The sequence below is a fragment of the Sphingomonas sp. Ag1 genome, from assembly GCF_000980895.1.
Taxonomy (GTDB): Bacteria; Pseudomonadota; Alphaproteobacteria; order Sphingomonadales; family Sphingomonadaceae; genus Sphingomonas; species Sphingomonas panaciterrae.
This window is the reverse complement of sequence record NZ_LAZX01000094.1, coordinates 452,633-506,432: the sequence shown is the minus strand read 5'-3', so window position 1 is coordinate 506,432 and position 53,800 is coordinate 452,633. Positions and strand designations below refer to the sequence as shown.

Below are 53,800 nucleotides of genomic sequence, written 5' to 3'. Positions count from 1 at the left end.
AAGCATCTGTGGATGCGAACGATCGGATCGACGGTGGCGGGGCAGGGGGTCGACAGCCTGATCTTCTACCCCATGGCCTTCTGGGGCGCGGAGGGGTGGACGACGCAGCTCGTCCTGACGGTGCTCGTCACCCAATGGGTGCTGAAAGTGTCGTGGGAGGCGCTGCTGACGCCAGTGACCTATGTGGTGGTCGGCTGGTTGAAGCGCGCGGAGGGCGTGGACGTCTATGATGACGGGACCGACTTCACGCCCTTTGGCGCGCGGGTCTGATTCCGTGCTGGAGGGGCGGCGGCATGGCGCACCGCCCCGTCCGGCTTCAGCCGATCTTTTCGAGCAGGCCTTCGAACAGGCGGCGGCCGTCGAGCCCGCCATGCGCGCTTTCCACGCGACGCTCGGGGTGCGGCATCATGCCCAGCACGTTGCCGGCATCGTTGAGGATCCCGGCGATCCGCCGCGCGGAGCCGTTCACATCCTCGGCATAGCGGAACGCGACGCGGCCTTCGCCTTCGAGCCGGTCGAGCGTCTCCTGGTCGGCGACATAATTGCCGTCATGATGCGCCACGGGGACGGTGATCGTCTCCCCGGCGGCATAGCGGCTGGTGAAGGCGCTCTGGCTGTTGTCGACAGTGAGCGCGACATCGCGGCAAACGAAGTTCAGCCCGGCGTTGCGCATCAGCGCGCCCGGCAGCAGGCCCGCCTCGGTCAGCACCTGGAAGCCATTGCACACGCCAAAGACGGGAAGCCCGCCGGCGGCCTTGTCCGCCACGGCGCGCATGATCGGGGATCGCGCCGCCATCGCGCCGGAGCGCAGATAGTCGCCGTAGGAGAAGCCGCCCGGCACGGCCAGGAGGGACAGGCCCTCCGGCAGCTCCGTTTCGCGGTGCCAGACCATGATCGGCGACGTGCCGGTGACGCTTTCGAGCGCCACGGCGATGTCGCGATCGCAGTTCGACCCCGGAAAGACGACGACCGCCGTCTTCATGCGCGCTCCACCCGGTAATTCTCGATCACCGTATTGGCGAGCAGCTGGCGGCACATCGCGTCGACCTGCGCGTCATCGACCGTGTCGGCGACGTCGAGCTCGATCAGCTTGCCCACGCGGGCGCCCTCGACACCGGCGAAGCCGAGGCCCGACAGTGCGTGTTCGATGGCCTTGCCCTGCGGGTCGAGCACGCCGGGCTTGAGCGTTACGTAGATGCGAAGCTTCATGCCGTGGCCCGCTATTCGATGCGGTCGCGGATCGCAACCGTTGCTGGTGTCCAGCCGAGGCTTACTTGCCCCGGCGCTCGCGATGCTCGGCCATGTCGAGGATCGCCGTTTCGCCACCTTCGGGCAGCAGGCCAAGCCGGCGGGCGACCTCCTGATAGGCCTCGACCTCACCGCCGAGGTCGCGGCGGAACCGGTCCTTGTCCAGCTTCTCGTTGGTGGTCATGTCCCACAGGCGGCAGCCGTCGGGGCTGATCTCGTCCGCAAGGATGATGCGGCTGTAGTCATTGTCCCACACGCGGCCGAACTCGAGCTTGAAGTCGACCAGGCGGATGCCGACGGCGCCGAACAGGCCCGAGAGGAAATCGTTCACGCGGATCGCCAGGTCGGCGATGTCGTGCATCTCTTCCTGGCTGGCCCAGCCGAACGCCGCGATATGTTCGTCGGAGATCATCGGATCGCCGAGCGCATCGTCCTTGTAGCAATATTCGAGGATCGTGCGGGGCAGCTGGGTGCCTTCCTCGATCCCGAGCCGCTTGCTGAGCGAGCCGGCGGCGACGTTGCGCACGATCACCTCGATCGGCACGATCTCCACCTGGCGGATCAACTGCTCGCGCATGTTGAGGCGGCGGATGAAGTGGGTCGGCACGCCGATGTTGCCGAGCAGGGTGAAGATGTGCTCCGAAATCCGGTTGTTCAGCACACCCTTGCCGTTGATCGTGCCCTTCTTCTGGGCATTGAAGGCCGTGGCATCGTCCTTGAAATACTGAATCAAGGTGCCGGGTTCGGGACCCTCGTACAGGATCTTCGCCTTGCCTTCGTAAATCTGCCGGCGCCGCGCCATCGCATCACCCCTGAAATGGACAGCCCCGGCGACGCGACGGAAGCGGCGCGGCCGGGGCGGGAATGGCGAGGCCTATACGGGAAGGGGCGTGCGCACGCAATCGGATGCGGATTACCGCGTAGCGCGCCCTCAGTCGCGCATTCCCAGAGCGGTGCGGATCGCCGTGCGGGTTGCCGCCCAGGCTGCGGTATCAGGCGTGACCAGCTCGACATGTCCCGTTTCAGGCACGGTGACGAGCGCGACTCGATCGCCGGCAGCGGTGGCGCGCGCGACATAGTCGGTCGCCATCCGGTACGGGATGATGCGATCCTCGCGCCCGTTGATCAGCGTCTGCGCAACGCCGAGCGGGAAGAGGCGGGGGACGGAGGTGTCGGCATATGGATCCGCCCGATCGCTGCCGACCAGCCGCTCCACCACCTTCGTGCCGCAGCCATTGTCGGGGCTGGCGGCGGTCGCCTCCAGGTCGGGGAGCCCGCCGAGGCTGATGACATGGCGGATCGGCAGCGGTTTGGCGGTGTGCAGCGGGCTCGTCGCCGGCAGCCGAGCGCGGCCAGCGAGCCACAGGGCCAGGTGGCCGCCGGCGGAATGGCCCACGGCGACGACGCGCGAGGGGTCGAGCCGGAAGCGTGCCGCCTCCGTCAACAGACGGTCGGCCGCCGCCGCCGCGTCGGCGAAGGTGCCGGGATAGCCACCGCCGGAGCGGTCAACGCCGCGATAATCGATGTTCCACACCGCAATGCCCGAGTCGCGCAGGTCGCCGGCGGCCCAATCCATCAGCGTGCGATCGGCGATCGAGGTCTGCCAGCATCCGCCATGGACCATCAGGACGACGGGATGCGGGCCGGGCCCGGCGGGCACCCACACGTCCACCTTCTGCATGTGGTCCGCACCATAAGCGACCGTGGCGTCCGCCGCCGGGCGGGGGCGACTGGTCAGGTCGTCCCAGGTGAGCGGCTTGAAGGACGCGGCTTCTTGCGCGGCGGTTTTCTGATCGGTCTGGGGCGGCATGGCGTGCGCGGACCATGGCGCAGCCAGCAGGGCGCAGGCAAGCGGCAGGGCGACCCGGAATGTGCGGCGGTTGGCACGGCGTGGCGCGATTGGGGAGGCGGGCATGGCCGCTATCTGTGGCACGGCACGCAGGAGCCGCATAGATCGGTGTGCGGAACGGTTGTGGAACATGGCCGACGCCTGCTAGCACGCCCGCCATGCCGAATGATGCGACCGTGCTGCCCCCCGACAATCCGCCCGTGGGCGTGTTCGACGCGCCGTTCGATTCCGCGCTGTCCGAACGCTATCTCGTCTATGCGCTGTCGACGATCACCGCGCGATCGCTGCCGGATGTTCGCGACGGGCTGAAGCCGGTTCATCGGCGCCTGTTGTGGGCGATGCGGCTGCTGCGGCTCGACCCGACGCAAGGGTATAAGAAATGCGCGCGCGTCGTCGGTGACGTGATCGGTAAATACCATCCGCATGGTGACCAGTCGGTCTATGACGCGATGGTGCGGCTCGCGCAGGATTTCGCGCTGCGATATCCGCTGGTCGACGGGCAGGGCAATTTCGGCAACATCGATGGCGATAATGCCGCGGCCTATCGTTATACCGAGGCGCGGCTGACCCAGGTCGCGATCGACCTGATGGACGGGCTGGACGAGGACGCCGTTTCCTTCCGCCCGACCTATAATGGCGAGGAGCAGGAGCCCGAGCTGTTCCCCGGGCTGTTCCCCAATCTGCTGGCGAACGGGGCGAGTGGCATTGCGGTCGGCATGGCGACGTCGATCCCGCCGCACAATGCTGCCGAGCTGCTCGACGCCGCCATCGCGCTCATCGACGATCCCGCGGCCGATCCGCTGGCGTTCGTCCACGGGCCGGATTTCCCCACCGGCGGCTTGCTGGTCGATCCGCCGGCGATCATCCGCGAGGCCTATGCCACGGGCCGCGGCGCATTCCGCGTGCGGTGTCGCTGGAGCGTGGAAAAGGAAAAGGGCGGCGGCTGGCAGATCGTGGTCAGCGAGATCCCCTATGGCGTTCAAAAGGGCAAGCTGATCGAGCAGATCGCCGGCCTGGTGAACGACAAGAAGCTGCCGATCCTGGCCGATGTGCGCGACGAATCCGACGCGGAGATCCGGCTGGTGCTGGAACCGCGCAGCCGCACGGTCGATCCGCAGGTGCTGATGGACGGGCTCTACCGCCTGTCCGATCTCGAAACGCGCGTGCCGCTGAACCTCAACGTGCTCGACGCGCGGCGCACCCCGCGGGTGATGAGCCTGGCCGAGGCGCTCGCCGCCTGGGTGGAGCATCAGTTCATTGTGCTGCGTCGCCGTACTGAGCACCGGCTGGGCAAGATCGCCGACCGGCTGGAGCTCGTGAAGGGCTATATTACCGCCTTCCTCAACCTCGACCGGGTGATCGAGATCATCCGCACCGAGGATGAGCCCAAGGCCGTGATGATCGCCGAGTTCGACCTCACTGACCGGCAGGCCGAGGCGATCCTCAACATGCGGCTGCGCAGCTTGCGCAAGCTGGAGGAGATGGAGCTGAAGCGCGAGCAGGCCGCGCTGGAGAAGGAACAGGCGAGCCTGCAGTTGCTGCTCGGCTCCGACCAGCGGCAGCGCACGCGGATGAAGAAGGATCTGGCGACGATCCGTGACCGCTATGGTCCGGAGACGGCGCTGGGCAAGCGGCGCACCACGCTGGAGGAAGCCGCCCCGGCGCGCGAGATCCCGCTGGAGGCGATGATCGAGCGCGAGCCGATCACCGTGATCCTGTCGCAGCGCGGCTGGATCCGCGCGATGAAGGGGCATGTCGAGCTGGCCTCGGCCGAGACGCTGAAGTTCAAGGAGGGCGACGGCCCCGCCTTCGCCTTCCACGCGCAGACGACGGACAAGCTGCTGCTGGCGGCGGAGAACGGGCGCTTCTACACGCTGGCGGCGGACAGGCTTCCCGGCGGGCGTGGCTTTGGCGAGCCGGTGCGCGCGACGATCGACCTCGATGGCGGGATCGGCATCGTGCGGCTTCTGAAGGCGGAGCGCGACGGCAAGCTGCTGGTCGCGGCGAGCGACGGGCGGGGCTTCGTGGTGCCGGTCAACGACGTGATCGCCGAAACGCGCAAGGGCAAGACGGTGGTGACGCCGCGCCCGGGCGCACGGCTGTCGGTGGTGCGCCCGGTCGGCAAGGACGACGATTATGTCGCGGCGATCGGCGACAATCGCAAGCTGGTGGTGTTCCCGTTGAGCGAGTTGCCGGAAATGACGCGGGGGCAGGGCGCGCAGTTGCAACGCTATCGCGATGGCGGGCTGAGCGACGCGATCACCTTCCGCTATGCCGATGGGATCAGCTGGGCGATGGGTGGCGAGACCGGGCGTACACGCACGGAGAGCGACGTGTCGCCATGGCGTGCCGCACGTGGTGCGGCGGGGCGGATGCCGCCCACCGGCTTCCCGCGCGACAACCGCTTCACCTGAAATCTTCTCCGATTTAGCGAAACTTAACGCGCGCAGGGGTAGCGAGAGGACAATGCCCTTCCCTGCCGTCCTTACTACGCCTCGCGAGCCTCAACAGAGCGCGCCAGGGCGAACCGCGGCCGAGGGGGCGCTGGAGCTGCTGCCGATCGCGGCGGTGGTGGTGCGGCTGGAGGGCCGCCGGCTCACCTTCCAGCTGCCCAATGCGATGTTTCGCCGCCTGGAACTGGGCACGGCGGAATCGCGCAAGTTCGCCGAGCCGCTGACCGAATTGAGCGGGCGGATCATCGATTTCCTGTCGGGCGCCGAGGTGCGCGAGCGCCTGTCGCTGACATTGGGCAGTTGCGTGGAACAGCGCCGTTTCGATGTCACGCTGGCGCGGATCGGCGGGGAAGGGGCGCCGCACTGCCTGCTGACCTTGCTCGACCAGACGGCCGAGATGCGCACCGAGACGAGCCTGCGGCGCGAAATGACCACCGACAGCCTGACGGGGTTGCCGAACCGCGAAGGCTTTGGCGATCGGCTGGAGGAACGGCTGACGGCAGGTGCGACGGATTGTGCGGTTCTGGTCATCGACCTCGATCGCTTCGGCCGGATCAACAGTTGTCTTGGCAGCATGGCCGGCGACGAATTGCTGATGACGGCGGCGCGGCGGATCAAGGGCGCATTGCGCGCGACGGACGTGCTCGGCCGGATCGGCGGCGATGAATTTGGCGTCCTGCTGACCCTGGACGAGGGGCGCGATGAAGCCGAACATGCGGTTCGTCGGATCCGCGACGTGCTCGCCACGCCGTTTAGGCTCAGCGATTTCGAGATCCGCATCACCTGCGCGATCGGCATGGCATTCGCCGACAACCCCGCGCAGGATGCCGAGGATGTGATCCGCCATGCCCAGTTTGCCGTGCGCAAGTCGAAGGAGACGGGCAAGGCCGAGGCATACGAGACCCGGGCGCTCGACCGGGCCCGCGCACAATTCGCGATGGAAACCGCGCTCCGGCGGGCGATCGATGCCGAGCAGCTGGCGCTTCACTATCAACCGGTCTGTGACCTTGCGACCGGCAAGATCGTCGCGTTCGAGGCGCTGGCACGCTGGACGACCGAGGATGGCAAAATCATCTCACCGGCCGATTTCATCTCGGTCGCGGAGGAAACCGGGCTGATCGTGCCGATCGGCCGCTGGGCGATCGATGGCGCGCTGCGCACCCTGGCCGAATGGGACGCGCTGGCGGGTGGATCGTGCGACGTGCAGATGGCGGTCAATATCTCGCCGATCCAGTTGCAGCGCGATCACCTGCCGCCGGTGGTGGAGGCGGCGCTGGCGCGTCACGGCCTCGCCGGTGGACGCCTGAAGCTGGAACTGACCGAAAGCGCGCTGATCGCGGATCCCGATCGCAACGCCGCCATGCTGCGCGCGCTGAAGGATACCGGTGCCTCGATCGCGATGGACGATTTCGGTACCGGCTATTCGAACCTCGCCTATCTTCAGCGCCTGCCGATCGACATACTGAAGATCGATCGCAGCTTCGTCACCGACATGATGGCGGATCGCGACAAGATCGCGATCGTGCGCGCGATCCTGAGCCTCGCTGCGACGCTCAACATGGACACGATCGCCGAGGGGATCGAAAGCCGCGACGTCAGCCAGACGCTCGCCGCGCTGGGCTGCACCTTTGGGCAGGGCTATGCCTTTTCGCCGCCGCTGCCGGCGGACGACGCCTATCAGCTGCTGCTTCGCTGCAACAGCTGATCGAGCACTTCCTGCGCAATCGCCTCGGCGCGGTCTGCGTCGGGAAACCCTTCTGCGATCCACTGTTCCTCGATCTGGCGAAGCGCGCGCGCGACGTCCGGGCCTTTGGCGATCCCGCGCGCGACCAGTGACCCGCCGGAGACGGGAAGGCGCGGGGGCGTCCACCCGGTGAGCGCGTCGACCGGCGCGCCCGCGAGCAGCAGGCGATCGATCGCGCCGGTGCAGCCGATGCGATAGGCCAGCGGGCGGGGCCCTTCGTCGCCGATGGGACCAACAGCAATCTCCAGCCGCTTCCGGTCCGCGTTGGACAGCCGCAGCCGTGCGCCCACCCCCTCAGCCGCGGCGGGCGCGATCAGCGCGGCGAGGCGCCGGATCGGATCAGGGGGGATGCCCGCCGCCGCCTCCCGCTCGGCCAATGCGGCGAGCGCGGCGGTATCCTCGATCTCCGGCAGCACCGGGCGGAAGATGCCCCGCTCGACCATCAGGGCGACGACCGGCACGGCGCGCGGCGCGACGAGCAGCTTCAGCAGCTCCGCCGCGATCCGCTCACGCGACAAGGCCATGAGGTCGTTGGCGCGCGCAGTGCAGGCGTCGAGCCCGTCCTCGTCGATGACCCGCCCGAACCGCGCGTGGAAGCGGAAGAAGCGCAGGATGCGCAGATGGTCCTCGGCGATCCGGCGATAGGGATCACCGATGAAGCGGATCCGCCCCTCGCGCAGATCCTCCAGCCCGCCGAACCAGTCGAACACAATGCCGTCGACCGGATCGGCGAACAGCGCGTTCATGGTGAAATCGCGCCGTGCGGCATCCTCCTGCCAGTCGCCGGTGAAGGCGACGGTGGCATGGCGGCCGTCGGTGGTGAGGTCGCGGCGCAGCGTCGTCACCTCGACCACGGTGCCCGATGACACGGCAGTGATCGTGCCATGGGCGAGGCCGGTCGGCACCGCCTTGATCCCGGCGCGCTCCAGCCGGGTGATCACGTCCTGCGGTGCGAAGCGCGTCGCGACGTCAATGTCGGACACCGGCAGGCCGAGCAGCGTGTCGCGCACCGCGCCGCCCACGAACCGCGCGTTGCCGCCTGCTGCATCCAGCGCCGTCACCAGTTCGTGCAGTCCCGCCCGATCACGCCAGCCACCGGCGGGCAGCGTCACAGGCTCCATTGCAGCCGACGCCCCAGGTTCACGATCATGGCCGCGGTTGCGCCCCATATGCGATGATTGTTCCACATGATCTCGTAATAGCGTCGCTCCTGCCCCTGCCAGTGCGATCGCGCCTCCACGTGATTGGCCGTGTCGAGCAGGAAGTCGAGCGGCACTTCGAACACCCGCGCCACTTCCGCCTCCGACGGATGGAGGTCAATGTCGGGCGGAACGACCCCAACGACCGGCGTGACGGTATAGCCGGTGACGGTGCGATAGCGATCGGCCTCGCCGACGATCCTGACCGCTGACGGGGCGAGGGCGATTTCCTCCTCCGCTTCGCGCAGCGCGGCCGCAACCGCATCCTCGCCGGGGTCGAGCCGGCCGCCGGGAAAGGCAACCTGCCCGGCGTGCTGCCGCAGCGTGTCGGTGCGCTGCGTCAGGATCACACCCGGACGCGCGCGATCGGTTACCGGCACCAGCACAGCTGCGGGCTTCATGCTGCCCTCCGCGATCCGGGCGAGGTCGCCATGGTCGCCGGCGAGCGTGATGGTCTGCTGCGCCATCCCTTCGGTCAGCGCCCGGCTGAGGCGCTCCGCCAGCGACGTCACGGCGCGATCGGGAAAAAGCTTCCCCCACTCCACAGGCCGGGGGGATCATGGTCGCCGGCGAGCGCGCGCTCGGCCAGTTCATAATAGACCGGCCGGGCGATCAGCGCCTCCAGCCCGCCGCGGACATGAACATAGGGGTGGGGGCCGTCGGCATGTTCCTCGAAGCGGAGCGGATGCTCCGCCGAGGCAGTCACGATTTCACCCGTGTTCAGGCGGAAGGCGAGCTGGCTGTCTTTCCCCGTCCCTTCCGCCTTCAGCTCGACCGCGACGAAGGGCGCATCTTCCACGTCGATATCGAGCTTCTCGACCGGGGTGACGAGGACGTAGCTGCCGTCGGGCTCGCGGCGAAGGATGCGGCTGAACGCGCGTACCATGGCCGGGCGGCCGATCGGCGATCCCTGATGATACCAGGTGCCGTCGCGGGCGATGCGCATGTCGCTCGGCCCGCAGTGATCGGGATGCCAGCGCTCTACCGGCGGCAGGCGATCCTCGTCGGCAAGGCGGGCGATATCGGCAATGGTGAGCGTGTCGAACGCAGGAGGCGGTGCCATGGGCATGGCCAACAGGTAGGTGAGGGGGGCAGCGGGGTAAAGATCGCGCCCAAGCTTCCCGACAAGCGTCAGCCCACGGGCGGGTCACCGGGGCCGATCTCTCCCGCGCCATCGGGAACCCCCTCGCCGCGCGCCAGCAGGCGGTGGCGCTCGACCGGACCCGGCAGGCGCCAGCCGCCGGTACGGTCGGCGGTGAAGCCGAAGAAGCGGCCGTAATATTCGGGATCGCCGATCAGCATCAGCGCCGCGTCGGGGACGCGCTCCAGCGCTTCCTCGACCAGCCGGCGGCCGATCCCCGACCCCTGCCGCTCGGGCACGACCGCGACGGGGCCGACGAGGACCAGCGGCACGCGCCGTCCATCCTCGCCGTGGAACATGGCCGGCCACAATTGGATCGTCCCGATCAATTCGCCATCCTCGATCGCGGCCAGGCTGGGGCCGGCGAGGGCGGCGACGCCCTCGCGCAGGCGATAGGCGGTGCGCGTGTGCCGGTCCGTGCCAAACGCGCGGTCGAGCAACTGCTCGACCAACTGCCCATCAATCTGCTCCAGCCCGATCACCTCGATCACCGGCTTCTCCTGCCCGTACGTCAAGGGACGGGCGCTCTATCGATAGTCGGCCTGAACGCAAGCGGGCATGGCGTCGGCGCGTGCGTGGCGCTAAGCGCGCGGCGTGGAAGACATGCTCGAACTTGAGGTGCACGATCTGGAGGTGCCGGTGCTGACCGGCGTCTATTCAGAGGAAACGCACCTGCCCCAGCCGCTGCGGATCTCGATGACGGTGCTGCTCGACGCGCCCGCCCGATTCGCGCCCGATACGCCGCTGACCGCCTCGAAGAATTATCTCGATCTGAAACATGCCGCGACGACCGCGCTGCCGCCCGGGGTCCACTTCACCCTGATCGAAGGGGTCGCGGATCATATCGCCGAGACGCTGTTCCTGCAGGATGCGCGCGTCCGCCGGGTGAAGATCAAGATCGTCAAGCTCGCCATCGCCGAGGATGGCGAATCGATCGGGATCACCCTCGTCCGCCACCGCCGCTGACGCGCTGATCAATAGGCGTTGGTCGGCGCCCGCCGGCACGGGCCCAGTTGCTGCAGCACGAAGCGATAGTCCTGCTGCGCGATCGCCGCGTCGGCCGGCTCCAGCGCCTGGGTGCTGCGTGCGGGCAACGCGCGGGGCAGGGCGCAGGCCAGGCGATACCATAACAGGGTATCGCGCTGCGGCGGGCCGGCCGAGTCGTCGACGATCTCCGACAGCGCCACGGCCCAGCGCGGCTCTTCGCCGGGGCGGCGCAAAATGTTGAGCGACACCGGGCGGTTGTCCTGCGTGGTCAGGAACACCTGCGTCTCGCCTTCGCCCGGGAGCGACCCGGCGACGTGGAAGGCATTGCCGACCCCGGTCACGACCGGCGGTGCGTCGGGCGACACCAGTTCGCGACTGATTCGCCGGGTGAGGGAATCGAGCTCGGGGTCAAAGGCGCGCTGGGAATCGGGGCCGGTCAGCTGAATCTGCGTGGGATCGCCGGGCACCGGGCGCGCGAACAGGAGGACGCGTGCCTTGCGATATTTCGGCGCACGGCCCCCCGGGCCGACCGGCGCATCCAGAACATACCCGACCCTCGGTGGGATCGCGCCCGGCCCGCGGATCAGCGCCCCGACATCAGCCTCGATATAAAAGCGCATAAAACCCGGCGGAACATTCGCCGCCTCCGCGCCTTTGATGCGCACGGCAGAAGCGATCGTCGCGTCGAGAACGATCGGGCTGGCGATCACCAGGTCGGCTGTCTCCGCATAGGAGAGCGCCGGCGCGGCGTAAGCTCCGGCTCCTGGCTGCTGGGCGGCGGCGGTGAAGGGGGTGACGGCAATGAGCGCGAAACCAAGCGCGGAGGCACTAATCGTTCGGGTGACCATGCGCATCGGTTAATCCATCCCCTCTCTATGATACAGAAATAAATCTGTCGCTGGGCGATTGTACGTTTGTTGCGTCCGACAAAGCGTTTGCGTGTCGTTAAGGCGCAAGTTAGGAGTCGCTCGGTGCAAGGGTACCGTTTAGCCCTTGCCGACGGACCGGCACGCCCATTTTCCGCCTAGCGGAAGCCGCGGCAGGCCGCCCGGCCCCCTCGGGCCATAGGGATTAGGGAGTGCTTTTGCTGAATGGCCTACTCTGACCAGAAGATGAGCGGGAGCAAGGTCGTCGCGATCGTCATCGTGGCGCTCATCCATGCTGCTCTCGGCTACGCCTTCGTCACCGGCCTCGCGTTCCAGTACGTGAAAAAGGTGTCGGAGAAGCTGAATACGTTTGACGTTGAGGAACCACCGCCCCCGCCGCCGGACGAACCGCCACCGCCGCCGCCTGACGTTCCGATGACGCCGCCGCCCGTTGTGGCGCCGCCGCCCATCGTGACGACTCCGGCACCGCCGGTGACGATCGCTACCGTGCCGACTCCGCCGCCGGTCTATGTACCGACGCCGGTCGCGCCGCCTGCACCCCCGCCGCCTGCGCCTCCCGCGCCGCCGGTGGTCAGCAAGGCTGCCGGTGCAAAGGGTAACCCTGCGGACTGGATCACCACGGACGATTATCCGCCCAGCTCGATTCGTGCCGAAGAAGAAGGCACGACCGTGATTAAGTGGACGATCAACGCCCAGGGTCGCGTGGAGAATTGCGTCACCACCGAGTCGAGCGGCTCGAATGCGCTAGACCAGGCGGCATGCCGCGCGCTGACCCGTCGGGCCCGGTACACGCCGGCCACGGACGCAGCGGGCAACCCGATCGCGACGACGCAGACGCGCCGCGTGGTCTGGAAGCTGCCACGGGATTGATCCAGCCTTAATAGAATCGCGCTTTTCAGAGGGAAACTAATCGAATGATCACCACCATCTTCGCTGCTGCCGCAGGTGCGGCAGACCACGGCGGCGAGAACCCGTACGGCCTCGCCGCCGCGCTTGAGCAGGGCGGTATCATCGCCCAGAGCACCTTCGGCATCCTCGTGCTGATGTCGGTCGTCTCGTTCTACATCATGTTCACCAAGCTCTTCGAGCAGCAGAAGATCATCAACCAGGCGAAGCGCGTCCGCGGCTCGTTCTGGCAGACGACCTCGCTGCGCGAAGGTTCGGCGAAGCTGGAGAAGAACTCGGCCTACAAGCAGATCGTCGATGACGGCCTGCAGGCTCAGGAGCAGCACTCGAAGCTGACCGACCCGGTCGAAGCACATGACTGGCTGCACGGCTCGCTCGCTCGCTCGGAAGCGATGATCAACTCGCGTCTGGGCACCGGCCTGGCGTTCCTGGCGACCGTGGGTGCGACCGCACCGTTCATCGGTCTGTTCGGTACGGTTATCGGCATCTACCGCGCGCTCATCAAGATCGGTGCGGCTGGCCAGGCGTCGATCGACGCGGTCGCCGGTCCGGTTGGTGAAGCGCTCATCATGACCGCCCTCGGTCTCGCCGTCGCCGTTCCGGCGGTGCTCGGCTACAACTGGCTGCAGCGTCGCAACAAGTCGATCGCGGAAGACCTGTCGGCCTTCTCGAACGACGTGCTCGGCTACCTCGCCTCGAACGGCGCGGTGCGCCCGGCGGTTGCTGGTGCGGCCAAGCCGGTCGCAACGAAGCCGGCTGCCACCACCACGGCCGGCCAGGCCGGTGGCGTGCAGACCCGCTCGTAATGGGAAAGCGGGGTTGCCAGCCGGCGACCCCGCCACCTTTCCCGACCGGATAACCGGTGGGAACGAAGACATAGGATAGCCTGACTTATGGCGATGAGCGTTGGTGGAGACTCCGCCGCAGAAACCCCGATGTCGGACATCAACACGACGCCTCTCGTGGACGTCATGCTGGTGCTCCTCATCATCTTCCTGATCGCGGTGCCGGTCGTGATCCAATCGGTTCCGGTGAAGCTGCCGAGCGTACGCTTCGACCCGACCACCACCAAGCCCGAGAACGTTTCCCTCTCGATCACGACCAAGCCTGATGGTGCCTGTGCCGTTTACTGGGGCATGACCCCGGTGACTCACGAGGAGCTGCTGGATCGCGCCGTGGCCAAGCTGAAGGCCGAGATCGAACGGCAGGGCGGCGTGAACGCCCCCGGCCTGGAACTGCCCGAAGCGCATGTGCGCGGTGACGTGAACGTGCCGTGGAAGTGCGTGGCAGGCGCGATCTACAACATGCAGATGGCGGGCTTCGCTCGCGTCGGCTTCATTTCCGAGCCGCCGCCGGGCACCGGCACCGAGCGTCTGTAAGCAAGCCACCAGGAGTAATCGATATGGCAATGAGTGGCGGCAAGGACGATGGCGAGCCGATGATGGAGATGAACACGACGCCGTTGATCGACGTCATGCTCGTTCTCCTCATCATGTTCATCATCACCATCCCGATCCAGACCCACGCGGTGAAGGTCGATCTGCCGGTGAATGATCCGAATGCGACTCGGCCGCCGGTCGATCCGCAGAAGAACAAGATCACCATCGCGACCGATGGCACCGTCAGCTGGAACGGCTCGCCGGTCGATCCGGTCCGCCTGCGTCAGTACCTCGACGTGGCGGCAGCGATGAACCCGGAGCCCGAGCTGCACTTCCAGCCGGATCCAACGGTTCGTTACGACACGGTCGATCAGACGCTGGCAGTGATCAAGCGGTCGAACGTGACGAAGCTCGGCTTCATCGGCAACGAGCAATATTACCGCGAATTCTGATCACTCTGGTCATCAGAAGCGCAACGGGGCGGCCTCCTGGAGGTCGCCCTTTTTTTGTGCCTCGTTCGCAGGGCGCGCTTCGGCGCCTTGGTCTGGCGGCGCCCGAGCTGGACGCCGACGAGGCCCCGCGCTGCGCCTCTATCTGCCGCTTCCCCGCACTTGCGCCGTTGTCAGAAAAGTGACACCATCCTGTCATAAAAGCGTAACGAAGCATGTGGCTTCGCGCTGAACGGGAGAAGGTGTGATGCGCGTCGTGTACCTCCTTGCTCTGGCCGGCTGCTTGGCCAGCCCCGCGCTCGCGCGCGATCGCACGGGCTTTAAGGCGATCGAGGCACGGGATTATGCGGCAGCGGAGAAAGTGTTGCTCAACGAGCGGCGCATCTTTCCCAGCCGGCCCGAGCTGATGATCAACCTCGGCACCGTCTATGCCCGCACCGGCCGCCTCGCGGAGGCGGAGGGCTTGTATCGCGCGGCGCTCGATGCCGAGGCGGTGGAGATGGCGTTGCCGGACGGCGCGCTCGCCACCTCGCATGACGTCGCCCGGCGCGGCTTGCGCAGCCTAGCGCCGACGACCCTCGCGGTCAGATAAGCGCGCGAACGCGCGGCCGCCTAGGCATCCGTGGCAGCGCTGCGGACGCCGTGCTTTTGAAAAGGTGCGGGGGCGAGTGGACGCAGTCTGGCTCGCCTCCGGTTATCAAAGCCGAGGCAGGGTAACCCCGCGCTGTCCCATATATTTGCCCGCGCGATCGGCGTAGCTGACCTCACACGGCTCGTTCCCCTGCAGGAACAGGAACTGGCAGGCGCCTTCGTTGGCGTAGATCTTGGCCGGCAGCGGGGTGGTGTTGGAAAACTCCAGCGTCACATGCCCCTCCCAGCCGGGTTCCAGCGGCGTGACGTTCACGATGATCCCGCACCGGGCGTAGGTCGATTTTCCCAGACAGATGACGAGCACGTCGCGCGGCACGCGGAAATATTCCACCGTCCGCGCCAGCGCGAAGCTGTTGGGCGGGATGATACAGACGTCGGTCTTGCGATCGACGAAGCTGTTTGCGGCAAAATCCTTCGGATCGACCGTGGCCGAATCGACATTGGTGAAGATCTTGAAATCGTCAGCAACTCTAGCATCATAGCCGTAGGAGCTCAGACCATAGCTGATGCAGCCATCGCGCCGCTGCGCCTCGACGAACGGTTCGATCATGCCGTGTTCGCGTGCCTGTTCGCGAATCCAACGGTCGGACAGAATGGACATGCGGCTGCTCCCTCCGCGTGCTCTTCGCCTCCCGCGCTGGCGGTGACAAGTCCCGGCGTGTCAATCGCCGGGTTGGTGGGTGGGATCAGCGGGGGAGGGTGATCGTCGCGACCAATCCGCCGTCGGGACGATTGGCGAGCGTCACCTCGCCGCCGGCGTCCTGCACGATCGCGCGGGTCAGCGCGAGGCCGAGGCCGATCCCGCCGGTGTCGCGGTTGCGCGATCCTTCCAGCCGGGTGAAAGGATTGAAGACGGCAGCCAGTTGATCGTCGGGGATGCCGGGTCCGCGGTCGGCGACCGACACCGCCACTGACCGCTCGCCTGCGGTGATCGCGACTTCCGCCGCGCCGGCATATTTCACGGCATTTTCGATGAGGTTGCGGACGGCGCGGCGGAACAGCGTCGGGCGCAGCCGCATGCGCAACCGCTCGACGTCTTCAAAGGCCACGTCGGCGCCCAGATCACGGAAATCCTCCACCACGGCATCGACCAGCGCGGCGAGGTCGACCTCGGTCACCGCCTCGCTCGGCCGCCCCAGCCGCGCCAGCGACAGGATGTCGTCGAGCGTGCGGCTCATTTCCTCGATCGTCGCCGCCATGCGCGCGCGATCCTGTTCGTCCTCGACCGATTCGATCCGCACGCGCAACGCCGCCAGTGGCGTACGCAGATCATGGCCGATCGCGCCGAGCATTCGGTCCTTCTCGTCCAGCATGTCGGTGACACGCCGGGTCAGGCCGTTGAAGGCGACGATGAGATCGCGCACGTCGCTCGGCCCCTCGACCGGAACAGCCGAAATCTCCCCGCGCGGGGTGAAAGCGCCGGCTGCCACCGCAAGCGCGCGCATCGGCCGGGAAATGCGGCGCGCGATCCACAGCACGGGCAGCAGGATCAGGATGTAGATGATCAGCGTCTGGCCCAGCAGCGCCCAGAAGATGCGGTTGTTGTGGCGCGGCCAGGGCGCGTTGGTGGTCACCCAGCTGCCGTCGGCTTGCTGGACGGCGAACATCAACGTGTCGGTGGGCCGCCCGCCATGGCGCGCCGCCGCACGCGGGCCTCGATGGTCGCCTGGCCGGATGCCGGTATCGATCCGTCCGGGCGTGACGCCGAGCTCGACGAGCTGCTGGCGGAGTTCTTCGCCAACCTTGGGAAGACGCTCAAACGCCGCGGGAATAGGATTGCTGGCGCGTTGCCGCACCCGGCCACGGTCGGTCACCAGGGGCCGGTCGACCGCATGGTCGAGCGCGTCTGCCAGCCGCACCGCCGCCGGCCTGGTCGCTTGGGCGATCTTGAACGCCGCGCGCTCGCGCAGGATCAGCGCGAGATTGATCGCCTGCGCCGCAAACAGCGCGATCGCCAGCAGCAGCGCAAGCTGCCCCGACAGGTTGCGGGGAAAGCGCAGGATCACGGGCGGGTCATAGCCGGGTCACTTCCGCGGCGAGCGTATAGCCGCCGCCCCACACCGTCTTGATGAGCTGCGGATTGCGCGGATCGGCCTCGATCTTCTTGCGCAAACGGCTGACCTGATTGTCGATCGCGCGATCGAACGCCGCCGCCTCGCGACCCTGCGTCAGGTCGAGCAGCTGGTCACGGGTCAGCACCTGGCGTGGCCGGGTGACGAGCGCGTGAAGCAGGTTGTATTCTCCGGTCGACAGCGGCACGGCCACGCCCTCGCGGTCGACAAGCGTTCGCTCGCCGGTCTTCAAGACCCAGTCGGCAAAGGCATAGGCCCCCGCCTCGGGCGCATGCTGGCGCGCGCCGCCCGCCTGCACACGCCGCAGGACCACCTTGATCCGGGCGGCAAGCTCACGCGGAGAGAAGGGCTTCACCATATAATCGTCGGCACCCATCTCCAGCCCGACGATCCGGTCGGTTTCCTCGCTCTTGGCGGTGAGCAGGATCACGGGAATGTCGCTAGTCGCGCGAATATGGCGACACAGGCTCAGCCCGTCCTCGCCCGGCATCATTATGTCGAGGATGACGAGATCGATCGCATAGGCGCCCAGCCGCATCCGCGCGGCCTCGGCATCCCCGACCTGCGTGACGCGAAACCCCTGTTTGACCAGATATTGCGCCAGCGGCTCGCGGATTGACCGCTCGTCGTCGACGAGCAGCAGATGGGGCGTATCGACCATGATGTCGGCATCTAGCATGTCATGCTCCGCCGGAAAGGGCCGGGCGACATGATCGTCGCCCGGCTCCGGTCATCGGTTTCGCGCACGGCGCGCGCTCAGCGCGCCGGGCGAGCCTCGCCGTTCGGGGCACCGCGCATCTTCATCGCGCCGCGGGCGGCTTGCCGCTCGGCCGCGTCGATGCGGCCATCGCGGTTGGTGTCGACGCGGTCGAACATGGCGCCGGCCGCTGCAACGGCTTCGGCCTTGGTCAGCACGCCGTCGCGGTTGGCATCGGCACCCATCATCATGCCCATGCCGCCGCCGTGACGACCGCCGCGCTTGCCCTTCCACTTGTCGCGCATCGCCTGGCGCTCGGCCGCGTCGATGCGGCCATCCTTGTTCGCGTCCATGCGATCAAAGCGCTGGCCGGCACGTTCACGAAACTGCTCGCGGGTTACCTCCGCCTCAGCGCCGCCACGGCGACCGCGATGCTCGCCAGCGGTCAGCTTGCCGTTCTTGTCCGCGTCGAGCCGGTCGAAGCGGGCATCAGCCGCGGCCAGCGCCTCGGCACGGGTCACCACGCCGTCGCGGTTGGTGTCGGCAGCGCCCGGGCCACGCTGCGCGGCAGCGGTGGGGGCGGCAGTCTGGGCGATGGCCGCACCGGAGATCGCGGTGCCAGCGAGGGCGGCTGCAAAGATAAAGCGTTTCATTGACTTACGGGTCCTTCTAAAGGAGAAGCTCTTGCTTCCCGTCATGGGACCCATATGCACACCGATTGTCGCGCGTGTTTGTCAGCGCGCCGCAAAAGTGTCGCAAATTGTCACGGTGCTGCCGCTGCTCCGGCTCAATCGATCAGTCGTTGGCGCAGCGCCTCGCGGCGTGCTGCATCCACGCCCAGCACCGCCTCGGCATATTGCTCGACCGATCCGTGGCGCTCCTCGATTGAGCGCGTCGCGGCGTGCAGGTAATCCGCATCGACGCCCATCAACGTCACGATCGCGTCGTCGGTGATCTGGCTGCCATAGCGCTCGCGGATCGAATCGCCCGCGGCCGCGATCCGGCGCGCCTGATTGCCCGCGACGTTGGTGAGGAGGTAATCCGCCATCACGTCATCCTCGTGGACGCCGAGCAGGCGGTGGAGCAGCGCCGCCGCAAGCCCGGTGCGGTCCTTGCCCGCCAGGCAGTGCAGCAGGCTCGGTCCCTCGCGGGTGGCCAGCGCGTCGAAGTACAGGCTCAGCGAGCGGACCAGCACTTCGCGATAGGGCATGTTGACGTAGAGCCGCGTCATCGCCTCCTTCGCCTCCGCCGCCGTCGCGATGCCGCGCCCGGCCTCTTCGTGCGGCGCCAGTTCGGAGCCGACGGTCTCGCCCGCCGCGAACAGCACGACGGCGTCGAACGGCTCGGGCCGCAGGCACGGCATCGACTGCCGCTCGCTGTCGCCGCGCAGGTCGATCACCGTCGACAGGCCGATCTGCGCCACGCCGGCGAGGTCATCGGGGGTGGCGCCGCCATGCTGTCCGGACCGCCAGAGGATCCCGCTCTTCAGCCGGCCATCGCGCGCCGCATAGCCGCCATAGTCACGGAAATTGTGGATGCCTTCGAAGGTGCGGACGCGTTCGTTCATGCCCGCCGCGCTACCCCATTTCGATGACAATGTCGCGTCGTTTAATGAAGATGGCTTAGCTGAACGAGCGGCAGTGCTCCCCGCCGATCGTCACGCGGGGTCGCCATCCTTGTACTTCATCTCGAGGAAGCGGCCGCGCGTTTCGAGCGAATCGAGATCACCGCGGGCAAGCTCCTCGCTCATCTGGCCGATCTCGCGCTCGATAAGTTCCAGCCCCTCGATCAGCTGGCGGTCGGGCGTCTTGCCGTTGCGCTCGGTAGCGCGCAGCTCGGGCGGCACGCGTTGATAGTCGCGGACGAAATCGGGCAGCTGCTCACCGACCAGCCGGCGGATGTCGGCACCGGCGGGCGTTTCGTCGCCGACCGTCTGCAACTGCTTGCCCAGCGTGTCGAGCCGGAGGCCGATTCGGTCGGCGATCTGGACGGCAGGCGCGGGCAGGGCCGGTCGCTGCGCATCGAGCCAGCGCGTCGTCTGCATCGGCAGCGCCTTCAGGTCGCTGCGCGCCAGCTTTTCATGAGTCACCGGGCGGGGGCCGGGTGCAAAGGCGATCGCGAGCGTCACTGCCGCCATCATCATCAGCACCGCCAACGCGCCGAACAGCCCGATCGGCATTATCGCGATGCCGATGATCGCCGCGGCAAACAGGATCGCGGCATTGGCCACGCCGATCGCCGCGACGCGCTTCGCCACGCTGCGCCGTTGCCGCGGCCGCCGGCTGACCGCGCGCGTGCCCGGCAGCGTGTCGAACGATTGCAGCCGCACGCGATCGAGCGTGTTGCGCGCGCTCGACAGCGCCTGATCGGTCTCGTGCGAGGTCACAGCGACTCCAGCTTGAAGGTCTCGGGCGAATTGCCCAGCCGGTTCTGCGCTGCGCCTTCCGCCCGGGCGATATAGCCGCGCGATTTCTCGACCTCGCCCGACAGCGTGTCGACGGTGGTCTTCATCGAATCCAGCGCCTTCAGCTTGAACGTGTCGATCGCGTCCATCGTCTCGTAGATGTTCTGGAACGCGCGCTGCAGCGTCTCAAGCGGGATGGCGGAGCTCGCCGCCTGCTCATGGATGCGCGCGGTGTTGGACCGCAGCAGCTTGCCGGTCGAATCGATGATGTTGGCGGTCGTGGTGTTGAGCTGCGTGATCTGTTCCAGCACCAGTTTCTGGTTGGTCATCGCCTGCGCCACCGTCACCGCGGTGCGCAGCGCCGCGACCGTGGTGGTCGATGCGCGATCGACGCCCTTGATCAGCTCCACATTGTTCTTCTTGACCAGGTCTAGCGCCAGATAGCCCTGCACCGTGACCGCCATCTGGGTCAGCAGGTCCTGCGTGCGCTGCCGGGCGTAGAACAGCGCGGTCTCGCGGATCGCCTTCGCCTTGGCGGGGTCGGTCGCGTCCAGCTCGTTGGCCTTGTCCTCCAGCTTCTGGTCCAGCATCTTCGACAGCTGGATCATCTGTTCCAGCTTCCCCATCGCGCTCCACAGATTGGCGCGCTCGGTGTCGATCGACGCATTGTCCATCAACAGCTCGTCCTTGCCCGATGCCAGGCTTTTCAGGATCGAGGCGATGTGCGTCTGGCTGGATTTGTAGCTGTCGAAATAATTGCGCATCTTGTTGCCGAACGGGATGATCCCGAACAGCTTTTGGGGCGCGGTCAGATTGCCCTTCTTGCCGGGATCGAGATCCTCGACCACGCGGCGCAGCTGGGCGAGATCCTTGCCGACGCCGGTTTCCTGATCCATCGCCCGCACCGGTCGATCGAGGAAGCGGTTGGACTGGCCCGCCGCATCGCGGATTTCCTTGGCGCCCATGTTGGTGATCGCATCGACCACCTTGCCGAATTCCGGGCTGTTCGCGTCGCGCTCCATCAGCTGCTGAACGGCGTAATCGGCGCGTTCCTCCAGCTTCGATTTCACGCCTTCCTCGACCGGTACAAGTCCCGCGGCCTTCTCCGCCGTCACGGTGGGCACCGGGTCGGGCGGCGTCAGCTTCAGCGCCGTGTCCGTCGCGGTGATCGTTTCAGGGGTGGTCGCCATCTACATCCTCCAGCGTCAGCCTCCACGATGGCGGCTGACGGTGCTTCGTTCAAGTGTACCAGTGATATAATACGCTGGTCGGACTCGCGCAAACGTGCCTGATTTCACGCGCTGTCTTTCGATTGGCACGGAAAAGTAACGAAGCTGCCACGACAGGGGCCTAGCGGCCGCTCACCACAGCCAGAACATTCGGGGGAATATCATGAACCGCGCCTTCTCGGGCGGCGTCGTCGCAACGCTGCTCGCCTGTTCTTCGACGGCCGCACTCGCCCAGGCTCAGGTGCCGGGAGATGATGGCGACATCGTCGTCACCGCGCAGAAGGTGGAGCAAAGGATCGAGGACGTGCCGCTCGCGGTCACCGCCGTCACGCAGGAACGGATGCGCGAGATCGGCGTCAATTCGCTTGCCGAGGTGGCGTTGTTCGTCCCGGGCCTGCGCGTGCAGGAGCAGAGCGCGAACAACCCCGGCTTCGTGATCCGCGGCATCACCTCGGATTCGGGATCGTCGCAGCAGGGCGCGCGCGTCACCCTCTACTATAACGGCGTTGATATCAGCCGCTCGCGCGGGGCGTATCAGGACCTCTTCGATCTCGAGCGGCTCGAGGTGGTGAAGGGCCCGCAGGCGACGCTGTTCGGCACCGCCGCCGCGATCGGCGCGGTCAGCATCGTCTCGGCGAAGCCGCAGCCGGGCTTTTCGGGTGAATTGCTGGCGAGCTATGGCAATTACGATCGCGCGCAGGTCTCCGGCTTCCTTAATGCCGGGAACGATACGCTCGCCGCGCGCCTCGCCTTCGCGTACAAATATCGCGACGGCTATGTCCGCAACATCGCTGGCGATCCGGGTGTGCCGAACCAGAACCAGGGTCGCGTCGATCAGGACGATCTGAACGGCCAGGATCAGCGCGGCATCCGCGGCTCGCTGCGCTGGACGCCGTCGGACGCCGTCACCGCCGATCTCGTCCTCACCTATGACGGGCAGCGCAATCCCGGCACCGCCTTCAAGAGCCGTGTGTTCGCGCCCACCGGCGGGCAGACCGGCGACTTCGGCTATGCGGAGCTCTCCGGCTCGCCGTTCAGCCAGGAGGTGCTCGGCAAGCGCAAGCTTGGCCTCGACCGCGACGTCTATGACGCGAACCTGACGATCAACGTCGATGTCGCCCCCGGCGTCACCTTCACCACCGTCAACGGCTATCGCCGCTTCAACGCGCTGGAGACGTTCGACGCCGACGGTGGCCCCGCCTGGTATCTGGAATTCGCCGAAGATGCGAAGGGTGACCAGTGGAGCCACGAAGGTCGCTTCAACTTCACTGGGGAGCGCTACCGCGCCTCGTTCGGCTGGAACGCCTTTTTCGAAAACGGCTATCAGCGCGTACCCTTTTCGACCGAGGAGGGCACGTACATCGCCTGTTCCATCGCCGCGCCTTATGCGCAGGTGCGCGCCGCGCTGAACGCCGCTGGCCTGCCGACCGGCACCAACTGCATCGCGCCCAACGGCGCCATCCTCGCCGCGCGGGCCACGCAGATCCTGTCGCGCGGCGCTGCGACCGTCGTGCCTTATGCGTCGGAGTTCACCAACTATGGCAACAACGACACCTATTCGGTGTTCGCCGACGCTACCTGGATCCCGACCGACGCCCTTGAGGTGACCGCCGGCGCGCGCGTGCTGATCGAGGATCGCCAGTCGGGCTACAGCGCGATCCAGCCCAATTCGGTGCTGCTCGCCCCGCTCGGCGTGCGCACCAGCCTGCTCGGCACGGTCGGCACCGGCGGCGCGAAGTTCGTGGCGGAGCGCAGCTTCGCCGCGGTGCTCCCGCGCGTGAACGCGCTCTACCGTGTGACCAACGACCTCAACGTCTTCGCCACCGTCAGCAAGGGACGTCGCTCGCCCGTGGTGCAGCTCGGCTCCGCCGCCGGCCCGGCCGGTGCGATCCCCGCGCTGCAGATCGTGCCGGAGGAAACCGTCTGGAACTACGAAGCCGGCATCAAGGCGGGCAGCCGCACGTTGTCTGGTACGCTGTCGGTCTTCTACCAGACCTATGACGACTTCCAGGTCAGCGTCACCGATCCCGACGGCCGCGTGACCACGCAAAGCGCCGGCACCGCCAACAACCTTGGCGTCGAGCTGGAGGGCACCTGGCGCCCGACCCGCTTCCTCAGCGTCTTCGGCAGCTTCGGCTATATCGACGGCGGGATCAGCGACAAGCCGCTGCCCGGCGGTGGCACCAACGCCTTCGCCGGCAACCGCTTCCGCCTCCAGCCGGAGGTGATCGCGGCGGGCGGCGCATCGCTTCGCCTGCCGCTGGCGGACGGCGTCACCTTCTACGCCACGCCCTCGGCGAGCTATCAGAGCAAGGTGTTCTTCGAACTGCCCAACCGGGAGGAGATCAGCCAGGACGGCTATACGCTGGTCAACGTGCGTGCCGGGGTGGAGTTTGCTGACGGCCGCTACCGGATCGGCGGTTTTGCCCGCAACCTCACCAACGAACGCTATCTGATCGACGCGGGCAACACCGGTGGCACGTTCGGCACGCCGACCTATATCGCCGGCGAACCGCGCTTCTACGGCATAGAGCTGTACGGCCGTTTCTGATGAGATGATCGGCCGGGCAGGGAACTACATCTCTGCCCGGCTGTTCTGCCGGCTCTAGCCGCAGCGCAGCAAATAGGCTAACGGCGCCTCAACGCCGCGAGGGCCGCGGCCATTCAGGAATTCCGATGCAGTTGCGCAACATCGCCATCATCGCGCACGTCGATCATGGCAAAACTACTCTTGTCGACCAGCTCTTTCGCCAGTCGGGCACCTTTCGAGACAATCAGCGCATCGAAGAGCGCGCCATGGACTCCAATGATCTCGAGAAAGAGCGCGGGATCACCATTCTGGCCAAGCCGACCTCGATTGAGTGGGAAGGCACCCGTATCAACATCGTCGATACCCCGGGCCACGCCGACTTCGGCGGCGAGGTGGAGCGTATTCTCTCGATGGTCGACGGCGTGATCCTGCTGGTCGATTCGTCGGAAGGCGCGATGCCGCAGACGAAGTTCGTGACCGGCAAGGCGCTGGCGCTGGGCCTGCGCCCGATCGTCGTCGTCAACAAGGTCGACCGTCCCGACCAGCGGATCCAGGAAGTGCTGGACGAGGTGTTCGACCTCTTCGTCAGCCTCGATGCGACCGACGAGCAGCTCGATTTCCCGGTTCTCTACGCCTCGGGCCGCAACGGCTACGCCAGCGAGGATCCCGATCGCCGCGAGGGCACGCTGACCCCGCTGTTCCAGAAGATCGTCGATCACGTGCCGCCGCCGGCGCTCGACGTCGACGCACCGTTCACCTTCCTGGTGACGCTGCTCGATCGTGACAACTTCCTTGGCCGCGTGCTCACCGGCCGCGTCAATTCGGGCACGGTGAAGATCAACCAGCCGATCCACGCGCTCGACATGGACGGCAAGGTGATCGAGACGGGCCGCGCGTCCAAGATCATGACCTTCCAGGGCCTTGAGCGCGTGCCGACCGACGAGGCGCGCGCCGGCGACATCATCAGCCTCGCCGGCCTTGCCGTTGCGACCGTGTCGAACACCATCGCCGACATCACCGTGACCGAGGCGATCCAGGCGCAGCCGATCGATCCGCCGACGCTGTCGATGCGGTTCGCCGTGAACGATTCGCCGATGGCGGGCCGCGAGGGCAGCAAGGTGACGAGCCGCATGATCCGCGACCGCCTGTTCCGCGAGGCGGAATCGAACGTCGCGATCAAGGTGACCGAATCGGCCGACCGCGACAGCTTCGAAGTCGCCGGCCGTGGCGAACTTCAGCTCGGCGTTCTGATCGAGACGATGCGCCGCGAGGGCTTCGAGCTCGGCATCAGCCGCCCGCGCGTGCTGTTCCGCGAGGACGAGAACGGCAAGAAGCTCGAGCCGTATGAAACCGTCATCATCGACGTGGACGAGGAGCATTCGGGCACCGTCGTCGAGAAGATGAACCTGCGTAAGGCCGAGATGACCGACATGCGTCCGTCGGGCGGTGGCAAGACGCGCATCACCTTCTCCGCGCCGTCGCGCGGCATGATCGGCTATCATGGTGAATTCCTGTCCGACACGCGCGGCACGGGCATTATGAACCGGCTGTTCGAGAAATATGGCCCGCACAAGGGCCCGATCGAGGGCCGCAAGAACGGCGTGCTGATCTCCAACGGCGCCGGCGAGGCACAGTCCTACGCGCTCGGCCCGCTCGAGGCGCGCGGCATCCTGTTCGTCGGCCATGGTGAGGCGCTCTACGAGGGCATGATCATCGGCGAGAACGCCAAGACGGAAGACCTTGAGGTCAACCCGATGAAGGCGAAGCAGCTGACGAACTTCCGCGCCTCGGGCGGCAAGGACGATGCGATCCGCCTGACCCCGCCGAAGAAGATGACGCTGGAACAGGCGATTGCGTACATCGACGACGACGAGATGGTCGAAGTGACGCCCAAGACGATCCGCCTGCGCAAGCGCTACCTCGATTCGAACGAGCGCAAGCGCCACAAGCGGTCGGCCGAAGCCGCCTGATCCTTGTTGCCGGACGGGTCGTGATCGGCCCGGACAATTCGACGCCGCTTCGCCGCGGGACGCCAGCGCTGCTGGCACCCCGGCTGAGGCGGCGTTCGTGTGTCTGGCTTTCTCCTGCGCCCATCCCATCAGGTCGCGACTTGCACTCCCGCGCGTGACAGCGGAGAGAAAAGGTCATGGATGATTGCCGCGTTGCGCTGATCGGCTTCGGCTATGCCGGCCGGGTGTTTCACGCGCCGCTGATTGGCGCCACCCAGGGGCTGCGGATCGCTGCGGTCGCTTCCTCGCGTCCCGATACGGTGCGCGCCGCGCTCGGCGATGTCGCGGTCGAGGCGACGCCCGAGGCGGCGATCGCGCGCGACGACATCGATCTGGTGGTGGTCGCCACGCCCAATGATCGTCACGCCCCGCTCGCGCTGGCGGCGCTGGACGCCGGCAAGCATGTCGTGGTCGACAAGCCCTTCGCGCTGACGCTCGCCGATGCCGCCGCGGTGGTCGACGCCGCTCGCCGGGCAAAGCGGCTCGTCAGCGTCTTTCACAACCGCCGCTGGGACAGTGACTTCCTCACCGTCGCGGCAGCGATCGCGCGCGGCGACCTGGGGCAGGTTGTCCATTTCGAAAGCCATTTCGACCGTTTTCGCCCGCAGGTGCGCGATCGCTGGCGCGAGCGGCGCGTGCCGGGCGGGGGCATCTGGTATGATCTGGGGCCGCATCTGATCGATCAGGCGGTGCATCTGTTCGGCATGCCCGAGCGGATCGAGGCCGATCTGGCGGTGCTTCGCCTGGGCGGGCAGGCTGATGACTGGGCGCACGCCGTGCTCGCCTATCCCGACAAGCGGATAATCGTGCACGCTTCCATGCTGTCGGCCGGCGGCAGCCCGCGCTTCGTGGTGCATGGAACGGGCGGTACTTTGGTCAAGGCGATGCCCGATCAGCAGGAGGCGCAATTGCTGGCTGGCATGATCCCGGGCGTGCCGGGCTGGGGGGAAGATCCCGATCCCGCGATCCTCCACGACGGCGCCGGCAGCCGGGCGGTTGCCACGGTCAGCGGCGATCAGCGCCGTTTCTACCGGGGCGTCGTGGCCGCGATCCGCGGGGAGGGGCCCAATCCCGTTCCGCCAGAAGAGGCACTTGCCACCATGTCCTTGATCGAGGCTGGCCTGCGCGCCTCGGCGGAGCGACGCGCGGTCACGCCCGCGCTCCCGGCAAACGTTACAATGTCGTCGGAAACGCCCTGGCGACTGGAAGGCAGGCCGCCGCGCCCATAGGCGTCACCGTTCGTGAAAACGGGAGACTTCATGCGCCTGTCCTGTGCCCTGGTGCCGCTCGCCTTCCTGGCCGGCGCCGCTCATGCCAGCACCTATCCCTCGATCCCCGAGCCGATGATCTTCGACATGGTCCGCCCGCTCGGCGCGGAGCGCGGCGAGCTGGAGGTCAATGTCCTTGCCCAGACCGGCTCGCCCTTCGGCGCGAACGAGACCGAATGGGCGCCAGAGATCGAATATGCCTTTGCCCGGGGGCATGCGATCGAGTTCGAGCTGCCGTTCGACGGCCGCCGGCTGGCCGCCTACAAGCTTGGCCTGCAATCCTCGCTCGGCGCGTCGGCGGACGGGCGCAGCGCGCATGGCGTGCAGTATCTCGGCATCTATCACCGCGACAGCGGCCGCTACACCAACACCTTGCTGTACCTCGCCGGCCACCGCTTCAACGCGCGCTGGAGCACGATGAACATGATCGGGCTCGACGAGATCAGCCTGGGTCGGCGGACGGGACGCAATGGCCTGCTGCTCAACCATGCGCTGTTCTACGATGCGCGACCCGGCACGATCCTGGGCGCCGAGCTGAACGTCGCCGGCGGCGCCGAACGCAGCGTCAAGCTCAGCCCGCAGATCCACCGGCGCGTCTCCCACGCCGCCAACGTCCAGCTGTCGCTTGGCGTGGAGAAGCTGCGCGCCCACCGCGCGCGGCCCACCGCGGGCCTGCGCGTCGTGCGCGAGTTCTGACGCTGTTCCCCGCCGCCGGCTGCACGCGTCAGCCGACTGCGCCGCCCAATTCCATCAACACGTCCCACTCCTCGTCGCGAACCGGCGTCACCGACAACCGGCTCTGCCGCAGCACCTCCAGCCTGGCGAGCCGCGGGTCGCTCTTCATCGTCGCCAGCGGTACCGGGTTGGCCAGCCGTTCTACCGGGCGGACCCGCACCTTGGCCCATTGTTCCTTGTCGCCATCGGGTTGCCATGCGCGGATGATCTCCATCACGCCGACCGCGGCCTTTTCCTTGTTGCTATGGTAGAAGATCGCCTGGTCGCCGGGCTCCATCTCCTTGAGGAAATTGCGTGCCGTATAGTTGCGCACGCCGTCCCACTCGGTCTCGCCCTCGCGGACCAGATCATCCCAACCGTAAACGTCCGGCTCCGACCGGAGCAGCCAATAGGCCATGTCTTTTCCCTAAACCCCTTGTGAACGCGACATTCCGAGCCGGTTCAGCCCGAATCGCGCAAGTAGCATGAACGCGCTTGCCGCATCATGCGTTTGCACCGGGAGAGCGGACCGAGCGTAGCTGTATGAGGAGGTTCGAGATGAACGGTTTTCTGATGAAGGCGGGGCTGGGGACCGCGATGGCCGCCACCGCCCTTGCCGCCGCCGCGCCGGCTGAGGCGCAGCGCTGGCGCCGTGGCTATGATCGCGGCGGCGATGTTGCTGCCGGCGCGCTGATCGGCGGCGTCATCGGGCTTGGCCTTGGCGCGGCGATCGCGTCGTCCAACGATCGTGGTCGCTGGGGCGGCTATGGTTATGACGGCTATTACGATCGCTACGACCGTCGTGGCTGGGCGCCGCGCCGGTATTACAACAACTACCGCTACAATTATCGCCCGCGCTGCTTCCAGCAGTGGCGCTACGATCCTTATTACGGCGGCCGGGTGCCGGTGCGCATCTGCCGCTAGGCCGGGGTCCCACCAGCACGCAGGGACCGGCGCGGGGAGCAACGCTTCCCGCGCCGCTTTTTTTGTTGGGCACCGCGATCGGATCGGCTACGCGCGCGGCCATGACCGATACGCCCCCCGACCATCTTTCGATCGATCCTTCGAGCCCGTATTTCGACCAGCCGACGCTGGAACGCGGCATCGGCATCCGGTTCAAGGGTGTCGAGCGCAAGGATGTCGAGGAATATTCGATCTCGGAGGGGTGGATCCGCGTCGCGCTGGGCAAGAAGGTCGATCGCCACGGCCGCCCGCTGACGATCAAGCTGAGCGGCCCGGTCGAGGCCTATTTCCAGACCGGCGGCGACACTGTCGCTGACGAAGGCGACGACGCCCAGGCCTAAATCCGGCTGGTGACAAACGCGGGAGGGATCGCCTTCCCGCGTCAATCATCACGTACCATCAGGCGCGGCGCCGGCGACATTCCGGCGCAGCGCCCGATACTCAGGCAGCCGACAGCTGCAGCCGCGCGCGCGCGGCATTATATTCGCGCTCCATGCGGTCGATCCGCTCGGCGACGGTTTCCACCTTCTGCACCGCGCCGATGCCCTGGCCCGATCCCCAGATGTCGCGCCACGCCTTTGCCTTCGCCGGCTCGCCGTTCGAATTCTGGCCGAAGTTCATCGTCTTGTAATCGCCCTGGGGCAGATTGTCGGGGTCCAGCCCGGCCCGCTCGATCGAGCCGCGCAGGTAATTGCCGTGCACGCCGGTGAAGAGGTTGGAATAGACGATATCGGCCGCCTTCCCCTCGACGATGCCGTTCTTGTAGCCCTCGTCAGCATTGGCCTCGACCGTCGCGATGAAGGGCGATCCGATATAGGCGAAATCAGCGCCCATTGCCTGCGCGGCGAGCACCGCATCTCCCGTCGCGATCGCGCCCGACAGCGCGACCGGGCCGTCGAACCACTGCCGGATCTCGCTGACCAGCGCGAAGGGCGACAGGCGACCGGCATGGCCGCCCGCACCGCTCGCCACCGGGATCAGCCCGTCGGCACCCTTTTCGATCGCCTTGCGCGCAAACCGGTCGTCGATCACGTCGTGGAAGGTGATACCGCCCCAATTGTGCACCGCCTGGTTCAATTCCTCGCGTGCGCCGAGCGAGGTGATGGTGATCGGCACCTGCCACTTCTCGCAGGTGGCCAGATCCGCCTCGAGCCGGTCGTTGGACTTGTGCACGATCTGGTTCACCGCGAAGGGCGCGGCGGGGCGATCCGGATTGTCCCGGTTGTGCGCCGCCAACTCCTCGGTGATGCGGTGCAGCCACTCGTCGAGCAGCCCCTGCGGCCGCGCGTTGAGCGCCGGGAAGGATCCGACGATCCCCGCCTTGCACTGCGCGATCACGAGATCGGGCCCGGAAATGATGAAAAGCGGGGAGCCGATGACCGGCAACCGCAGGCGAGAAAGGATCGCTGGGACAGACATAATTTTGGTTATGTCCTCCCCGAAACTATCTGTCCAGCATGTACCATCGGCTCCCTGAACAATCGTAAAGGACGCTTAGTCCACCCGGCGCAGGTTGTCGCCGGCGTCGCGTGCATTCTGCACATAATGCGCCGCCGAGACCTTCAGCGATGCGATCGCCGCCTCGTCCAGCTGCTTCACCGCGCGCGCCGGGCTGCCCACGATCAGGCTGCCTGGCGGGAAGGTCTTGCCTTCGGTCACCAGCGCGTTGGCGCCGACGATACAGTCATCGGGGATGACCGCGCGGTTAAGGACGGTCGCGCCCATGCCGATCAGCACGCGGTCCCCGATCGTGCAGCCATGAAGGATGGCATGGTGGCCGATCGTGCAATCCTCGCCGATGGTCAGCGGCGCGCCCGGATCGGAATGGAGCATCGCGCCTTCCTGGATGTTGCTGCGCGCGCCGATCGGGATGGTCGTATTGTCGCCCCGGATCACTGCGCGAAACCACACGCTGCTATCCTCCGCGAGCCGCACGTCCCCCACCAGATCGGCGCTGGGCGCAACCCAGGCGGTTTCGTGACAGACGGGTCGCCGGCCGCGGAATTCGTAAAGGGGCATTTCTCTCTCCTGTATCATCCTTGGACAGTTGCGCACCGCGGTCACGAATGGCGGGTGCGAAAAGGTAAATGCGGCGTTAACCATTGCCTATGGATCGTCAGCCTCCTCCGTCATCCTTTCGCCACCCGATCCGCCAGACGATGGCGCCGCCTACCAAGGGGCGCGATCGGCGCGACGACGATCAGGATCTGAAGCTGTTCGTGCTGAGCTTCACCGCCTTCTTCATCTGCTTCTACACCTTGATGATGTGATCGCCCGTCGCCCAAGCTGACGGTCGCGCCCGCGGGTCAGTCGCAGGCGCGATGCAGCCGCTGCGCGATCCATGCCGAGACGAGGCACATGCCAGCGACCACCAGCAGCAACTGGCTGGCTGTCGCCCCCAGCGCCGTGATCCCCGCCACCGCCGCCGAGCCGATCGTCATAGCGCCGGCGTTGACGACATTGTTCGCCGCCACGGTGCGCGCGGTCTGATCCTTGGGCACGGTGGTGGTGAGAAAGGCGTAGAGCGGCACCACGAACATGCCGCCGAATGTCGCCACGAACAGCAACGTCAGCAGCACGAGCGGCGCGCCGGGATGCGTCACGAACGCGGGAATGTCGTACAGCGTCCCCGCGGGCGCTGCATCCCAGCGGGTCGCGACGAACCAGAAGGCAAGCACCGCCGCGCCCATCGCGATGACCGACGCGGGCGAATAACGCGCCGAGATCTGCCCGCGCAGCATCAGGTTGATCACCACCGATCCGATCGCCACGCCGACCGAGAAGATGGCGAGCACCAGGCTGGCGACGCTGGCGTCCGCGGTCAGCACGTTCTTCACCAGCGGCGGGAAGATCACCACCAGCACCGATCCGATCGTCCAGAAGAAGCTGATCGCGCAGATCGCGAGGAACAGGCGCGGGATGTGCATCGTGCCTGCCACCAGCCGCCACGACGCGCGCAGCGGATGGAAATCGAGCTTCAGTGGCGGGCCGAGGCGCGGGGCAGGGGGCACCAGCCGCGCGGAAATATAGCCCAGCAGCGCAACGAGGAAGGTGGTCGTCGCGATGAGGGTGATCGATTCGTAGATGAACCCGGCCACGATCGTGCCGAGCAGGATCGACAGGTACGTGCCCGCCTCGACCAGGCCCGTGCCGCCCAGCACGTCCTCATCCTCCAGATGCTGCGGCAGGATGGCGTATTTGATCGGGCTGAAGAAGGTCGAATGGATGCCGAGCCCGACGATCGCCAGCAGCATCAGCGCGACCGGCAGCGTCACTTGCCCTGTCCGCGCGAGCAGCAACCCGGCGCAACCGATCGCCATGATCACGAACTCGGCGATTTTCACCAGCCGGATGATGCGCGCCTTGTCGGTCGTATCCGCCAGCTGCCCGGCCAGCGCCGACAGGATGAAATAAGGGAGGATGAAGAGCGCGGCGGCCAGCGCGTTGAAGAAGCTTTCCTGCGTTTCGCTCGCGAAAATTTCGTACGTCGCGAACAGGACCATCGAGGTCTTGAACAGATTGTCGTTAAACGCGCCGAGGAACTGGGTGATGAAAAGCGGCAGGAAGCGTCGCCGTTTAAGAAGCCCGAGGGCATTGATCATGGCGCAAAATGGCCCGGTTGTGGCAGAATGGAGGCGGGCATAGCCGTTGGTCGACGGTCATGCCAACCCTGCGCATAGTACGATCGATGCCGCCCCATGGACCCGATCGGCACGGTGAGCAGGCTTGCACCGGGGCGCTGCCGGTTTAAGTCTGCTGTCGTGTTATCGCTTCCCAACCTTCTCACCCTGTCGCGAATCGTCGCCGTGCCGGCGCTGGTGGCGCTGCTCTGGTGGCCCAGCTGGCACACCGGCTTCGGCCTTGCGTTCGCGCTCTACTGCCTGATGGGCCTGACCGACTATTTCGACGGCTATCTGGCGCGCGCGCAGGGTACCGTCTCGAAACTGGGCGTCTTCCTTGATCCGATCGCTGACAAGATCATGGTCGCGGCGGTCATCCTGATGCTGGTGGGCACGCGGCACAATGACATCGCCGTCATTACCGGCGTTCACATCATCGCCGCGCTGATCATCCTGTTGCGGGAAATCGCAGTCTCGGGCCTGCGCGAATTCCTCGCGGGGCTTCAGGTGTCGCTCCCCGTCTCGCGCCTCGCCAAGTGGAAGACCGCGTTGCAGCTGGTCTCGTTCGGCGCGCTGATCCTCGCCGGCGCCTTGCCCGCGCTCGGCTGGATCAAGCTGGTCGGGCTGGTCTCGCTCTGGGGCGCTGCCGCGCTGACACTGGTCACCGGGTGGGATTATCTGCGCGCCGGCCTGCGGCATATGGACTGACCGGCCATGCGGATGGTGTATTTCGCGTGGGTGCGTGAGCAGGTCGGCGTGCCCGAGGAGGATGTCGCCCCACCGGCCACCGTGGTCACGATCGCCGATCTGGTGGGCTGGCTCGCCGGTCGGTCCGAGGCGCACGCCACCGCCTTTGCTCGGCGCGACCGGCTGCGGGCGGCACGTGACCAGAACTTCGTGCCCCTCGATACGCCGATCGACGGCGCGGCGGAGATCGCGATCTTCCCCCCGGTGACGGGCGGATGATCCGCGTCGTGGTCAGCGACGCGCCGATCGATATCGCCGCGGAAATGACGCTGGCCGAGGGTGCGGGCGACACGCAGGGCGGCGCCGTCGCGACCTTCACTGGTCTGGTGCGCGGTGACGATGGCGTCACCGAACTGACGCTGGAACATTATCCCGGCGCCACCGAGAGGGCGCTCGAGGCGCTTGCCGCGGAAGCGTCCGCGCGCTGGCCGCTCGCGGGCGTGACGATCGTGCACCGGGTTGGGCCGATGGACCCCGGCGACCGGATCGTGTTTGTTGCCGCCTGTTCGGCGCACCGCGCCGCCGCGCTCGACGCCTGCGCCTTTCTCATCGACCGGTTGAAGACCGATGCGCCGTTCTGGAAGCGGGAGCGGCTGGGCGCGGAAACGCGCTGGGTCGACGCGCGCAGCACCGATGATGCGGCCGCCGCGCGCTGGCGCGGCTGAGGGGGGCTAGGCCCTCGCCGTCAGCCCATGCGGGGAACGAGCACGCCGTTCACCACATGAACGATCCCGTTGACCTGCTGGACGTCGGGCGTCTCGACATAGCTCTTGCTGCCATTGGCATCGATCAGCGCGATCGCCTGTCCGTCGCTGGTCGCGGTCAGCGGCACGCCCGCGACCGTGGGCAGCTGCACCGATCCCCCCGCGGCGGCGATCCGCCCGCGCAGGTCGGCGAGGGTGATCGTGCCGGGCACCATGTGATAGCTCATGACCCGGTCCAGCGCAGGCCGGTTGGCGGGGGCAAGAAGCTGGTTCACCGCACCGCGGTTCAGGCGGCCGAAGGCGCTGTCGGTGGGCGCGAAGACGGTGACCGGGCTGGCCGCGGACAAGGTCTGGCGCGCGGTGCTCAGGCTGATCGCCCGGGTCAGCATCCGCAGATTGGGGGCGCTGGCGCAATTCTCCGCGATGGTCCGGTTGCCCAGCATCGCGGCGCCGCCGACATAGGGGTTGATCGCAGTGGCGGCGGCCGCGGCGCGCATCCCCGCGGGGGTCAGCGGCGGTGCAACCGGCGGCGGCTGGTGCGCGACCGCGGTCGGCGCGGGCGGCAGCTGCGCCACCTGCTTTGCCGGCTGGCTGCACCCGGCCAGCACCGCCAGGATGCCGGCCGCTGCCGGCAGGGCGAAGGCTCTCGAACGATGTGCCATCATCGCGGTTAAACGCGGCAGGCATGGCGTTCGTTGCACGCGGGGCGGGGGCAGGTGTTGGCCACGGGCTTCCGTATGCGTGTCCGTGCGGCTAGGCGAGTGAAATGATCGAAGATCCCCTGGGCCCGCTCGACCCCGAATTTGCTGCCGCGTTCAAGCGCGACGATCGTCGCCCGCCGTGCCAGCTGTATCTGATCTCCCCGCTCGACGTTGCCGGCGCTTTCCCGGACCGTCTCGCCCGCGCGCTCGATGCTGGCCCCGTGGCCGCGTTTCAATATCGCGTGAAGGACATCAACCAGCATGATGCCGCGCGTTTCGCCGAGCCGCTGCAGCGCATCTGCGCCGACCGCGACGTGGCGTTCATCGTCAACGACAGCATCTCGCTCGCCAAGCGGCTCGGCGCCGACGGTGTCCATCTCGGCCAGGAGGATGGCGACCCGCGCGAGGCGCGGCAGATCCTCGGCCCCGGCGTCCAGATCGGCGTTACCTGCCACGACAGCCGTCACCTTGCGATGGAGGCGGGGGACGCAGGTGCGGACTATGTCGCCTTCGGCAGCTTCTATCCCACCACCACCAAGGAGGTGAAGCATCGCCCCGAACCCGTGATCCTGTCCTGGTGGTCGACCCTGTTCGAACTTCCCTGCGTGGCGATTGGCGGAATCACCCCAGAAAACGCGCCGCCGCTCGTTGCTGCGGGCGCGGATTTCATCGCCGTGTCGGGCGCGGTCTGGAGCGGTGACGAGGCAGCGGCCGTCCGCGCGTTCAACGCCGCGCTCGGCTGAACACGACGCTCAGCCCTCGCCCGGCGGGAAACAACCGCCGCCTGATCGGTTTGCCGATGATGAAGGTAGAGGCTCCGGCCCCTGCCTTCGCTTGGTTGGAACCGGCAGGGGAGCCAGGATGCAATGACGCGGCTGGGCGGAACGATCTTGTCCCTCATCCTGCTGGCGGTGATCGGTTTCGCCTCCATGCTGTCCTTCGGGCCAGTCGCTCCTCAGAAGCGGCCAAACTTCTCCGCAGACAGGCCGATACCCCCCGCTGAATTCCCGGTCGCGGCCACGATCGGCATGCCCGTGGCAGGGGTTTCGGCGGATCAGATCGCCGACAGCTGGGGCGACAGCCGCGGCGACGGCACTCGCGCGCACCAGGCAATCGACATCCCCGCCCCGGGCGGAACCCCGGTCCTCGCGGCCGCCCCGGGGCAGGTGGAAAAGCTCTTCGAAAGCGCCGCCGGCGGCACCACGCTCTACGTCCGCTCGCCGGGCCGGGAATGGATCTATTATTATGCGCATCTCGCCGGCTACGCCCCGGGAATCCGCGAAGGATCACCGGTTCAGCGCGGCACGCTGCTGGGATTTGTCGGCGACACGGGCAACGCAGGGGCGGGCAACACGCACCTGCATTTCGCGGTCAACCGGATGGCGCCGGGTGAGCGCTGGCATCAGGGAACGCCGGTCAATCCATACCCGCTGCTTGCCGGATCGGCACTTCGCCGCTAGACGCGCCCATCGCTCTTTCCAGCAGGTATAGACCATGAAGATCAGCGGCGTCGATATCCGTCCGGGTAACATTATCGAGTATGAAGGCGGCATCTGGCGCGCCGTGAAGATCCAGCATACGCAGCCCGGCAAGGGCGGCGCCTATATGCAGGTCGAACTCAAGAACCTGCGCGATGGTCGCAAGAATAACGTGCGTTTCCGCTCGGCGGAAACGGTGGAGCGCGTTCGCCTTGATACCAAGGATTTCCAGTTCCTGTTCGCTGAGGGCGACAGCCTCGTGTTCATGGACAAGGAAACCTATGACCAGGTGACGCTGCCGCGCGATCTGCTTGGTGATGCCGCCGCGTTCCTGCAGGATGGCATGGACGTGGTGATGGAACTCTACGAAGAGGAAGCCATCAGCGTGCAGCTGCCGGATACGATCGAGGCGACGATCGTCGAGGCGGACGCCGTGGTGAAGGGGCAGACCGCCTCGTCCAGCTACAAGCCGGCCGTGCTCGACAATGGCGTGCGCGTGATGGTGCCGCCGCACATCGCAAGCGGCACGCGCATCGTGGTCGACGTGTACGAGCAGACCTACGTCCGCCGCGCCGAATAGTCTTTCCCGCAGGCGGGAGGGGCCAGGGGAGGGCATGTCTCCCGGCGTCGCGTTTTCGTTTCAGGCCCTCCCCTCGCTTCCTCACGGGGAAGCAAGAAAGTAGACGACATGCCAGCTCATTCCGGTCTCTTCACCGTCATCGAACGCGCCGCTCGCAAGGCCGCGCCACGGCTGCGGCGCGACTTCAACGAAGTCCAGCACCTTCAGGTGAGCCGCAAGGGGCCGGCGGATTTCGTGTCCATGGCTGACAAGCGTGCCGAGCAGACGCTGTATGAGGAGCTTTCCAAGGCGCGACCCGACTGGGGCTTCATCATGGAAGAGCGCGGCGAAGTGGCGGGCGACCCCAACAAGCCGCGTTTCATCATCGACCCGCTCGATGGCACCACCAACTTCTTGCACGGCATCCCGCATTTCGCGATGTCGATCGCGGTTGAAGAGCCGATGCCCAACGGCAAGCGTGACATCACGACCGCGCTGATCTACCAGCCGCTGACCGACGAAAGCTTCTGGGCGGAGAAGGGACGCGGGGCGTGGTTGCAGGACCAGCGCCTGCGCGTATCTTCTCGTCGTGAGCTGACCGAGGCGGTCGTCGCGACCGGCATCCCGTTCATGGGCCATGGTGACTTTGCCGAATGGACCCGCATCTTCGGCTCCATTGCGCCGCAGGTGGCGGGTATCCGCCGGCTGGGCTCGGCGGCGCTTGATCTTGCCTGGGTCGCGGCCGGCCGGTTCGACGGTTATTGGGAATCAAAGCTGCACATCTGGGACGTCGCCGCCGGCATGTTGCTGGTCAAGGAAGCCGGCGGCTTCGTGACCGATTTCCGCGGTGGTGATCGCGCGCTGGAACGCAACGAGTTCCTCGCCGCCAATGACGGCCTGCACTCCAAATTGCACAAGCTGCTGGCTGGTGCGCTCCGCTGAGTTGACGCTGCTCGGGAATGTTTGCGCGTGCCCGTTCAAGGCGCGCGCGCATGGCTGTCAGAACGTATACACCAGCGACGCCCGGCTGATCGTGTCCGTGGACACGCGGCCCTCGGGCGGCATGCTTTCATATTGTACTGTGTAGCTCACCTGCGCGGAGAGCGGCCCCAGCAGCTTGGCGGCCATCGCGGTCGTGCTGCTGACGGTGGAGTTGAACTGCTGCAGATAGGCCGATGCGTCCTGCCGCAGCGTCAGGCCGGGGGTCAGTTTCCAGTCAAAGTCCACGCTCCCGCGCGCTGCGATGCTGCTCTCCACCGTTGCATCGGTGAATTCCGTGTGACGGAAGGCAGGGCCCAGTTCCAGGTTCAGCGTCACCTTGGGTGACTGGATCGCGCTGTAACCCGCACCGGCCGATGCCGAATAACGATCGGAATAGCCCAGGAAGCGATCGCTTTCATACTGAAGCGCGCCATAGACATAGCGACGGGAATCGAGTTTCCAGTTGGGCTCATAAGCGGCGAGATAATGTTCGCGCGTGGTGATGCCGAGGCTGCGCTGGTAATCGATCCGCCCGCGTAGCTTGTGCCGCCACTCCAGCCCTTCGCGCGTCAGGTCCAGCACGCCGGTTGCGCCCGCCGTGTTGGAATTACCGGTCGTGATGAAGCCTCCCACCTCGGCGCGCCCGACCCACAGGTCGGTCCAGCCGGCCCGGACGATCCGCGTCTGGCGATCCTTGGCGCGCACCTCGCGCCATTCGTCCGCGATCCGCAGCACAGCATCGCCGCTCGCCGGATCGGCGGCGCGGGCATATTTGACGATGGTCGAAACCTCGTTCTCGTTACCCGAGGCGATGGCGGCATCCAGCATCGCGCGGATCGGCGGCGGAATGACGATCCGCTCCTCATCCTGCGTGGCGCCTCCATCAGCAGCAGCTGTCGCAGCGATCAGGAGGAGCGGGTAGATCACGATGCAGTCATACCTAAAAGCGTGAAGCGGGTGAACGGAAGGCCGGTGGGCAGTGGGTCAACCGAGGTGAGTTGAAAAGGCGCCGAGCACTTCCCGATAGAGCGTGCGCTTGAACGGAACAATGATGGTCGGCAAGTCTGCGGGGTCTGCCCATTTCCAGGCGCGGAATTCGGGATGCTGCGTGTCGATCCGGATGTCATTGTCCGAGCCGAGGAAGCGGAAGAGGAACCAGCGCTGGACTTGCCCGCGGTAGCGGCCCTTCCATACCTTCCCAATGAGCTCAGGCGGAAGGTCGTAGCGGAACTCCTGCGGCGCCTCGGCGATCAGGGAGACGTGCTCTGGCCGGATACCGGTTTCCTCGCCCAGTTCGCGCAGCGCCGTTTCCAGGGGTTGCTCGCCCGGGTCGATGCCGCCTTGGGGCATCTGCCAAGCCTCCAGGGTAGTATCCAGCCGCTGGCCGACGAATACCTTGCCGCTGCCATTGAGCAGCATGACGCCCACGCAGGGTCGGTACGGGAGATCGGCCGTGGACATGAAAAGCTACCCTCTGTTCTGCGCGTGGGCGAGGACCTCATACGCCATCACCGCAGTCGCGACAGCCGCGTTCAGGCTGTCCGCTTTACCAAGCATCGGCATTTTGACGAGGAGGTCGCATTCCGCCTCGATCTCCGCCGGCAGGCCTTGCGCTTCGTTGCCCGTCAGAAGGAAGGTGGGCGTTTGATAATCTGCATGACGGTAATGGTTGTCGGTGCGCAGGCTCAGGCCGACCAACTGGCCGGGCCCGCTTCGCAGCCAAGGCAGGAACTGGTCCCACGATGCGCGCACCAGTGGCACGGTGAACAGCGCCCCCATGCTGGCCCGCACTGCTTCGGTCGAGAATGGATCGACGCTGTCGCCGATCAGGACCAGTCCGCCCGCACCCACCGCATCTCCCGTGCGCAGGATCGTGCCGAGGTTACCGGGATCTCGGAGCCGTTCGGCGACAAGCCAGATCGGGCTGGTGGTGCGATCAAGATCCTCGAGACGCGAATCGAACGTGTCGAACGCACCGACCACGGCCTGGGGATTATCCTTGCCCGACAGCTTCGAGAGGATCGCTTCGCTGGTCTCGATCGCTTCGCCGCCGCTGCCTTCGACCGCATCCACCAGTGCGGATACGAGCGGATGCCGGGCGCTGGGGGCGGCAAAGAACAGATAGCGCGGAACACGGCCTGTCTCGCGCGCCTCAGTCAGGATGCGCAGCCCCTCGGCAAGGAAGAGGCCTTCTTCGCGGCGATGACGCTTGTCGCGCAGCGATTGGATCCGCTTGACCAGCGGATTGGAAAAAGCGGTGATGGTACGCGGCATCTCTGATCCGTTGTCAGTCTTCGCCGAACTTCTCTTCGACAAGGGCGCACATCGTGTCGACCACCTGAGCGGCATTGTCGCCCTGCGCGCTGATCGTGATCGTGTCGCCCTTCGCGGCGCCCAGCATCATCAGCCCCATGATCGACGTGCCCGTCACGGTAGCACTCCCCTTCGCGACCTGCACCGCGATCGGCTGCTGCGTTGCAAGGGTGACGAACTTCGCGCTGGCCCGTGCGTGGAGCCCACGGCGGTTGGAAATGAGAACCTCGCGCGAGACCGTCACGCGACCGCTTCGCCCATACCCAGAACCTCGGAGGCGACAGAAATGTACTTTCGCCCTGCCTCTCGCGCGGCTGCGACCGCGGCGGCAACCCCCATCTTGCGACGCGCCGACTCAAGCCGGATCAGCATGGGCAGGTTGATGCCTGCGATCACCTCGATGTGGCCGCGCTCCATCAACGAAATGGCGAGGTTGGAGGGCGTGCCGCCGAACAGGTCGGTCAGGACGATGACGCCGCGCCCGCCGTCAACATCGGCGATCGCCTGGCGAATATCCGCGCGGCGCGCCTCCATGTCGTCGTCAGGGCCGATCGCGACCGTGCGCACCTGCTCCTGCGGCCCCACCACATGTTCCATTGCCGTCACGAATTCATCGGCCAGCCGGCCGTGCGTAACGAGCACCAGCCCGATCATCTGTGTCGTCAATCCGTTCATTGCCCGTCAGGCCGATCCTCGAACGTACCCTGCTGCAGTGCCGCAAGATCCCGATGGACCACCGTGGGCGAAAATGCCGCGCTGCGCAACCGCGCCGCCACGCGCTCCGCCACATGGACCGACCGGTGTCTTCCGCCGGTACAACCGAAAGCGATATTGATATAGGATTTTCCTTCGGCGCGGTAGCGGGGCAGCAACAGCAGCAGAAGGTCCTCGATCCGCGACACGGCAGGCTCATAGGCAGGATCTTGCGCAACATAGTCCGCGACCGGCGCGTCGATACCCGTGCCCGGACGCAACGCGGGATCCCAATGCGGGTTGCGCAAAAACCGCATGTCGAAGACGAGATCGGCGTCCCGGGGCAAGCCCCGCGAGAAGCCGAAAGACATGACCGTGATCGCGGGTTCTCCCAGACCCGGGTGGAAGAACCGGCGCCGGATAGCCTGTGCGAGATCGGCACTGGTGTAGTAGCTGGTGTCAATCAGGCCCGCAGCCCAGCGGCGCAGTGGATCGACAAGGGCACGCTCCCGCTCGATCCCTTCCCGTGCGGGGCGGTCGGCGGCGAGGGGGTGGCGACGGCGCGTTTCATCATAGCGCCGGGCAAGCTCGTCGGATGCGCAGTCAAGGAACAGGACGCTGATGTCGTGCCGACCGGCGGACCGAAGCCGATCGACCAGTCTCACGATCGCTTCCGCATCGAAGTCCCGCGTGTTCGCGCCGATGCCGATGGCAAGCGGACGTGACGTCTCATCACGACCAAGAGCCGCCTCGGCACTAAGCAGGCGATCGAGCAGGAACAGGGGGAGATTGTCGACGATCTCCCATCCCAGATCCTCCAGCGTGTTCAGGGCGGTGGATTTGCCTGCTCCGGACATCCCGGTGACCAGCAGGATTTGGGAAGGAGGCGTCATGGGAAATCGTGTCTCAAGGCATATTCGATGACGAGTGGTGCGGAGGCCGGTCGTGGATCAAGGTTCACGAGCCGAACCGCTATTCCAGCGAACGTCTCGACCAATCGTTCCGGCATACGCTCGGGCGCGGGCATGTTGTCCCGGAGAAGCCGGACGGCCAGCGCGACGGGCACGTCATCAACGTGGGGAACCGGCACAATCCCGAGGCCGCGAATTTCCAGGCGCCCGCCAATGGTCATTGGCGCACTGGCGAGCAATGCCGAGGGCGTCGGTGTGAGCCGGGTATAGTCATCGGACACCAGCAACGCCCCCCGATCGATCAGGCGAAGCGCGAGATCGGATTTACCCACGCCTGATGGACCCATCAGCATTATCCCCCGCCCGTCGATCGCAACGGTCGAGGCGTGAATAGTCTCAATGCCAGGCATGTTATTGATAACCGGGGAAGGGGAGGCGGAGGACGAAGCGGGCGCCACTTAATCGATCCTCCCGCGACTCGACGTGAATTGTCCCGCCATGCGCCTCCACGATCGTCCGGGCAATCGCCAATCCCAGGCCGGAGTGCCGCCCGAAATCCTCGCCGTCGGGACGGATCGACTGAAATCGACGGAAGATGGCTTCGCGCGCGTCCTCGGGCACGCCCGGCCCTTCGTCCTCGAAGCGCAGCTCAAGCTTCCCCGCACGGACCGCGGGCGCGATCGACACGACACCGCCCTGCGGGGAAAACGAGACCGCATTGTCGATCAGATTCTCGAACACCCGCTCAAGGCGCGCGCCTTCCCCAAGGATGACGAGCGGCGTTGCGCCCGCATCATCGAACCGAAGGCGAACGTCACGGTCGATACCGCGCTCCTGATGATGGGCAATGATCGCCTTCAGCATCGCGCCGATATCGACGGGTTCGAATTTTGCGCGGCTGAGCTGCGCGTCCAGTCGCGAGGCATCCGAAATGTCGCTGATCAAACGATCCAGGCGGTGCACGTCGTCCCGAACGATCGCCAACAGGCGCGCCTGAAGTTCGGGATCCTTGACGCTGGCGAGGCCGTCAACGGCGGAGCGGAGGGAGGCGAGGGGGTTCTTTAATTCGTGCGTGACGTCGGCTGCGAATGCCTCGGTCGCGTCGATGCGTGCCCGCAGCGCGAGGCTCATGTCCGACAGCGCGCGCGCCAGCATGCCGATTTCGTCCCGTCGATCCGGCAGGCGCGGCACCACCACCTCGCGCGCACGTCCCAAGCGGACGCGAACCGCCGCCCGCGCGAGCCGGCGGAGCGGCCGGACGATCGTGCGCGCGAGGAAGAGCGACAGGAGGATCGACACCAGCGTCACGACGGCCAGGACGACGCTCAGCCGGAAACGCTCGACCCGTACGGTCTGGGTAATGTCTCGCGCGTTGATCGTGGTCATCAGGGCGGCGTTACCGTTCGGCTGCCGCGCGGCTGCGGTAATGACCGGGGTGCGATCGGGCGCCCGCCACACCGTGCCCGATGGGTAACCGGTCAGCGCGCTCTTCACGTCCGTCCAGTCCAGCCCATCGTCACGCTCACGATACAATGGCGGGCGTTTGGCTCCGACGACGGTGTCGATGCCGGCGTCGAGGAAGCGCGCAATTCGCTGGCCGAGGCCGTCCTTGTCTGGATCGCGCAGCAGGAAGTTGCGCTCGCCCAAGGCGCGGCTGTCGTAGAGCAGGTCGCCATTGGCAGCGAAAAGGCGGATGCGTGTGCCCGTATCGCGCGCAAACAGGCGAATGAGCGGCGCGCGCGTAGCCGCCGGGGCGACGGCCAGAGCCTCCGCCATGAGGCGCGCCTCCCGGATCGCCTGCTCCGTTCGGCTGTCGAGGATCCTGCTGCGATAGGAATCGAGGTAAAAGAACCCGCCTGCCAGAAGCAGGAGGGCGAACACATTCACCGCGAGGATCCGGCGGGTAAGCGATACCCGCCCGGACCAGCGAAGCGTCAGGTCGCTGGAGTCATTCTTCTGAGAAACGGTATCCGGCGCCATATAAAGTCTCGATGGCGTCAAAGGCCGGATCAACCTGTCGGAACTTGCGACGAACGCGCTTGATGTGGGAATCTATCGTGCGGTCATCGACGTAGATGTCGTCTTGGTACGCCGCGTCCATCAACTGATTGCGGGTCTTCACGATGCCAGGGCGCTGCGCCAGCGTCTCCAGGATCAGGAATTCGGTGACCGTCAGCGTGACCGGTTCACCCTTCCACGTCACCTTATGCCGCGCGGGATCCATCGAGAGGTGCCCGCGGTCGAGCGCCGCCGCAATCTCAGCCTCGCCAGGCTCGCTCGCCAGCGCGAGGTCGGTGCGGCGCAAGATGGCGCGGATACGCGCGATCAGCAGCCGCTGGCTGAAGGGCTTGGCAATATAATCATCCGCGCCCATCGCGAGGCCAAGCGCCTCGTCGAGTTCATCATCCTTGCTCGTCAGGAAGATGACCGGAACCTGGCTGCGCTCACGAAAGCGCCGAAGGAGCTCCAGCCCGTCCATTCGCGGCATCTTGATGTCGAAGATTGCGAGGTCCGGCGGATTATCCACCAGAGCCTTCAGCGCTGTCTCACCATCCGAATAGACCCGCGTCAGAAACCCTTCGGTCTGAAGCGCGATAGACACGGAGGTGAGGATATTTCGGTCGTCGTCGACGAGCGCGATCGTTGCCGTCATGGAACGGAGCGATACTGCAAAGCGGCTGATGTCTCAATGGTGTGTGACAAGAGTGATGCTGCAATGCAGTGGAACCGCGGCTCCTCAAGGTCGCTTGTGCTGGCATGAGGATCGAGTGGACTGGCTGGGAGGTGCCGTCGCTGATCGCCAATGTCGCGATTGCGGCCGGGGCGGTGTTGGTCGGGCTCGTTGTTCACGCGCTCTTCATGGCGGTAGGCCGGCGTCTGGCCGCACGCACACCAGATTCGATTGACGACGCCGCGTTGGCGCTCGCGAAGCGACCGCTCCGCTGGATCGCAGCTGCGATTGCGCTTGCGGCGAGCCGGCGCTTCCTCGATCTGCCATCCTGGGCCAACGAGCTATGGGGGCTCGCCGCCGGTTTCATCGTCCCCGGCCTGATCGGATGGCTGCTGATCACGATCGTTCGGGTATATGCGCGGGCGGTCGAGATCCGCTACGACATAGCGGTCGAAGACAATCTTCGTGCCCGACGGCGGCGCACACGCACCACGATCCTCAGCCGGATCGGCGTCATTGCCATCGCGTTGATCACCATCGCCTTGATGCTGTTGTCTATCCCCAGCATCAGAAGCATCGGGATCACGCTCATGGCATCCGCGGGCCTTGCCGGTCTTGCGGTGGGTGCCGCAGCGCAGCCTGCGCTCAAGAACCTGATCGCCGGCGTTCAGCTTGCCTTTACCGAGCCGATCAGGATCGACGATGTGCTGATTATCGAGGGTGAGTGGGGAAGGGTGGAGGAGATCCGCCTCACCTATGTGGTGGTTGCTCTTTGGGATGAGCGCCGATTGGTTGTTCCGGTATCCCGATTTCTCGAGATGCCGTTCCAGAACTGGACCCGCAACACGAGCCAGTTGCTTGGCAGCGCCTTCTTCTGGCTGGATCCGACCGCCGACATTCCCAGGCTTCGCCGCCATTACGAACAGGTCGTCCGTGCGAACCCGCGCTGGGACGGTCGCGCCTTCGTTCTTCAGGTAACCGATACGAAGCCCGATGCGATCGAGGTGCGTGTCCTCGCGACCGCCAAGAACGCGGCGACCGCCTTCGACCTGCGGTGCGATCTTCGGGAAGCCATGCTCGCCTTCATTCGCGACGAAATGCCCGAGGCGCTGCCGCGCCGTCGCCTTGTTCAGGTGGATGATGTGCTTGCCGCTGATCACCCGGCCCGGGCCTAGACCTTCTCCACTACGGCAGTGACGCCATCGAATTTGACGATGCGCACCGTCGCCCCGGCCGGGCTGTCAGGTCCAGTGGCAGGCCATTCGCCGTCGCCAATCCGGACACGGCCCCGGCCGGAAACGATCGGCGCGGTGACGGCCACATGCTGGCCGACGAGCCGGGCCGCGCGATCATTCAGGTGCGGATCGCTCGAATCCACCGGATAGTCGCGGTACCAGCTTTGGCCGATCATCACGGTCATCACGCTCCAAGCTGCGAACACGGCGAGCTGCACCGCGATCGGTAGATCCGGAAACGCGAAGGTCACCGCCGCCAGGACCGCGGCCGCAATGGCAACGAAGATCAGGAAGATGCCGGGAACGAGCAGCTCCGCAATCGCCAGAAGCACAGCGCCGATGAGCCACACCAGCGCCATGTTGGAGAGGATGCCGCCCAGCATCATTCAGGTCCGCGTTCGCGAACACGAGGCACCGTCTGGCGCGCGGCGGAAGGTGGCGGGTTGGTCGCCACGCCGGCTTCAGCAAGTGCAGCCTTGGCCAGTTCGCCGATCCCGCCCAGCGTGCCGACCAGTTGGGTGGCCTCTACTGGGAAGAGGATCGTCTTGGCATTCGGACTCGTCGCGAATTTGCCGACCGCCTCGACGTACTTTTGCGCGATGAAGTAATTGAGGCTCTGCGTCCCGCCCTGCGCGATGGCGTCCGATACGACCTGTGTCGCCTTCGCCTCGGCCTCAGCGCCGCGCTCGCGCGCTTCAGCTTCGCGGAATGCGGCTTCGCGGCGGCCTTCTGCTTCGAGGATTCGGGCCTGCTTCTGGCCTTCAGCGCGCAGGATTTCGGAAGCGCGCATGCCTTCTGCCTCAAGGATATTGGCGCGTTTTTCGCGTTCCGCCTTCATCTGGCGTCCCATGGCATTCACGATATCGGCGGGCGGGCGGATGTCCTTGATCTCGACGCGGGTGATCTTGACGCCCCACGGTGTCGTCGCATGGTCGACTACCGCGAGAAGCCGCGCGTTGATCTCGTCACGTTTGGACAGCGTCTCATCGAGATCCATCGATCCCATGACAGTGCGCAGGTTGGTGGTGGTCAGCTGCAGCAGCGCCGTATGCATGTCGGAGACTTCATAGGCGGCCTTGGCGGCGTCCAGCACCTGGAAAAAGACGACCCCGTCGGTGGAGATCATCGCATTGTCCTTGGTGATGATCTCCTGCCCCGGAATGTCGATGACCTGTTCCATCATGTTCACCCGGCGGCCAACGCGATAGAAGAAGGCCGGATAGAAATTGAACCCCGGCGCCGCCGTGGTGGTGTACCGGCCGAAATGCTCGATCGTGTATTGATAGCCCTGGCGCACGATCTTGATGCTGATCATCAGGTACAGAAGGACCAGCACCAGAACGAGCGCCGCGGTGAGAAGTGCCATTCGCCTCGATCCTCTCGCTTTTCGTTCAATAGCCTAGCAGTCGGATGCGAGGGGGCCTAGCGGATTGGCGCCCGCGCGGTTACATGGCCCGCCACTTCCCTGCGCAACGGAAACGGCATCTCATGGATATTCGGCTCGGCCTCACCTTCGACGACGTACTGCTCGTCCCCGGCGCTTCCGAGGTGTTGCCGAGCGGAGCGGATACCCGCACGCGGGTAACGCGGGACATCGCTCTTAATATCCCGATCCTCTCCTCCGCGATGGATACAGTGACAGAGGCGGACATGGCGATCGTCATGGCGCAGCTGGGTGGCATGGGGGTGCTGCACCGCAATCTGACCATCGAAGAACAGGTTGCGGCGGTGCGTCAGGTGAAGCGCTTCGAAAGCGGAATGGTGGTTAATCCGATCACGATCAGCCCCTGGGCGACATTGGCCGAAGCGCAGGCGCTGATGGCGCAGAACCGGATCAGTGGCATCCCGGTCGTGGAGGCGAACGGCCGCCTGGTCGGCATCCTGACCAACCGCGACGTCCGCTTTGCCGAAAACCCGATGCAGCCTGTGTCAGAGCTGATGACGCGCGAGAACCTGGCGACGGTGCGCGTCGGCGTCGGGCAGGAAGAGGCGCGGCGCCTGCTTCACCAGCGGCGGATCGAGAAGCTGATCGTTGTTGATGAGGATTATCGCTGCGTTGGCCTGATCACGGTGAAGGATATCGAGAAAGCCGTCACCTATCCGGATGCCACCAAGGATGCGGCAGGCCGGCTGCGCGTGGCGGCGGCGACGACCGTCGGTGACAAGGGGTTCGAGCGCACCGAGGCGCTGGTCGACGCCGAGTGCGATCTGGTGGTGATCGACACGGCGCACGGCCACAACCGTGATGTGGCCCGCGCGGTCGAGCGGGTGAAGAAGCTGTCCAACTCGGTCCAGGTGGTGGCCGGCAACGTAGCCACCGCCGAGGCGACCCGATCGCTGATCGATGCCGGCGCGGACGGGATCAAGGTCGGTATTGGCCCGGGTTCGATCTGCACCACCCGTGTCGTCGCAGGGGTGGGCGTGCCGCAGCTGACCGCCGTCATGGACTGCGCGGAGGCCGCGCGCGGAAGCGGCGTGCCGGTGATCGCCGACGGTGGGCTGCGCACCTCGGGTGATCTCGCCAAGGCGCTCGCCGCTGGCGCTGCGACCTGCATGGTCGGATCGTTGCTGGCCGGTACCGAAGAGGCACCTGGCGAAACCTTCCTGTACCAGGGCCGTGCGTACAAGTCGTACCGCGGCATGGGCAGCGTTGGCGCGATGGGCCGCGGCTCTGCCGACCGCTACTTCCAGGGCGACATCAAGGATCAGCTGAAGCTCGTGCCGGAGGGCATCGAGGGACAGGTACCGTTCAAGGGGCCCGCGCGCGACGTGATCCACCAGCTGGTCGGCGGGATCAAGGCAGCGATGGGCTACACCGGCGCGGCAACCATCACCGAACTGCGCGATCGCGCCAACTTCGTCCGCATCACCGGCGCGGGGCTGAAGGAAAGCCACGTTCATGACGTGACGATCACGCGCGAAGCCCCCAATTACCCGACGCGCTGATCTCCCGTGACGCCCGCTGCACGCACCCAGGCTGCGATCGAGCTCCTCGACGCGATCATTGCCGCAGCGCGCGAGGGCGGGGCGGCGGCAGATACGCTGATCGCGCGCTACTTTGCCGCGCGGCGCTATGCCGGGTCGAAGGACCGGCGTGCTGTGCGAGAGCTGGTATATGCCGCGATCCGCAGCTGCGGCGAGGCTCCAGCCTCCGGCCGTGCCGCCATGTGTCTGCTCGCGAGGGCGGATGAGCAGCTTGCCGCGACCTTCGACGGCTCAGCTCATGGTCCTGCGCCTTTATCAACCGACGAGCCAGTGGCGGTTCCGGGAACGGTACCGGGCTGGATCGGCGAGGCGCTCGAACGCGCCGGGATCGGTCCGGACGAATGGCCCGCACTGATTGAGCGGGCGCCGCTGGATGTGCGTCTGCGCGGGGATGTGGGCCATGCAGAGGTGCTCGCACATTGGCCCGATGCGCAGGTGATCCCGGGATTGCCGCAGGGGCTGCGATTGCCCTCGGGAACCGATGTCGCGTCGATGGCGGGCGCGGTGGAGGTGCAGGACGCTGGCAGCCAGGCGGTGTCGCTCGCCGCAGCGGCGTCCGCAGGCATGACGGTAGTGGATCTGTGCGCGGGAGCTGGCGGCAAGACGCTGGCACTGGGCGACGCGATGGGCGGTGAAGGTCGCATCGTCGCCTGCGATGTTGATCGCGCACGTCTCTCGCGTCTGGCGCCGCGCGCCGCCCGGGCGGGGCTTTCGATCGTGGAGACTCGCCTCCTCAACCCTAATCGGGAGCTGGAGGCGCTTGCCGACCTGCAGCGCACCGCAGACGTGGTATTCGTCGACGCGCCCTGCTCGGGGACGGGGACTTGGCGGCGTAACCCCGAGGCACGGTGGCGCCTCACGCCGGATCGGCTTGCTCGACTGACCGCGACCCAGGCGCACGTGCTCGAGGTGGCAGAAACGCTGGTGCGGCCGGGCGGGGCGCTAGTCTATGTGGTCTGCTCGCTCCTTGACGAGGAGGGGAGCAACCAGGTGGATGCGTTCCTGCGCGGTCATGCCGGCTGGAGCGCCGCTCCCATCGATCTTCCCCTTGGCGCTGCTCTCGGCAATGGCCATCGGCTGACCCCGGCGCGTGACGGCACGGACGGTTTTTTCGTCGCGCGGCTGCTGGCGCCATGCTAACTCGTTGACGTCGTGCCGAAGCTGGAGCCCTTGATGCGTTACACGTCCGTCGCCGTCGCAGCCGCTCTCGCGATGGTTTCGATCTCGACGTCGCTGCACGGCGCGCGGCCGGACGACCAGATTGATGCAAAGTCGATGGCGTTGCTGGAGCAGGGCCGTGCAGCCCGGGCTGCAGGCAATGTCGAGGGCGCGATCGACCTCATTGAAACGGCGGTCGTCGTTGATCCGCGCAATCGGCAGGGCTTCATCGAGCTGGCCGAATTGTCGCGGGCGCGTGGCCTGCCGGGCAAGGCGATCCGGCTTTATCGCGAGGCGTTGTTGCTGGAGCCCAATGACGTGAACGCCCTTCAGGGCCAGGGCGAAGCCTTGGTGGCGAAGGGCGCGGTCGAGCGGGCCAAGGCAAATCTGGCGCGGGTAAAGACCCTCTGCAAGACCGCTTGTCCGCAGGCCAACGCGCTGGCGAGTGTGATCGCCAAGGGGCCGCCGGTTGCGACCGCCAGCACGGTGCCGGTGAAACCTAACGCAAAGGACTGATCGCCAAGCCCCGGAGGGCGTTTAGCTGAGCCGGCGAGCCACAGCGACGAACTCTGCCACGCTGACTGTCTCGGCGCGTCGGGTTGCGTCGATACCCTCCGCCTCCAATGCCTCGAGCGCGCCGGGAAGGCTGCGGAGGCTCTGGCGCAGCATCTTTCGACGCTGGCCGAATGCGGCGGCGGTCAGCGCTTCCAAGCGGCGCAGGTCTACGCCCTCCGGCGCTTCTTTCGGCACTATGTGAACGACCGCAGACATCACCTTTGGCGGCGGCGTGAACGCCGAGCGATGAACGGGCATCGCGATCCGCGGAACGCTGCGCCACTGCGCCAGCACCGCCAGCCGCCCGTAGGCGTCGGTGCCCGGTGCAGCCACGATGCGATCGCCAACCTCGCGCTGGAACATCAGGGTAAGCGATTGCCACCACGGAAACCACTCTGCCGACAGCCAGCCGACGAGAAGCGCGGTTCCGACGTTGTACGGAAGGTTGGCGGCGATGTGCGGCTTGCCCTTGAACAGCGGTCGAGGGTCGATCGCCAGCGCATCGCCCTCGATGACCGACAACTGGCCGGGGAGCGCGACGCTCAGTTCGTCGAGCGCAGGGATGCAGCGACGGTCGCGCTCAATGGCGGTCACGTTCGCGCCAGCTTGCAGCAAGGCACGCGTCAGCCCGCCCGGCCCGGGGCCGACCTCCAGCACTTCGGCGCCAGCAAGGTCGCCCGGAATACGCGCGATGCGCGCGAGCAGCTGCGCGTCAAACAGGAAGTTCTGACCAAGCGCCTTTGACGCGCTCAATCCATGCCGCGCGATCACGTCGCGCAGCGGCGGCAGCTCCGTCATAGATTTGGGCAGGCAGCCCGATGGGCAGCAGCCTCTGCGGCCATCAGGATCGCGGCAATCATGGCGCCCGGTTCCGCCTGGTTCTGGCCAGCGAGCGGGAAGGCGGTGCCATGATCCGGCGAGGTGCGAACCACCGGCAGCCCCAATGTGATGTTGACGCCATCATCGAAATGGAGCGCCTTTAGCGGGATCAACGCCTGATCATGGTAGCAGCACAATGCAGCGTCATAATGGCTGCGCGCGCGCGCATGGAACATCGTGTCGGACGCAAACGGGCCCACCGCGGCGATACCCTCCTCGCGCAAAATCGCGATGGCAGGCTCGATCACCTCGATCTCCTCGCGCCCCAACGCGCCCGATTCTCCAGCGTGAGGATTGAGGCCGGCGAAGGCGAGGCGCGGCTTTTCGATGCCGAAGTTGCGGCGCAAACCCCTGGCCGTCGCGCGCGCTTTCGCAACGATAAGGTCGATCGAGAGCAGCCCGGGTACATCCGCCAATGCCACATGGGTGGTCATCGGCACGACCCGCAGCGATGGGCCGGCGAGCATCATCACGGCATTCTCGCGCGCTACGCCGAACCGCTCGGCCACGAACTCCGTCTGACCGGGATAGTTGAAGCCAATATCGTAAAGCTGCGCCTTCGACACCGGTCCGGTGACAAGCGCACGCGCAGCGCCCGACCGTGCAAGCCCCACCGCCAGCTCCAGCGAGTGCAGCGCACATCGCGCACCGTCCGCGTCCGGCTCTCCCGGCGTAATCTCTCCGGCGTCCTCGACGGTCAGGACCGGGAGCGCCTGATCGAACGCCCCGTCCACCTCACGCAAATCGTTGATCTTGGCGACCGGCCCTTTCCACACCCGCTCGATCGCGCGCGCATCGCCCACGGCGAAGAAGCGGGGCAGGGCGGCAATCGAACGTGCAGCCCAGGCTTTGGCGATCACCTCTGGCCCGACGCCAGCCGGATCGCCCATCGAAACGGCAAGTGGTGCTAGGCTCGCGATGTCAACGATACTCCACGATCGCGTCACGCCGCAGGTCGCGCAGCGCCTGCTGCGCACGCAGATTGACGCGCTGCTGTTCGAGCTGGCTCTGGATCTGCTCCGAGCCCGGAAGCTGGGCAGAGGCGCTGTCGTCCCGGCCGCAAAGGACCAGCGTGCGCACGCCTTCCTCAGGGTTGCCGAAGGGCGGGGTCGCCTGGCCGACCTGCAGGTTGACCATGATGTCCTGCAGCGGCGCAGGAAGATCGCGGATCCGGATCGCGTCGTTCTGGACGACTTCGGCGTTGATCGTCGCGGCCACCTTTTCAACCGAGCCGCAGCCCTGAAGCTGGCGGATCGTGTCAGCGAATTTCGCCGTGCGCTGGGTTGCCTGCGCCTGCGTCGTGCCGGCCGGGAACTTGATCGTCATCTGCTTCAGGCTGAGCCGCGCATCGCGCGCGTTCGCCATGAGGACCTGACGCTTGTCGACGAGATACAGGATGGAGAAGCCACCCGGGACGGCCACCGGGCCGACCACCTGACCGACCTGCATCTGGCCCGCGGCTTCGGCCAGTTCAGCCGGCAGCTGCGCCGCGCGTACCCAGCCAAGGTCGCCGTTCACGCCGCGCGTCGACGCTTCGGAAAAGTTGCGGGCGAAATAGCCGAACGGAGCCTGACCCTTCTGGATCTCACCGATCAACTGACGAGCCGCGCCATACACCTCCTCGGTGCGGTCAGGCGTGGCCGACAGGTAAATCTCGTTCAGGTGATATTCGTCGGTGCCTTTGGCAGCTTCCAGACGATCCAGGATCGCCTTCACCTCTTCCTCACCGACGTTGACGTACGGCTCGACGCGGCGGCGCAGATACCGCTGCCATGCCAGTTCGCCCTCGATCTGCCGCTTGATCGACCGTTCCGAGGAGCCCTGCTGACGCAGGAATTCGCGGAACTGATCCGGGGTACGGTTGAAGTTCTGCGCGACGCGCGCGAAGCTCTGGTTCAGCTCGTCATCGGTGATCGTAATATCAGCGGTCTTTGCCTGCTGGATCTGAAGCACTTCGTCGATGAGTTGGCGTAGGACCTGAAGGCGCAGGCGGTCCATATCCTCCGGGCTGAGGTCCACGTTGTTCGCTGCGCGGATCAACGCCACACGCTGGTCCACATCGGTACGCGTCAGCACATTGTCGTTCACGATCGCTGTCGCCTTGCGGACGTTCGGATCGACATTGCCGAAGATCTGCAGGTTCTGTGGGATGTTCAGGCCCGTTTCCGGAACTGCTTGATCCTCAACAGTCGTGCTTCCGGTCTGGCCGGTCGCTGCTCCTGCAGCAGCGACAGCCAGAACCAAGCCTGCGAGCCGGCCGAGTCGTGCCGCCTTGTTGCCCATCGTCGTCACTCGTTCCGGAATCCCATCTTGCACGCCATGGTGCCCATCACGGCACATGCATATCCGTAGCTGAACCGCGGCTTAGCGTCCGAGGTTCTTGAATGCCAGCGTCAACAGATAGCTGCTGCCCCGGCGTGCGTCGCCCGTGGTCCGATAGTCCCGGCGCCAGGTCAGGCCCAAAGTGAGGCAGTCATCCTCGTACTGGACGCCGAGCCTGTGCCGGATCGGGTCGAACCCGTCCGCGACCGAGAATACGTCATCGCTGCGATCGGTGAGATCGATCAGGCCCGACGCGAACGCCGACCAGAAGCGCGCGAATTGCACGCGGCCACCAACGCGGATTTCCTCGCGGTCCTGAAGGTCCTCCAACTCGTCGATGTCACGGTTGAGCCTCAGGTACCCGACGACCACGTAGGTGGACCGAGATCCGACCGTGGCGTCGATTTCATTGCGCCGGACCGCCAGGCTGTCCTTGTCGACGCGGTAGCGATGCGTGAAGGACACGAAATCGCGGAAGCGAAGTGTGGTGCGGCCGACGATGTCGGAAA

Annotated in this window: 62 protein-coding genes (2 of these 62 cut by a window edge); 26 read left to right on the top strand and 36 right to left on the bottom strand. The window is 66.3% G+C overall.

Features of this window, described 5'->3' with window-relative positions:
- Positions 1-270, top strand: partial view of a queuosine precursor transporter gene (locus XM50_RS15315; protein WP_046410693.1) — the final stretch only. 471 nt of this gene lie to the left of the window's left edge; the window shows 270 of its 741 coding nt (coding positions 472-741); the start codon falls outside the window, past its left edge; it ends in the stop codon at positions 268-270.
- A gap of 46 nt (positions 271-316) precedes the next feature.
- On the opposite strand, the gene purQ is transcribed toward XM50_RS15315, so the two are convergent.
- From purQ to XM50_RS15295, 4 genes are all read right to left on the bottom strand, one after another.
- Complete coding sequence (gene purQ / locus XM50_RS15310) at positions 317-982, bottom strand: phosphoribosylformylglycinamidine synthase subunit PurQ (RefSeq protein WP_046410692.1); 666 nt, start codon at positions 980-982, stop codon at positions 317-319.
- Positions 979-1,209, bottom strand: a complete 231-nt coding sequence (gene purS / locus XM50_RS15305; RefSeq protein WP_046410691.1) for a phosphoribosylformylglycinamidine synthase subunit PurS — start codon at positions 1,207-1,209, stop codon at positions 979-981. The genes purQ and purS overlap by 4 nt, the downstream gene beginning before the upstream one ends.
- A gap of 61 nt (positions 1,210-1,270) precedes the next feature.
- Complete coding sequence (gene purC, locus XM50_RS15300; protein ID WP_046410689.1) at positions 1,271-2,050, bottom strand: phosphoribosylaminoimidazolesuccinocarboxamide synthase; 780 nt, start codon at positions 2,048-2,050, stop codon at positions 1,271-1,273.
- Positions 2,051-2,179: 129 nt separating this feature from the next.
- Positions 2,180-3,163, bottom strand: a complete 984-nt coding sequence (locus tag XM50_RS15295; RefSeq protein ID WP_231621997.1) for an alpha/beta hydrolase family protein — start codon at positions 3,161-3,163, stop codon at positions 2,180-2,182.
- A 92-nt stretch (positions 3,164-3,255) separates the two neighbouring features.
- Here XM50_RS15295 and parC point away from each other — a divergent pair, with 92 nt between their 5' ends.
- Both parC and XM50_RS15285 read left to right on the top strand, forming a co-directional pair.
- Positions 3,256-5,511, top strand: a complete 2,256-nt coding sequence (parC, locus tag XM50_RS15290; RefSeq protein WP_046410688.1) for a DNA topoisomerase IV subunit A — start codon at positions 3,256-3,258, stop codon at positions 5,509-5,511.
- A 52-nt stretch (positions 5,512-5,563) separates the two neighbouring features.
- A complete protein-coding gene (locus tag XM50_RS15285; protein ID WP_082103118.1) occupies positions 5,564-7,255 on the top strand; it encodes a putative bifunctional diguanylate cyclase/phosphodiesterase in 1,692 nt (563 codons plus the stop codon).
- On the opposite strand, the gene XM50_RS15280 is transcribed toward XM50_RS15285, so the two are convergent.
- The 4 genes from XM50_RS15280 to XM50_RS15265 form a co-directional block, all read right to left on the bottom strand.
- On the bottom strand, positions 7,228-8,415 hold the full coding sequence (locus tag XM50_RS15280) for a CCA tRNA nucleotidyltransferase (RefSeq protein ID WP_046410686.1): 1,188 nt from the start codon (positions 8,413-8,415) through the stop codon (positions 7,228-7,230). The genes XM50_RS15285 and XM50_RS15280 overlap by 28 nt on opposite strands.
- Positions 8,403-8,960 (bottom strand): CoA pyrophosphatase, encoded by a 558-nt coding sequence (locus XM50_RS15275; RefSeq protein WP_046411759.1) that lies wholly within the window; start codon positions 8,958-8,960, stop codon positions 8,403-8,405. Before XM50_RS15275 ends, XM50_RS15280 begins: the two co-directional genes overlap by 13 nt.
- A 41-nt stretch (positions 8,961-9,001) precedes the next feature.
- On the bottom strand, positions 9,002-9,562 hold the full coding sequence (locus XM50_RS15270) for a DUF1285 domain-containing protein (protein ID WP_046411757.1): 561 nt from the start codon (positions 9,560-9,562) through the stop codon (positions 9,002-9,004).
- A gap of 62 nt (positions 9,563-9,624) precedes the next feature.
- Complete coding sequence (locus XM50_RS15265; RefSeq protein WP_046411755.1) at positions 9,625-10,125, bottom strand: GNAT family N-acetyltransferase; 501 nt, start codon at positions 10,123-10,125, stop codon at positions 9,625-9,627.
- 103 nt (positions 10,126-10,228) lie between these two features.
- Here XM50_RS15265 and XM50_RS15260 point away from each other — a divergent pair, with 103 nt between their 5' ends.
- Positions 10,229-10,600 carry a dihydroneopterin aldolase gene (locus tag XM50_RS15260; RefSeq protein ID WP_046410684.1) on the top strand — a complete coding sequence of 124 codons (372 nt, stop codon included), beginning with the start codon at positions 10,229-10,231 and terminating at the stop codon, positions 10,598-10,600.
- Between the two features lie 8 nt (positions 10,601-10,608).
- Here the strand turns inward: XM50_RS15260 and XM50_RS15255 are convergent, their stop codons facing one another.
- Entirely contained in the window at positions 10,609-11,469 is an 861-nt protein-coding gene (locus XM50_RS15255) for a hypothetical protein (RefSeq protein WP_052742664.1), read from the bottom strand.
- A gap of 243 nt (positions 11,470-11,712) precedes the next feature.
- On the opposite strand from XM50_RS15255, the gene XM50_RS15250 reads away from it, so the two are divergent.
- The 5 genes from XM50_RS15250 (at position 11,713) to XM50_RS15230 (ending at position 14,834) form a co-directional block, all read left to right on the top strand.
- The gene (locus XM50_RS15250) at positions 11,713-12,378 is read left to right on the top strand and encodes an energy transducer TonB (RefSeq protein ID WP_046410683.1); all 666 of its coding nucleotides are present in this window, start codon (positions 11,713-11,715) and stop codon (positions 12,376-12,378) included.
- A 44-nt stretch (positions 12,379-12,422) separates the two neighbouring features.
- Positions 12,423-13,220, top strand: a complete 798-nt coding sequence (locus XM50_RS15245; protein WP_046410681.1) for a MotA/TolQ/ExbB proton channel family protein — start codon at positions 12,423-12,425, stop codon at positions 13,218-13,220.
- Between the two features lie 87 nt (positions 13,221-13,307).
- Positions 13,308-13,793, top strand: a complete 486-nt coding sequence (locus XM50_RS15240; RefSeq protein WP_082103117.1) for an ExbD/TolR family protein — start codon at positions 13,308-13,310, stop codon at positions 13,791-13,793.
- Positions 13,794-13,816: 23 nt separating this feature from the next.
- On the top strand, positions 13,817-14,245 hold the full coding sequence (locus XM50_RS15235; protein WP_046410680.1) for an ExbD/TolR family protein: 429 nt from the start codon (positions 13,817-13,819) through the stop codon (positions 14,243-14,245).
- A 244-nt stretch (positions 14,246-14,489) separates the two neighbouring features.
- The gene (locus tag XM50_RS15230; protein WP_046410679.1) at positions 14,490-14,834 is read left to right on the top strand and encodes a tetratricopeptide repeat protein; all 345 of its coding nucleotides are present in this window, start codon (positions 14,490-14,492) and stop codon (positions 14,832-14,834) included.
- Between the two features lie 105 nt (positions 14,835-14,939).
- Here the strand turns inward: XM50_RS15230 and dcd are convergent, their stop codons facing one another.
- The 7 genes from dcd to XM50_RS15195 all read right to left on the bottom strand — a co-directional run bounded on the left by dcd (position 14,940) and on the right by XM50_RS15195 (position 21,256).
- Complete coding sequence (gene dcd / locus XM50_RS15225) at positions 14,940-15,494, bottom strand: dCTP deaminase (protein WP_046410677.1); 555 nt, start codon at positions 15,492-15,494, stop codon at positions 14,940-14,942.
- Positions 15,495-15,579: 85 nt separating this feature from the next.
- Positions 15,580-16,899, bottom strand: a complete 1,320-nt coding sequence (locus XM50_RS15220) for a HAMP domain-containing sensor histidine kinase (RefSeq protein WP_432430991.1) — start codon at positions 16,897-16,899, stop codon at positions 15,580-15,582.
- A 7-nt stretch (positions 16,900-16,906) separates the two neighbouring features.
- The gene (locus XM50_RS15215) at positions 16,907-17,626 is read right to left on the bottom strand and encodes a response regulator (protein WP_046411748.1); all 720 of its coding nucleotides are present in this window, start codon (positions 17,624-17,626) and stop codon (positions 16,907-16,909) included.
- A gap of 95 nt (positions 17,627-17,721) precedes the next feature.
- Positions 17,722-18,315, bottom strand: coding sequence for a hypothetical protein (locus tag XM50_RS15210; protein WP_046410675.1), 594 nt, complete (start codon positions 18,313-18,315; stop codon positions 17,722-17,724).
- A gap of 134 nt (positions 18,316-18,449) precedes the next feature.
- Entirely contained in the window at positions 18,450-19,229 is a 780-nt protein-coding gene (locus XM50_RS15205) for a tyrosine-protein phosphatase (protein WP_046410674.1), read from the bottom strand.
- A 90-nt stretch (positions 19,230-19,319) separates the two neighbouring features.
- Positions 19,320-20,048: a hypothetical protein gene (locus tag XM50_RS15200; RefSeq protein ID WP_052742597.1), complete on the bottom strand. Its 729-nt coding sequence runs from the start codon at positions 20,046-20,048 to the stop codon at positions 19,320-19,322.
- On the bottom strand, positions 20,045-21,256 hold the full coding sequence (locus tag XM50_RS15195; RefSeq protein ID WP_046410673.1) for a toxic anion resistance protein: 1,212 nt from the start codon (positions 21,254-21,256) through the stop codon (positions 20,045-20,047). Before XM50_RS15195 ends, XM50_RS15200 begins: the two co-directional genes overlap by 4 nt.
- A 202-nt stretch (positions 21,257-21,458) precedes the next feature.
- On the opposite strand from XM50_RS15195, the gene XM50_RS15190 reads away from it, so the two are divergent.
- The 4 genes from XM50_RS15190 to XM50_RS15175 all read left to right on the top strand — a co-directional run bounded on the left by XM50_RS15190 (position 21,459) and on the right by XM50_RS15175 (position 27,798).
- Complete coding sequence (locus XM50_RS15190; RefSeq protein ID WP_046410671.1) at positions 21,459-23,846, top strand: TonB-dependent receptor; 2,388 nt, start codon at positions 21,459-21,461, stop codon at positions 23,844-23,846.
- Positions 23,847-23,971: 125 nt separating this feature from the next.
- On the top strand, positions 23,972-25,795 hold the full coding sequence (typA, locus tag XM50_RS15185) for a translational GTPase TypA (RefSeq protein ID WP_046410670.1): 1,824 nt from the start codon (positions 23,972-23,974) through the stop codon (positions 25,793-25,795).
- 176 nt (positions 25,796-25,971) lie between these two features.
- The gene (locus tag XM50_RS15180; RefSeq protein ID WP_046410669.1) at positions 25,972-27,063 is read left to right on the top strand and encodes an oxidoreductase; all 1,092 of its coding nucleotides are present in this window, start codon (positions 25,972-25,974) and stop codon (positions 27,061-27,063) included.
- 30 nt (positions 27,064-27,093) lie between these two features.
- A complete protein-coding gene (locus tag XM50_RS15175) occupies positions 27,094-27,798 on the top strand; it encodes a hypothetical protein (RefSeq protein WP_046410667.1) in 705 nt (234 codons plus the stop codon).
- 28 nt (positions 27,799-27,826) lie between these two features.
- On the opposite strand, the gene XM50_RS15170 is transcribed toward XM50_RS15175, so the two are convergent.
- Positions 27,827-28,234 carry an EVE domain-containing protein gene (locus XM50_RS15170; RefSeq protein WP_046410665.1) on the bottom strand — a complete coding sequence of 136 codons (408 nt, stop codon included), beginning with the start codon at positions 28,232-28,234 and terminating at the stop codon, positions 27,827-27,829.
- Between the two features lie 140 nt (positions 28,235-28,374).
- Here XM50_RS15170 and XM50_RS15165 point away from each other — a divergent pair, with 140 nt between their 5' ends.
- Together XM50_RS15165 and XM50_RS15160 are read left to right on the top strand one after the other, a co-directional pair.
- Entirely contained in the window at positions 28,375-28,740 is a 366-nt protein-coding gene (locus XM50_RS15165) for a hypothetical protein (RefSeq protein WP_046410664.1), read from the top strand.
- Positions 28,741-28,841: 101 nt separating this feature from the next.
- The gene (locus XM50_RS15160; RefSeq protein WP_046410662.1) at positions 28,842-29,120 is read left to right on the top strand and encodes a DUF3297 family protein; all 279 of its coding nucleotides are present in this window, start codon (positions 28,842-28,844) and stop codon (positions 29,118-29,120) included.
- A 100-nt stretch (positions 29,121-29,220) separates the two neighbouring features.
- Here the strand turns inward: XM50_RS15160 and XM50_RS15155 are convergent, their stop codons facing one another.
- From XM50_RS15155 to XM50_RS15145, 3 genes are all read right to left on the bottom strand, one after another.
- Positions 29,221-30,198, bottom strand: coding sequence for an NAD(P)H-dependent flavin oxidoreductase (locus tag XM50_RS15155; protein WP_046410661.1), 978 nt, complete (start codon positions 30,196-30,198; stop codon positions 29,221-29,223).
- 75 nt (positions 30,199-30,273) lie between these two features.
- The gene (locus XM50_RS15150; RefSeq protein ID WP_046410659.1) at positions 30,274-30,798 is read right to left on the bottom strand and encodes a gamma carbonic anhydrase family protein; all 525 of its coding nucleotides are present in this window, start codon (positions 30,796-30,798) and stop codon (positions 30,274-30,276) included.
- Between the two features lie 287 nt (positions 30,799-31,085).
- Positions 31,086-32,381, bottom strand: a complete 1,296-nt coding sequence (locus XM50_RS15145; protein ID WP_046410657.1) for an MFS transporter — start codon at positions 32,379-32,381, stop codon at positions 31,086-31,088.
- Positions 32,382-32,540: 159 nt separating this feature from the next.
- Between XM50_RS15145 and pgsA the strand changes: the two genes are divergently transcribed.
- Genes pgsA through XM50_RS15130 form a run of 3 tightly spaced genes read left to right on the top strand, consistent with a single transcriptional unit; the run spans position 32,541 to position 33,811 of the window.
- A complete protein-coding gene (pgsA, locus tag XM50_RS15140) occupies positions 32,541-33,107 on the top strand; it encodes a CDP-diacylglycerol--glycerol-3-phosphate 3-phosphatidyltransferase (protein WP_046411745.1) in 567 nt (188 codons plus the stop codon).
- A 6-nt stretch (positions 33,108-33,113) separates the two neighbouring features.
- Entirely contained in the window at positions 33,114-33,365 is a 252-nt protein-coding gene (moaD, locus tag XM50_RS15135) for a molybdopterin converting factor subunit 1 (protein WP_046410656.1), read from the top strand.
- Positions 33,362-33,811 (top strand): molybdenum cofactor biosynthesis protein MoaE, encoded by a 450-nt coding sequence (locus XM50_RS15130; RefSeq protein WP_046410654.1) that lies wholly within the window; start codon positions 33,362-33,364, stop codon positions 33,809-33,811. Before moaD ends, XM50_RS15130 begins: the two co-directional genes overlap by 4 nt.
- Positions 33,812-33,831: 20 nt before the next feature.
- Here the strand turns inward: XM50_RS15130 and XM50_RS15125 are convergent, their stop codons facing one another.
- Positions 33,832-34,512 carry a fasciclin domain-containing protein gene (locus XM50_RS15125; RefSeq protein ID WP_046411744.1) on the bottom strand — a complete coding sequence of 227 codons (681 nt, stop codon included), beginning with the start codon at positions 34,510-34,512 and terminating at the stop codon, positions 33,832-33,834.
- Positions 34,513-34,616: 104 nt separating this feature from the next.
- On the opposite strand from XM50_RS15125, the gene thiE reads away from it, so the two are divergent.
- From thiE to XM50_RS15105, 4 genes are all read left to right on the top strand, one after another.
- Positions 34,617-35,294, top strand: a complete 678-nt coding sequence (gene thiE / locus XM50_RS15120) for a thiamine phosphate synthase (RefSeq protein WP_046410653.1) — start codon at positions 34,617-34,619, stop codon at positions 35,292-35,294.
- Positions 35,295-35,417: 123 nt separating this feature from the next.
- Positions 35,418-36,011 (top strand): M23 family metallopeptidase, encoded by a 594-nt coding sequence (locus XM50_RS15115; RefSeq protein WP_046410651.1) that lies wholly within the window; start codon positions 35,418-35,420, stop codon positions 36,009-36,011.
- Between the two features lie 34 nt (positions 36,012-36,045).
- Positions 36,046-36,609 carry an elongation factor P gene (efp, locus tag XM50_RS15110; RefSeq protein ID WP_046410650.1) on the top strand — a complete coding sequence of 188 codons (564 nt, stop codon included), beginning with the start codon at positions 36,046-36,048 and terminating at the stop codon, positions 36,607-36,609.
- Between the two features lie 108 nt (positions 36,610-36,717).
- Positions 36,718-37,530 (top strand): inositol monophosphatase family protein, encoded by an 813-nt coding sequence (locus tag XM50_RS15105; protein ID WP_046410648.1) that lies wholly within the window; start codon positions 36,718-36,720, stop codon positions 37,528-37,530.
- 57 nt (positions 37,531-37,587) lie between these two features.
- Here the strand turns inward: XM50_RS15105 and XM50_RS15100 are convergent, their stop codons facing one another.
- The 9 genes from XM50_RS15100 to XM50_RS15060 are packed head-to-tail and all read right to left on the bottom strand — an operon-like array spanning position 37,588 to position 44,139.
- Entirely contained in the window at positions 37,588-38,496 is a 909-nt protein-coding gene (locus tag XM50_RS15100) for a DUF481 domain-containing protein (RefSeq protein ID WP_231621995.1), read from the bottom strand.
- 57 nt (positions 38,497-38,553) lie between these two features.
- Positions 38,554-39,030 carry an RNA pyrophosphohydrolase gene (locus XM50_RS15095; RefSeq protein ID WP_046410647.1) on the bottom strand — a complete coding sequence of 159 codons (477 nt, stop codon included), beginning with the start codon at positions 39,028-39,030 and terminating at the stop codon, positions 38,554-38,556.
- Positions 39,031-39,036: 6 nt separating this feature from the next.
- Complete coding sequence (locus tag XM50_RS15090; protein ID WP_046410645.1) at positions 39,037-39,843, bottom strand: TrmH family RNA methyltransferase; 807 nt, start codon at positions 39,841-39,843, stop codon at positions 39,037-39,039.
- A gap of 13 nt (positions 39,844-39,856) precedes the next feature.
- A complete protein-coding gene (locus XM50_RS15085; protein WP_046410643.1) occupies positions 39,857-40,126 on the bottom strand; it encodes an HPr family phosphocarrier protein in 270 nt (89 codons plus the stop codon).
- Positions 40,123-40,536, bottom strand: coding sequence for a PTS sugar transporter subunit IIA (locus XM50_RS15080; RefSeq protein WP_046411740.1), 414 nt, complete (start codon positions 40,534-40,536; stop codon positions 40,123-40,125). Before XM50_RS15080 ends, XM50_RS15085 begins: the two co-directional genes overlap by 4 nt.
- Positions 40,537-40,553: 17 nt before the next feature.
- Entirely contained in the window at positions 40,554-41,468 is a 915-nt protein-coding gene (gene rapZ / locus XM50_RS15075) for an RNase adapter RapZ (protein ID WP_046410642.1), read from the bottom strand.
- Complete coding sequence (locus XM50_RS15070) at positions 41,465-41,896, bottom strand: HPr kinase/phosphorylase (protein WP_046410640.1); 432 nt, start codon at positions 41,894-41,896, stop codon at positions 41,465-41,467. The genes rapZ and XM50_RS15070 overlap by 4 nt, the downstream gene beginning before the upstream one ends.
- Position 41,897: 1 nt before the next feature.
- The gene (locus XM50_RS15065; protein WP_046410639.1) at positions 41,898-43,466 is read right to left on the bottom strand and encodes a sensor histidine kinase; all 1,569 of its coding nucleotides are present in this window, start codon (positions 43,464-43,466) and stop codon (positions 41,898-41,900) included.
- On the bottom strand, positions 43,435-44,139 hold the full coding sequence (locus XM50_RS15060; RefSeq protein ID WP_046410638.1) for a response regulator transcription factor: 705 nt from the start codon (positions 44,137-44,139) through the stop codon (positions 43,435-43,437). The genes XM50_RS15065 and XM50_RS15060 overlap by 32 nt, the downstream gene beginning before the upstream one ends.
- Before the next feature lie 104 nt (positions 44,140-44,243).
- On the opposite strand from XM50_RS15060, the gene XM50_RS15055 reads away from it, so the two are divergent.
- A complete protein-coding gene (locus XM50_RS15055; protein ID WP_052742662.1) occupies positions 44,244-45,332 on the top strand; it encodes a mechanosensitive ion channel family protein in 1,089 nt (362 codons plus the stop codon).
- On the opposite strand, the gene XM50_RS15050 is transcribed toward XM50_RS15055, so the two are convergent.
- A complete protein-coding gene (locus XM50_RS15050; protein ID WP_046411739.1) occupies positions 45,329-45,775 on the bottom strand; it encodes an NfeD family protein in 447 nt (148 codons plus the stop codon). The two genes, XM50_RS15055 and XM50_RS15050, sit on opposite strands and share 4 nt — an antisense overlap.
- On the bottom strand, positions 45,775-46,758 hold the full coding sequence (locus tag XM50_RS15045) for an SPFH domain-containing protein (protein ID WP_046410634.1): 984 nt from the start codon (positions 46,756-46,758) through the stop codon (positions 45,775-45,777). The genes XM50_RS15050 and XM50_RS15045 overlap by 1 nt, the downstream gene beginning before the upstream one ends.
- 122 nt (positions 46,759-46,880) lie before the next feature.
- On the opposite strand from XM50_RS15045, the gene guaB reads away from it, so the two are divergent.
- From guaB to XM50_RS15030, 3 genes are read left to right on the top strand one after another with little or no spacing between them, the layout of a single operon-like run.
- On the top strand, positions 46,881-48,338 hold the full coding sequence (gene guaB, locus XM50_RS15040; RefSeq protein ID WP_046410632.1) for an IMP dehydrogenase: 1,458 nt from the start codon (positions 46,881-46,883) through the stop codon (positions 48,336-48,338).
- A gap of 6 nt (positions 48,339-48,344) precedes the next feature.
- On the top strand, positions 48,345-49,517 hold the full coding sequence (locus tag XM50_RS15035; protein WP_046410631.1) for an RsmB/NOP family class I SAM-dependent RNA methyltransferase: 1,173 nt from the start codon (positions 48,345-48,347) through the stop codon (positions 49,515-49,517).
- Between the two features lie 33 nt (positions 49,518-49,550).
- Positions 49,551-50,051 carry a tetratricopeptide repeat protein gene (locus XM50_RS15030; protein WP_046411737.1) on the top strand — a complete coding sequence of 167 codons (501 nt, stop codon included), beginning with the start codon at positions 49,551-49,553 and terminating at the stop codon, positions 50,049-50,051.
- A gap of 21 nt (positions 50,052-50,072) precedes the next feature.
- Here XM50_RS15030 and rsmA read toward each other — a convergent pair whose 3' ends face one another.
- The 4 genes from rsmA to XM50_RS15010 form a co-directional block, all read right to left on the bottom strand.
- Complete coding sequence (gene rsmA / locus XM50_RS15025; protein WP_046410629.1) at positions 50,073-50,888, bottom strand: 16S rRNA (adenine(1518)-N(6)/adenine(1519)-N(6))-dimethyltransferase RsmA; 816 nt, start codon at positions 50,886-50,888, stop codon at positions 50,073-50,075.
- A complete protein-coding gene (gene pdxA / locus XM50_RS15020) occupies positions 50,885-51,889 on the bottom strand; it encodes a 4-hydroxythreonine-4-phosphate dehydrogenase PdxA (RefSeq protein ID WP_082103244.1) in 1,005 nt (334 codons plus the stop codon). The genes rsmA and pdxA overlap by 4 nt, the downstream gene beginning before the upstream one ends.
- A gap of 1 nt (position 51,890) precedes the next feature.
- Positions 51,891-53,252, bottom strand: coding sequence for a peptidylprolyl isomerase (locus XM50_RS15015; RefSeq protein ID WP_046410625.1), 1,362 nt, complete (start codon positions 53,250-53,252; stop codon positions 51,891-51,893).
- Positions 53,253-53,333: 81 nt separating this feature from the next.
- Positions 53,334-53,800: the end of an LPS-assembly protein LptD gene (locus XM50_RS15010; RefSeq protein ID WP_046410624.1), read on the bottom strand. The gene runs 1,783 nt beyond the window's last position; the window shows 467 of its 2,250 coding nt (coding positions 1,784-2,250); its start codon lies beyond the right edge, outside the window — the gene reads right to left on this strand; its stop codon occupies positions 53,334-53,336.

What these genes read in the sequence shown, in the direction of transcription:
- XM50_RS15115 (WP_046410651.1), top strand. Translation starts at nt 35,418, where the DNA reads ATGACGCGGCTGGGCGGAACGATCTTGTCCCTCATCCTGCTGGCGGTG.
- purS (WP_046410691.1), bottom strand. Translation starts at nt 1,209, where the DNA reads ATGAAGCTTCGCATCTACGTAACGCTCAAGCCCGGCGTGCTCGACCCG.
- XM50_RS15030 (WP_046411737.1), top strand. Translation starts at nt 49,551, where the DNA reads ATGCGTTACACGTCCGTCGCCGTCGCAGCCGCTCTCGCGATGGTTTCG.
- parC (WP_046410688.1), top strand. Translation starts at nt 3,256, where the DNA reads ATGCCGAATGATGCGACCGTGCTGCCCCCCGACAATCCGCCCGTGGGC.
- XM50_RS15175 (WP_046410667.1), top strand. Translation starts at nt 27,094, where the DNA reads ATGCGCCTGTCCTGTGCCCTGGTGCCGCTCGCCTTCCTGGCCGGCGCC.
- thiE (WP_046410653.1), top strand. Translation starts at nt 34,617, where the DNA reads ATGATCGAAGATCCCCTGGGCCCGCTCGACCCCGAATTTGCTGCCGCG.
- purQ (WP_046410692.1), bottom strand. Translation starts at nt 982, where the DNA reads ATGAAGACGGCGGTCGTCGTCTTTCCGGGGTCGAACTGCGATCGCGAC.
- XM50_RS15270 (WP_046411757.1), bottom strand. Translation starts at nt 9,562, where the DNA reads ATGCCCATGGCACCGCCTCCTGCGTTCGACACGCTCACCATTGCCGAT.
- typA (WP_046410670.1), top strand. Translation starts at nt 23,972, where the DNA reads ATGCAGTTGCGCAACATCGCCATCATCGCGCACGTCGATCATGGCAAA.
- XM50_RS15145 (WP_046410657.1), bottom strand. Translation starts at nt 32,381, where the DNA reads ATGATCAATGCCCTCGGGCTTCTTAAACGGCGACGCTTCCTGCCGCTT.
- XM50_RS15055 (WP_052742662.1), top strand. Translation starts at nt 44,244, where the DNA reads ATGAGGATCGAGTGGACTGGCTGGGAGGTGCCGTCGCTGATCGCCAAT.
- guaB (WP_046410632.1), top strand. Translation starts at nt 46,881, where the DNA reads ATGGATATTCGGCTCGGCCTCACCTTCGACGACGTACTGCTCGTCCCC.
- XM50_RS15245 (WP_046410681.1), top strand. Translation starts at nt 12,423, where the DNA reads ATGATCACCACCATCTTCGCTGCTGCCGCAGGTGCGGCAGACCACGGC.
- rsmA (WP_046410629.1), bottom strand. Translation starts at nt 50,888, where the DNA reads ATGACGGAGCTGCCGCCGCTGCGCGACGTGATCGCGCGGCATGGATTG.
- XM50_RS15090 (WP_046410645.1), bottom strand. Translation starts at nt 39,843, where the DNA reads ATGCCGCGTACCATCACCGCTTTTTCCAATCCGCTGGTCAAGCGGATC.
- XM50_RS15195 (WP_046410673.1), bottom strand. Translation starts at nt 21,256, where the DNA reads ATGGCGACCACCCCTGAAACGATCACCGCGACGGACACGGCGCTGAAG.
- XM50_RS15050 (WP_046411739.1), bottom strand. Translation starts at nt 45,775, where the DNA reads ATGCTGGGCGGCATCCTCTCCAACATGGCGCTGGTGTGGCTCATCGGC.
- XM50_RS15190 (WP_046410671.1), top strand. Translation starts at nt 21,459, where the DNA reads ATGAACCGCGCCTTCTCGGGCGGCGTCGTCGCAACGCTGCTCGCCTGT.
- XM50_RS15155 (WP_046410661.1), bottom strand. Translation starts at nt 30,198, where the DNA reads ATGTCTGTCCCAGCGATCCTTTCTCGCCTGCGGTTGCCGGTCATCGGC.
- XM50_RS15240 (WP_082103117.1), top strand. Translation starts at nt 13,308, where the DNA reads ATGGCGATGAGCGTTGGTGGAGACTCCGCCGCAGAAACCCCGATGTCG.
- XM50_RS15125 (WP_046411744.1), bottom strand. Translation starts at nt 34,512, where the DNA reads ATGGCACATCGTTCGAGAGCCTTCGCCCTGCCGGCAGCGGCCGGCATC.
- XM50_RS15045 (WP_046410634.1), bottom strand. Translation starts at nt 46,758, where the DNA reads ATGGCACTTCTCACCGCGGCGCTCGTTCTGGTGCTGGTCCTTCTGTAC.
- moaD (WP_046410656.1), top strand. Translation starts at nt 33,114, where the DNA reads ATGCGGATGGTGTATTTCGCGTGGGTGCGTGAGCAGGTCGGCGTGCCC.
- purC (WP_046410689.1), bottom strand. Translation starts at nt 2,050, where the DNA reads ATGGCGCGGCGCCGGCAGATTTACGAAGGCAAGGCGAAGATCCTGTAC.
- XM50_RS15230 (WP_046410679.1), top strand. Translation starts at nt 14,490, where the DNA reads ATGCGCGTCGTGTACCTCCTTGCTCTGGCCGGCTGCTTGGCCAGCCCC.
- rapZ (WP_046410642.1), bottom strand. Translation starts at nt 41,468, where the DNA reads ATGACGCCTCCTTCCCAAATCCTGCTGGTCACCGGGATGTCCGGAGCA.
- XM50_RS15250 (WP_046410683.1), top strand. Translation starts at nt 11,713, where the DNA reads ATGGCCTACTCTGACCAGAAGATGAGCGGGAGCAAGGTCGTCGCGATC.
- XM50_RS15235 (WP_046410680.1), top strand. Translation starts at nt 13,817, where the DNA reads ATGGCAATGAGTGGCGGCAAGGACGATGGCGAGCCGATGATGGAGATG.
- XM50_RS15285 (WP_082103118.1), top strand. Translation starts at nt 5,564, where the DNA reads ATGCCCTTCCCTGCCGTCCTTACTACGCCTCGCGAGCCTCAACAGAGC.
- XM50_RS15295 (WP_231621997.1), bottom strand. Translation starts at nt 3,163, where the DNA reads ATGCCCGCCTCCCCAATCGCGCCACGCCGTGCCAACCGCCGCACATTC.
- dcd (WP_046410677.1), bottom strand. Translation starts at nt 15,494, where the DNA reads ATGTCCATTCTGTCCGACCGTTGGATTCGCGAACAGGCACGCGAACAC.
- XM50_RS15180 (WP_046410669.1), top strand. Translation starts at nt 25,972, where the DNA reads ATGGATGATTGCCGCGTTGCGCTGATCGGCTTCGGCTATGCCGGCCGG.
- XM50_RS15280 (WP_046410686.1), bottom strand. Translation starts at nt 8,415, where the DNA reads ATGGAGCCTGTGACGCTGCCCGCCGGTGGCTGGCGTGATCGGGCGGGA.
- XM50_RS15210 (WP_046410675.1), bottom strand. Translation starts at nt 18,315, where the DNA reads ATGAAACGCTTTATCTTTGCAGCCGCCCTCGCTGGCACCGCGATCTCC.
- XM50_RS15080 (WP_046411740.1), bottom strand. Translation starts at nt 40,536, where the DNA reads ATGATCGGGCTGGTGCTCGTTACGCACGGCCGGCTGGCCGATGAATTC.
- XM50_RS15065 (WP_046410639.1), bottom strand. Translation starts at nt 43,466, where the DNA reads ATGGCGCCGGATACCGTTTCTCAGAAGAATGACTCCAGCGACCTGACG.
- XM50_RS15015 (WP_046410625.1), bottom strand. Translation starts at nt 53,252, where the DNA reads ATGGGCAACAAGGCGGCACGACTCGGCCGGCTCGCAGGCTTGGTTCTG.
- XM50_RS15070 (WP_046410640.1), bottom strand. Translation starts at nt 41,896, where the DNA reads ATGCCTGGCATTGAGACTATTCACGCCTCGACCGTTGCGATCGACGGG.
- XM50_RS15060 (WP_046410638.1), bottom strand. Translation starts at nt 44,139, where the DNA reads ATGACGGCAACGATCGCGCTCGTCGACGACGACCGAAATATCCTCACC.
- XM50_RS15095 (WP_046410647.1), bottom strand. Translation starts at nt 39,030, where the DNA reads ATGTCCACGGCCGATCTCCCGTACCGACCCTGCGTGGGCGTCATGCTG.
- XM50_RS15170 (WP_046410665.1), bottom strand. Translation starts at nt 28,234, where the DNA reads ATGGCCTATTGGCTGCTCCGGTCGGAGCCGGACGTTTACGGTTGGGAT.
- XM50_RS15275 (WP_046411759.1), bottom strand. Translation starts at nt 8,960, where the DNA reads ATGGCGCAGCAGACCATCACGCTCGCCGGCGACCATGGCGACCTCGCC.
- XM50_RS15215 (WP_046411748.1), bottom strand. Translation starts at nt 17,626, where the DNA reads ATGGTCGATACGCCCCATCTGCTGCTCGTCGACGACGAGCGGTCAATC.
- XM50_RS15255 (WP_052742664.1), bottom strand. Translation starts at nt 11,469, where the DNA reads ATGGTCACCCGAACGATTAGTGCCTCCGCGCTTGGTTTCGCGCTCATT.
- efp (WP_046410650.1), top strand. Translation starts at nt 36,046, where the DNA reads ATGAAGATCAGCGGCGTCGATATCCGTCCGGGTAACATTATCGAGTAT.
- XM50_RS15160 (WP_046410662.1), top strand. Translation starts at nt 28,842, where the DNA reads ATGACCGATACGCCCCCCGACCATCTTTCGATCGATCCTTCGAGCCCG.
- XM50_RS15105 (WP_046410648.1), top strand. Translation starts at nt 36,718, where the DNA reads ATGCCAGCTCATTCCGGTCTCTTCACCGTCATCGAACGCGCCGCTCGC.
- XM50_RS15130 (WP_046410654.1), top strand. Translation starts at nt 33,362, where the DNA reads ATGATCCGCGTCGTGGTCAGCGACGCGCCGATCGATATCGCCGCGGAA.
- XM50_RS15205 (WP_046410674.1), bottom strand. Translation starts at nt 19,229, where the DNA reads ATGAACGAACGCGTCCGCACCTTCGAAGGCATCCACAATTTCCGTGAC.
- XM50_RS15150 (WP_046410659.1), bottom strand. Translation starts at nt 30,798, where the DNA reads ATGCCCCTTTACGAATTCCGCGGCCGGCGACCCGTCTGTCACGAAACC.
- XM50_RS15165 (WP_046410664.1), top strand. Translation starts at nt 28,375, where the DNA reads ATGAACGGTTTTCTGATGAAGGCGGGGCTGGGGACCGCGATGGCCGCC.